Source organism: Crossiella sp. CA198 (assembly GCF_052078295.1).
Classification (GTDB): Bacteria; Actinomycetota; Actinomycetes; order Mycobacteriales; family Pseudonocardiaceae; genus Crossiella.
Genome location: NZ_JBQJIM010000021.1, coordinates 1 through 57671 on the forward strand (window position 1 = coordinate 1; position 57671 = coordinate 57671).

A 57671-nucleotide genomic window follows, 5' to 3' on the forward strand; every position below is an offset into this window, starting at 1 on the left:
CCTTCCGCCAGCCAACCACACCCCGATGAGCGGCCCCCGTCACCTTGGGTGGGTTCGGCGGCGGATTGTGTTGCAGGGGCCACTCATCGGGGTGTGGTCTGCATGCTCCAGGCCGTACGGAGAACACACGAGAACCCTCGTCGTGGGGGTTTCACCCCTCCGCCCCGACCCGCCGCCGTCCCACAACGGCCAACGTGGCGTACAACAACGGCCAACTCGGCGTCCGCAACGGCCAACTCGGCGTCCACAACGGCCAACACGCCGGTGGTGGGGGTTAGCAGGGCCAGCGGGGGGCGTCTAGTTTGAGGTTTTTGCGGATGGAGCTGAGGTTGAGGCGGCGGGTGGTGGGGCAGAACTTGGCGTTGTCCAGGTCGTACTCGGCGTGCAGGACGGCTTTGCCTGCCTTGATGAACGGTGACAGTTTGTCGCATTCGTCGTACTCGGCGCACTGCTCGTTGACCGCGAAGTCGAACTCCGCCACCAGTTGCGGGATCAGCCCGAGCGCGTTCTTCAGGCCGATGGACAAGCCCTTGCCGTGCGCCAGTTTGGCCAGTGCCCGGTTGTAGGTCAGCTGGTCCTCGACCGAGATCGAATGCCCGGTGTCGTGGGTGTAGGCGTCCACCAGATCAGCCTCGATGCCGTCGAAACCCTTGTCCCGGCACACCTGGAACCGGTCGGCCATCACCGGCAGCAGCACGTCCAGCTTCCGCACGTCCAGCCAGCGCTCGCCGGGCCAGCCGTTCTCCTTGCCGGTCGCACTGCGCAACCGGCCCGCATCCGCGCGATAGTCCTCGCTGGCGCCCGCGTTGACGTAGCAGATCACCTTGCTGCCCTTGGCCTGCAACGCCTGCACCACCTCGCGACTGTTCTCCATCGCGTCGATGTCATACACATCAGCCTTGACCGAGGTGTCCACCGGCACGGTGAGCTGCCACTGCCAGGTCACCCCGGGCGCCGGGCGCCAGCGGTCCTTGGCGGCCGGTTGCTTCGACGCCGGTGGTGGGGGCGGCGGGGTGGACCCCGGCTCCGACGGTGGAGGAGCCGGGGTCCCCGTGCTGCTGGGCGGGGGTTCGGTCGAGGTGGCCTCGACCGCCGAGGGGGAGGAGGTGGCCTCGTCCTCGGCGGCGTTGCCGTGCGTGCAGCCGCTGACCGCCAGCAAGGCAGCCAGCGACAGGGCTAGGAGACCCGTCGTGGGCCGCACCGGCCCACGGCAAGCGTTTGCCGGTTGAAATGCCCCGCCAGTCGTCGCCACGGGTTCGCTCCGTCCAGGTCGGTCACGTACACCGCGCCCGCGTTGAACCGTGAGGCGCGCTGCAACGTCCGTTCGGTGTCCGCGCGCGGGGTGCCGTAGACCAGGTGGCAGAACCGTTGCGCGGGCATGCCGTAGGCCCAGGCCGGTACCTTGAGGTTCTCGTGCTCGCGCAGCCTGCCCTCGAAGGTCACCAGCAGATCGGCCAGTTTGGCGTACCCGTAGGCCGGGTAGACGCCGTGGTTGAACACCACCGTGCGCGCGCCCATGCCGCGGGCGGCCGCGGCCAGGCTGCGGTACTGCGGCAGGTGCTCGGCGTCGGCCGAGACCTGGTCGAAGAACACCCCGTCCACCCGGTACCAGGCGTGGTAGCGGGCGATCTGGCGTTGCACCAGCTCCCGCGAGCAGCGCCCGTATCCGGTGTCCACGTAGCCCATCACCGGGATGCCAGCCAGCTTGAGCCGCTGCACCACGGCGCTGAACATGATCTCTTTCGCCAGCCCTGGTCCGCTGTCGATGTTGAGGATCACCATGCGCAGGTAGTCGGCGGCGTTCACCAGCGTCTGCCAGTCGGCCGGGGCGGCCGAGGGGTGGAAGTAGGCCGGAACCGCGAGTAGCCCGCGGTCCGGTTCCAAGGTCATGTGCGGCATTGCGCCTCCTGCCAGAGGTCCGATAGCGAGGTGGCCAAGTCGATGGCGGGCCGCCAGTCGAGGGCCTTCCCGATCGCACTGATCTCGGCCTGCTGCCAGGGCACCGCCGCCGATCGCGCGGAACCTGTGTCAGCCTGCCCGATCGGGCCGGTGTAGCCGGCTATCCCGGTGAGCGCCTTGGCCAGCTCGCCCACTGTGATGCCCTCTCCACTGCCGACATTGAGCACGGGCTCATCAATGACCGGCGCGAAAGCCGCGGCATGCACTGCCTCGGCGACGTCCCGGACGTCGATGAAGTCCCGCACCGCGGAGAGCGGGCCGAGCCGGACCTCGTCGCCCTCCGCTTGGGCCCGAAGCAGCTCCTTGGCCAGCGCGCCGGCGACGTTGCCGGGCGGTGAACCGGGGCCGATCGGGTTGAACACCCGCAGTACCACGGCATCCAGGCCTGCCACGCGGGCAAGGCAGACCAACCGTGACGCGGCCAGCTTGGTGATCCCGTAGACACCGACCGGTCTGGTCGGAGTCTGCTCGGTGACCGGCTCGCCCGTCACCACTCTGCCGTATTCCGCAGCCGAACCGAGATGCACCAGACGCACTCGTTCGGGTCCGCACAGGGCGGCCCGGACCAGCGCGGCAGGCAGATCAATGTTGGCCGCGGCCAGATCGGCGGGATCCCCGCCGACCAGGCCGGCACAGTTGACGACGACATCGGGGGCGGTCTGCGCGAGCAATCCGCCGATAGCACCAGATCCTTCGGCCGTCAGGTCGATCCTGACGTGCCATGGCGAGGAGGGCAGCGCCCCGCGTGCGGCCGTCACGACCTCCAGGTCACCGCGCTGGATGAGCCGGTGGAGGACGTGCCGGCCGATGAAGCCGGTCGCGCCGAGCAACAACACGCGGGGCACTGCGTTCTCCTCACGATCATGGTTTGTTGTCTGTCTATTGTGGATGGACATTGTGGACAGTGGTGGTGACGGCGGACGGCGGGTCTGTCGTCACTCGAAACCGTTACATCAGGCCGAGGCCTTCAGCGGCGGGTGCTGCAGCGGGGTGTCCTTGAGCAAACTGTGCCGCAGCACCGGGAATTCGGCGTTGGCCCGGTCGTAGTCGTCCGGGCGGCCGATGTCGAGCCAGTAGCCGTTGAACTCATAGGAGTTGGGCGGGGTGTCGGTCTTGAGCAGGTCCAGCACCAGCTCGTCGAAACCGAGCGGCAGACCCGGCGTGTAGCCGCGCAGCGCCTCCCGGCTGACCCCGTAGACGCCCATGCTGACCCGGTAGTCCAGGGTCGGCTTCTCGGTGAACTCGACGATCTTGCCGTCCGTCGAGGTCAGCACGCCGAAGTCGATCTTCACCTGGCGCTCGTAGGTGGCCACGGTCAGCGGCGCGTTCTCGCTGCTGTGCTTGGCCAGCAGCGCGCCGTAGTCCAGGTCGGTGAGCACATCCCCGTTCATCACCAGGAAGTGCTCGGGCAGCGAGTCGAGCAGCTGCACCACCGGGCCGATGGTGCCCAGCGGGTTCTCCTCCTCCGCGTAGTCCACCGCCATACCCCATTTGCTGCCGTCGCCGACATAGGAGCGGATCAGGTCGCCCAGGTATCCGATGGCCAGGGTGGCGCTGCGGAAACCGCTGTGTGCCAGCTGGGTCATCACGATGTCCAGGATGGAGAACTCGTCGCCGATCGGGACCAGCGGTTTGGGCAGGCAGGTCGTGTAAGGACGCAGTCGGACGCCCTTGCCGCCGGCCAGGATGATCGCGTGCATCGTTGCCCCTTGTTTGGCGTTGCCGTGGTTGGTCACTGGGTGTAGATGCCGGGCTTGTAGTGCGCGAGGTTGGCCGGTTCCCGGAACCAGTCGATGGTCTCGGCCAGGCCCTCGTCCCTGCTGTACGCCGGTGCCCAGCCGGTGCGCTCGCGCAGCTTCGCCGCATCGCACACCAGTCGCTGCACCTCGGAGTTCTTCGGCCGGATCCGCTGGGCGTCCTCGGTGATGTCGGCCTGCACGCCCATCACCCTGGCGATGTCCGCGGCGAGCTGCCCCACCGAGACCTCCTCGCCGGTGCCCGCGTTGAACAGTTCGCCGACCACGGCCGAGGCGGGCGCGGCGCCCAGGGTGTGGAAGGCCGCGGCGGTGTCCTTGACGTAGAGGAAGTCCCTGGTCGGGTCCAGCGCGCCCAGCTTCAGCTCGGTGGCCCCGGCGGCGAGCTGGCTCACCACGGTCGGGATCACCGCGCGGGCGGACTGGCGCGGCCCGAAGGTGTTGAACGGCCGGAGCGTCACCGCGGGCACGTCGAAGCTGAGGTGGTAGGACTCGACCAGCTTGTCCGCGCCGATTTTCGAGGCGGCGTAGGGGGACTGGCCCTGCAGCGGGTGCGCCTCGCTGATCGGCACGGTCAGCGCGGTGCCGTAGGTCTCGCTGGTGGAGGTGTGCACCAGGCGCGGGGTCTGCTCGGCACGGACCGCGTCCAGGATGTTCAGCGTGCCGATCACGTTGGTGTCCACATAGGACCGCGGCGCCCGGTAGGAGTAGGGGATCGCGATCAGCGCGGCCAGGTGGTAGACGGCCTCGGCGCCCTCCACCAGCTCGCGGGCGCTGGCCTGGTCGCGGACATCGCCCAGGACCACGTCGACCTGGGCCATGACCTCGGCGGGCAGCGAGTCCAGCCAGCCCCAGGAGCCGAAGGAGTTGTAGAGCACCATCGCGCGCACCCGGTGGCCGTGCGCGACCAGGCGCTCGACCAGGTGGGAGCCGATGAAGCCCTCGGCGCCGGTGACAGCGACGACGTTGGACACGGTGTTCCTCTTTCTGCTGGGGGACTTCAGGTTTTAGTGGTGGCGGACCGCGCTGCCGAGCGAGAGCGCCGCGTGGCAGTAGAGAACGAAGAGCAGGCAGAGCCCGACGGCGAGCTGCACCCACACCGTGCCCAGCGGCCAGCGCAGCGCCCCACCGGTGAGGGTGAAGGCGACCTCCACGGCCAGGGCCGCGCCGCAGGCGATCAGGGCGATGGTGTTGAGCCCCAGCGCCTGCACCAGCAGGGCCAGGAAGAGCGCGCCACCGAGGGCGAGGTAGGCGGTGTAGGTGGGGACCGCGGCGGGGATGGCCCCTGGCACGGTGAACAGCACCACGGCGCACAGCGCGGCCGCGGCGATGAGGTAGCGGGTCAGCACCCCGGTGAGCACGAACCGCGAGCGCAGCGCGAAGCTGGCCAGCGTGGTGCTCTCCCGCAGCAAGCGGCCCATCCGCCTGCGGTAGCCGAACAGGCACCATTCGGCGAAGCCCATGCTCAGCGACACCGGCAGCGCGGCCAGCGCGGCACCGGGAATGTCCGGCGCGGAGGGCAGCACCGCCCACACCACGGGCAGCGCGAGCAGTCCGGCCGCGCACAGCCCGAACAGCGCGTGCGGCAGCGCGTTGCGCAGTTCGTTCCAGTTCGGCCTCGCCTTGGCCCGCACCGGTTTCCCGGTCCGGGTGCGCCACACCGCGAAACCGACGGTGAGCAGCACCGAGCCGATCAGGCCGAGCAGTTCGGCCCAGTGCGGCAGGAACCGGTGCCCGCCCAGCAGATGCAGGCCACCGGCCAGCACCGCGGGCGCCAAGGCCAGCAGCAGCAACAGTTCCGCGCCACGCACCAGCAGCACGGTGGCGGCCAGTAGGTAGATGCCCTGGCCGATGCCCAGGGCCAGCACGGACCAGCCCGCGTCACTGAGCCAGGCGAGTCCGGCCGAGGCCAGTGCCACCAGGGCGCCGCAGACGAACAACCCGGCGCGCAGCACCGAGTAGGCGGCGTCCGCGCGGCCGAGGCCGAGCCGGACGTAACCGAGGTAGGACAGGCCCTGGCTCATCGTCCAGGACAGCACCAGCGAGCCGACCAGGACCGCCAGCGCGGCCGGTTGCACCAGCAGCGGGGTGGCCGCGGTGTAACCCAGGCCGGGCAGGGCGAAGAGCACCCCGCGCAGCAAATGCAGTTTCGGGTTGGCTGCCCACACCTCGGGCAGCGGGGCCGGTTCGGCAGGCGCCCTGGGCACCAGCCGGAACAGCTCCTCGGCCAGCGCGAAGACGTCCGGGCAGCCGTAGCGAGCCTTGACCGCCTGGTCGGAGAGCCCGTCGGCCTCCAGCCCGGCGGCGACCTCCAGGGGGTCGACGGCGTTGGCGCACAAGGACTCGAACCGGTGGGCCAGTTCACGCAGCCGCGGCGGGATGTCCAGGGTGCGCACATCCGGCAGCGTCTCCGGCCCGCCGAGCACCCCGAGCGGTTCTAGCTCGGGCACCGTGCCCGCGCTCATGACGCGACCGCCCGGAGTCGCCTGGCCTGCCCGGTGACCACGCCGAGCCCGGTGTACAGCTCGTCGAAGGTGCCGACCGCCTTGTCCACGGTGAACAACTCCAGGGCCCGGTGCCGGGCCGCGGCGGCCATCGCGTGCCGCAGATCCCGGTCGGCCAGCAGTTCGACACAGGCCTTGGCCATGGCGGCCGGATCCCGGGGCGGCACCACGATCCCGGTGTCGCCCACGGCTTCCGGCACCCCGCCGACATCGGTGGCCACACAGGCCCTGCCCACCGTCATCGCCTCGATCAGGGTGTAGGGGAAGCCCTCGGAGATGCTGGAGAGCACCACCACGTGCCCGGCCACATAGGCGTCCCGGATGTCCTCCACCCGGCCTTCGAACACCACGCTGTCGCCGACGCCGAGACTGTTCGCGAGTTCCTTGCAGCGGTTGGCATAGCCCTCGCCGCCCTTGGGGGTGCCGCCGAACAGCCGCAGCCGCACGTCCGGCACCTCCTTGCGCACCAGCGCGAACGCCTTGATCAACGTTTCCAGGTCCTTGATCGGGTCGACCCGGCCTGCCCAGCTCAGCGTGGGCGCCTCGGGTTCGGCCTCGACCGCGGGGAAGTCCGCCGGGTCGACGCCGTTGTAGACGGTGCGGATGAGGGCGGAGTCGGTGCCCAGCCGTTCCTCCCAGCGCTTGTTGTAGATGTTGCCGGGCGCGACCAGCGCCGCGGTGCGGTAGGCCAGTTCGCACACCTGCCGGAAGAAGGCCAGGTGCAGTGCCTTGACCGGGTGCCGGTAGGGCGAGTTGCGGTAGCCCAGGTAGCGCTCCCGCAGGTAGATCCCGTGCTCGGTGAGCAGCAACGGGGTCTGGTGGCACCAGTTCGCGGTGAGCGCGGGCAGCGCGGCCAGCCCGTTGGCCACGCAGTGCGAGACATCGGCGAGGATCGGTGGCGCGGCGAGCGGCCGGAGCGAGTGCTCCAGCAGCTCGACCGCGGTCACCGCGTCGGCCACGGTCGGCGGCTTGCCCAGGTTCTCCGGCCAGTCCCGCCAGGCCTCCATCATGGCTCGCACCGCGTCCTCATCGCGCAGGCTGGCCGAGAGGTCCGCGAGCTGGGCGTACTCGAACAGGCCGCGCAGCACCGTGGTGAAGCGCGCCTCCTTGTCCGGCAGCCCGGCCACCGTGAGGGTGGCCAGGAACTCGCGGAACAGTTCACCGAAGCCGCGCAGGGCCTTGCGGCCTGGCCGGCGGCCGTGGTGTTCCGCGCCCCACAACGGGATCAGCGTCAGCGAGGCCACGTTCTCCGGCAGTTCCCAGGCGGTGGGCTCCGCACCGGTGGAGACCAGCGCCAGGAGGTGGAAGTTGTGTTGCGGCAGCCCGCGCACGAGCTGGTCGCACCACACGCTCACCCCGCCGAAACTGTGCGGGTAGGTGCCCTCGGTCATCAGCGCGACGTCCATCGGAGTCAGGCCGGCAGCACGAGGGTGAAGGCGCTGCCGTTGCTGCGCCGCCAGTCCGAGCGCTCACCGGCGTAGACCTGGCCCCACAACGGACCCTGGATCAGGCCGCCGAGCATGCCGGGGGTGCGGGTGCCCTCCGGAACCGTGATCGGCACGTCGACCCCGCTGGGTGCGGAGGTGTGCACGCGGCCGTTGAGGATGTAGCCGGAGACCTTGCCCGCCGCGACCTGGGCGCGCCAGTTGTTCTGCCGCTGCATCACGGTGCCCGCCTCGGACAGCCGCGGGTTCACGATCGGCGCGTTGGCGGCGAAGGCGGTGCGGTAGCCGGCCAGCATGCCCTCGACCATCGGGTAGAGCAGCCGGTCCTCGGCGATGTTGGACTGGTGCGCGTACTGCGGGCGGGCGTCGTTGCCCAGGATGAAACGCATGCCGAGCCGGACCTGGGTGGGCACGATGTAGGAGTCGAACCCGTTGGCGCCCAACGGCTGGATGCAGGTGGTGGTGTGCGGGTTGTCCTCGCAGATGCCGGAGCCGCCGTTGGCCCGGGAGGTGTAGATCCAGTTGTACTCGTCGGTCATCTCCGCGCGGGAGCCCACGTTGTAGTACACCGAGATCGGGTAGCGCGGCACGCCCTGGGCGGTGCCCACCTGACGCAGCCCGGGTTCGCGGGAGGCGTCCAGGCCGATCCAGGTCACGCCGGTCTGGCGCAGCGCGGCGACGAAGTTCGGGTTGTCCTGGCCCTGCTGCGGCAGGATCTTGGTGCCCGAGTGCTCACCGGCGAGCATCTCGTTGCGCTGCAACGCCAGGCCCTTGTTCACGCCCCACTGGTGGTTCTTGTTGATCTCGGTGACGATCTCGGCCTGCGGCAGCCACTTCACCGTGCCGTCGGGGTTGGTCGCGCACTTCCACGGCACCACGCTGGTGTCCTGCACGCAGCCGAGGAACTTGTGCGAGTAGGTGTGGTTGGCCCAGCGGAACTGGCCCTTGTTCTGCAGCAGCGCGGTGGTCAGCGGGTCCGAGCCCTGGGCGGCGATGACCTCGTCGCTGCCGAAGGCGTTGAAGTACATGTCCAGCTTGAAGTTGTGCTGCTGCTGCCACTGCACGACCTTGGTGACATCGGCGGGCGTCATCCGGATCGCGGGCAGCTCAGGCACCTCGCCCTGGCAGTCGATGTCGCCGGGGGTGCAGTTGTGCACGGTGTCCCAGCGCGCGTCGCCGTCGAAGACGTCGTCGATGTGCACGCTCAAATACGAGCGGTGGTGCCCGAAGTGGATCCCCTTGGTGAGCCAGCTGATCAGCCCGTGCTGGAGGATCTTGAACTGGGTCTGCTCGGCGTTGTAGGCGAAGTTGAAGGTGAGCTGCTCGCGGGCGCCCTGCTTGAGCACCCCGGCCAGCACGCCCTGCTGGCTGCCGTCTGGGGAGACGCCGGTCAGGAAGGGCTGGAAGCTGGTGCCGGCGGCGGGATCGTCGGGCAGCGGGTTGGTGAGGTAGCCGTATGCCTCCCACACCGCGGGGTCGCCGTTCTCCACCGGCACCGGCCCACGCAGGTTGCGGAAGGCCCCGCCCAGCGCCGTCGCGGTGAGCTGGGTGGTGGTGCCGTCGAGCTGCCCGGCGTAGTGCGGGGTGTTCATGCCCACCCGCGCGCTGGGGTAGGTGAAGGCGTTGACCTGGCGGATCCCGAAACTGGTCTGGTAGGCGGCCAGCGCGTCCAGTTCGGCCTGGGCGAGCCCGGCGGGCGCCTCGTTGGGCAGCACCACGGCCTGGAACTTGGCCCGGCGGGTGGAGTTGACGGTGTCGGCGAGGAACGCGGCGGTGAGCACCGGTCGCTGGGCGTCGGCGAGCCGGATGACGGTGCTGGGCACACCCTCGTTGACCAGAGCGGAGCGGATGGCCTCGGCGGAGGAACCGCCATCGGTGACGACGAGGACGTTGAGGTCGATCCGGGTAGGTGTGTCCGCGGCCGAGGCCACCGGGGTCATGCTGATCGTCAGCACGAACGCGGTGGCGGCCGCGGCCCGTAGCAGGACAGGGCGAAGCACACGCAGAGATCTCACGAAAACCCCGTTCATGCACGTGTCCGTGACCACACGTGCTTGGTGAAAGGAAGTGCCGCCAATTGCGACTCCGCTAAAATTCATCGCTAGGCACAAGTTTCCGTTACGTGTCCAGCCCGGCCTCGCTGATAACAGATGTGTCATGCGTGAAAAACCGCATCCACGGCCGCCCTTTAGGCCCTTGACAAGGCAAGAACTGTGACATGAGCAGCGGTTTTGTTACCCAAAATAGGCCGAACGCTGACCTGCTTAGCCCATTTGGCAGCAGTGTGTCTTTCGTCGCCTATTTGTCCGTATGGTGCGACCAAAGTTGCGCTGAGCTGGATAAAAGGGGTCTATGGGGCTACTGATTGGTATACCGGCATACTTGATATGACGAGGACTACCTGAAGATTTCTTCAGGTGGAAAATCCTAAACCGGACATCATGCAACACGCACTCAGTACGCAATCGTTGACATGACAGAGACTGTCACAAGGTATATCCCCCGAATTCGGTACGACCACACTACGAACGGCTCGGGTCGGGTGGACCGGGCCGTCCGGGTGACGCGTCAATCCTCGTTGCCGGGTGCGTCCTTCGGCAGCGCGAACGGGTCCGCCGGCAGGAAACAGCCGTAGTCCTGCAACGGCATTGACTCCTCGACCACCACCGCCTGCATCCAGCCCGCGGGGGAGAGGCCGTCCGGGCGGTCCTTGATCCGGATGCCGGGAAGTGGTGCGCCACGGCCGATTTCCGGCGTGGACCCCGCGCCGTCCTCGACCGGGATGAGCTGGCTGTGCCGGTCGAGCAGCAGCTGCACGGCGTCGTAGACGTCGGTGGTCGCCGCGTCGAGCTGTGCCTCGGTGGCCTCCGGGTGCAGCTCCCGGCACGCCTGCCGGGCAGCCGCCAGGAACCGTTCCGGGTCCATGATGACCACGTCGCGGCGGCTGCGAATGCTGATCGTCATCCCCGCGACCGGGGCTGGGCGCTCCTGCACGGCGCGAGAGTAGCGCCGGAGAGCCTGGTCCGGGGGCCGGAACGCCGAACGGCCCGAGCCGGGTGACTCGGGCCGTTCGGGGACTTGACTGTCTTTACCGGCGTTTGGCCCTGGAGAGCAGCGTCTGCAGCACCACCACCACGACCAGGAACCCGCCGCTGACCACCAGCTGCATGCTGGAGTCGAAGCCGCCGACCTGGTTGATCACGTCCCGGATCACGAACAGCAGCGCCACCCCGGCCAGCGTGCCGCCGACCGAGCCCGCGCCGCCTACCAGGAGGGTGCCGCCGATGACCACCGCGGCGATCGCGTCCAGTTCCAGGCCGACGCCGATCACGGTGACGCCGGAGCCGAGCTGGGCGGCGGAGAGGATGCCTGCCAGGCCGGCCAGCACGGCGGAGATCACGTACACGCTGACCTTGGTGCGGGCCACCGGCAGGCCCATCAGCGAGGAGGCGTCCTCGCTGCCGCCGATGGCGAACAGGCGCATGCCGAACCGGGTTCGCTGCAGCACCAGGCCGCCCAGCAGGTAGAGCACCAGCACGATCAGCACCGGGATGCCGAGGCCGAGCAGTCTGCCCTGGCCGAGTTCCAGGAACGCGGTCTCGGTCTGCGGGACCAGGTAGGTCTGGCTGCCCTCGGCGGTGAGGAACTGGAGCAGGCCCCTGGCGAAGAGCAGGCCGCCCAGGGTGACGATGAAGGGGGCCATCCTGGCCTTGCCGACCAGCAGGCCGTGCGCCAGGCCGATGGTGGCGGCCACCGCCAGTGGCAGCGCGAACGCGCCCAGCAGGCCCCATTCGCGGGCGCCGTAGGCGGCCAGCACGCCGGAGAGGGCGTAGACCGAACCCACCGACAGGTCGATGCCGCCGGTGATGATCACCATGGTCATGCCCAGCGCGATCACCGCCAGGAAACTGGCCTGCACGGCCAGGTTGCCCAGGTTGTAGGCGGTCAGGAAGGTGTCGAAGGCCAGGCCGCCGACGGCGAGCAGGACTACGAGCACGATCAGCGCGCCGTGCCGCTGGACGAGCTGGGCGACCTGCTGGCCGCGGCGGTTCGCCTCGGCGGGCGCGGCGGTCGCGGGAGCCGTGGTCATCTCGAACCGTTCCCTTCACGCTGCACCAGCACCGCGGCCGCGATGATCAGTGCCTGGGCCATCTGCGCCAGCGAGGCCGACACATCGTTCTTGATCAGCGTGGCCGTGATGAGCTGCATCAGCGCCGCCCCGGCCACCGTGCCCAGGATGCGCACCCGGCCACCGGTCAACGGGGTGCCGCCGACCACCACCGCGGTGATCGCGGCCAGTTCGATCAGCTCGCCCAGCCGGGAAGGGTCGCTCGCGGCCAGCCGCGAGGTGGCCAGCACCCCGGCGATCGCGGCCAGCACGCCGCTGATCACGTACACCGTCAGCAGCACCCGCTTGACCGGCAGCCCGGCGAACGCGGCCGCCTTCGGGTTGCCGCCCACCGCGACCAGCTGCCGCCCGAAGGTGGTCCTGGCCACCAGCAGGCCGACCAGCACCGCCAGCAGCGCGGCGATCAGCACCGTGTACGGCACGCCCAGCACCGAACCCGAGCCCAGCTCGCGCAGTTCCGGGTTGCGGATGTCCTTGAGCTGCCCGCCCGCGATCACCAGCGCCAGCCCGCGGCCGCCGACCAGCAGCGCCAGCGTGGCCACAATGGGCTGTACGCCGACAAAAGCCACCAGGTAGCCGCTGACCAGCCCGGCCGCCGCACCGGCCAGCAGGCACACGCCCACCGACAGTCCGGCGCCGTAGCCCAGGTAGAGCGGCAGCAGCGCGCTGGTGATGGCCATCACCGAGCCGACCGACAGGTCGACGCCCTTGGTGCCGATCACCAGCGCCATGCCGAGCGCGATGATCAGCGTGGGCACCATCTGCACGGCCTGGGTGCGCAGGTTGTCCGCGGTGAGGAAGTTGTCCGTGAGCACCAGGTTCACCAGGAACAGCAGGCCCAGCGCGAAGTACACGCCGTAGTCCCGGATGATGCCGACCGCGCTGGCCCGCTGCGGGGCCGCGGTGGCGGTGGCCGTTGTCATGAGCTTTCCTCCCTGGCCTCGGCCAGCGCGTTGAGCACGCCGTCCGCGGTGACCTCGTCCCCGCGCAGTTCGGCCACCGAACCGCCCTCGCGCAGCACCACCACCCGGTCCGCGCCCGCGACCAGCTCGTCCAGCTCGCTGGAGACCATCACGATGCCCAGGCCCTGCTCGGCGAGTTCCTCGATCAGGGACTGCACCTCGGCCTTGGCGCCGACGTCGATGCCGCGGGTCGGCTCGTCCAGCAGCAGCACCTTGGGTTCCACCGCGAGCCAGCGGGCCAGCATCACCTTCTGCTGGTTGCCGCCGGAGAGTTCGCTGACCCGCTGTTCCGGGCTGGACGCCTTGATCCGCAGGCGTTTCATGAAGATGTCGACGACCTTGTCCTGCCGGGCCCGCGAGGTGATCCCGGCCTTGGACAGCCTGGGCAGCGCGGCCAGCACGATGTTCTCCCGCACGGACAGGTGCGGGATGATGCCCTCGGCCTTGCGGTCCTCCGGCACCAGCACCATGCCCGCGCGGATCGCCGCGGCGGTCGAACCGCCCTTCAACGGCTTGCCAGCCACCGAGATCTCACCGCCGTCCAGCGGCAGCAACCCGGCCAGCGCGGTCACCGTCTCGGTGCGGCCGGAGCCGAGCAGGCCGGCCAGGCCGACCACCTCGCCCGGCTGCACGGTCACATCCACCCCGGTGAGCACCGCGCGCTTGCGCAAACCCTTGGCCCGCAACACCGGCGGCTTCGCCTCGTCCGCGCCGGTGTGGCTCTCGGAGAAGGCGGTGGTGCCCTCGCGGCGCACCTCGGCCACCTCCCGGCCCAGCATCAGCGCGACCAGTTCCAGCCTGCTGAGTCCGGCCATCGGTCCACTGTGGACGGTGCGGCCGTCGCGCAGCACGGTGACCGAGTCGCAGATGGTGTACAGCTCTTCCATCCGGTGGCTGACGTAGACCACCGAGACCTCGCGCTCGTGCAGCTTGCGCACGACCTCGAAGAGCGTCTCCACCTCGCGTGGCTCCAGCGAGGAGGTCGGCTCGTCCATGATGACCACCCGCGCCTCGGTCTGCACCGCGCGCGCGATGGCCACCATCTGCTGCACGCCAAGGCCGAGCGAACTCAGCTCGCGGCGCGGGTCGACCGGGATGCCCAGTTCGGCCAGCAGGGTCGCGGACTCCCGGCGCATCCGGCCGAAGTCCACCGTGCCGAAGCGCCCGCGTGGTTCCCGGCCGAGGAAGAGGTTGTGCGCCACCGACATCGACGGGACCAGGTTGACCTCCTGGTACACCGTGGAGATACCCGCCTCCTGGGCGGCGGCCGGGCGGTCGAAGCTGACCGGCTCGCCGCGGAAGCGGATCTCCCCGCCGTCGGGGCGGTACACCCCGGTGAGCACCTTGATCAGGGTCGACTTGCCCGCGCCGTTCTCCCCGACCAGCGCGTGCACCTGGCCGGCCCGCAGGGTGAAGTCGACCTCGCGCAGCGCGTGCACACCGGCGAAGTGCTTGCCGACCCCGGCCGCCGCAAGGACGGCCGGGGCCGGAGCGGGGGTGTGCTCAGTAGGCACCGTTGACCTCTGCCTTGGCGTTGGCCTCGTCATAGGCCTTGTCCGAGATGATGATCTTCTCCGGGATCGCCTCGCCCGCCAAGTACTTCTGGATGGTGGCGAAGGCCAGCGGGCCGAACCGCGGGTTGGACTCGATCACGCCGTTGACGTTGCCGTCCACGATGGCCTGCACCGCGTTCCGGGTGCCGTCCACCGAGATGATCTTGATATCCTTGCCGGGGGTCTTGCCTGCCGCGCGGACCGCGGTGATCGCGCCGAGCGCCATCTCGTCGTTCTCCGCGTAGATCGCGTTGATCTCCGGCTTGGACTGCAGCAGCTGCTCGGTGACGGTCTGGCCCTTCTCCCTGGAGAAGTCGCCGGTCTGCTCGGCCACCACGGTGATGCCCGCGGTGCCCTTGACCGCGTCCTTGAAACCGTTGGTGCGGTCGGTGGTGACGTTGTTGCCGGAGGAGCCCAGCAGGATGGCCACCTTGGCACTGCCGCCGGTCACCTTGATCATCGACTCACCGGCGCGCTTGCCCTGGTCGACGAAGTCCGAGCCGATGAAGGCCAGGTAGTCCACGCACGGCTTGGCGGCGTTGAGCTTGCGGTCCACGGTGAGCACCGGGACCTTCTTCTCCCGCGCGGCACGCAGGGCGGGCTCCAGGCCGTCGGAGTTCAGCGGCGCCACGATCAGCAGCTGGGCGCCCTGGGCGAGCATGGACTGGATGTCCGAGATCTGCTTGCCGAGGTCGGAGTTGGAGTTGGTGGTCAGCAGCTGCTTGACCCCGACCTTCGCCGCCTCCGCCTTGATCGAGGCGGTTTCGGCGATGCGGAACGGGTTCGCCTCCTTCTCCGACTGGGAGAAGCCGACGATCGCGTTCTTCAGGTCGATCTTCGGCGTGCCATAGGCGTCGATCTTGCAGGTGGTTCCGCCGTCCGGCTGCGCCGACTTGGTCACCTGCTCACCACCGCCACTGGTGGCGCCGGGGTTGCCGGAGTTCTCCGGGTTCGCGCAGCCGGCCAGCACCAGTGCGGCCGCCGCGGCGAGCACCGCGCCGGACTTGAGGGATCGAACCTGCAAAGCAGTCATTGTCCACTCCTTCGTGGATCATGGACTGGGCGGAAATCGACCAGTTGCCCCTGGATCGGTGGTCACTATGAACGAATGTGATCGGTTTTCGTCAGCTTTTGCATAACTATGTGGTTTCTGTCCCGGTGACGTGCACCAGAACGCCGAGTGAGCGTAGGGCAGCCAGTTCGGCGGCGTCCGCGGCCCCGTCGGTGACGAGATGGGTGATCGACTCCGGTGGCACGGTCTGCACCATGGTGTCCACGCCGATCTTGGTGTGGTCGGCCAGCACGACGATCTCGTCGGCCGCCGAGGCCATGGCCCGGTCGGTGCCCGCGACCGAGACATTGGGGGTGGACAGCCCGCGCGCGGCGGTGAGCCCGTTGCCGGAGAGGAAGGCGCGCTGCACCCGCAGCCCGGCCAGTCCGCGTTCCGCGGCGGTGCCGACCAGGGCGAAGATCGACCCGCGCAGGGTGCCGCCCGGCATGATCACCTCGATGCCGCGGGAACGGGCCAGTGCCTGGGCGACCAGCAGCGAGTTGGTCAGCACGGTCAGCTCGGCCAGCCGGGACAGTCGTCGGGCCAGGGCCTGGGTGGTGGTGCCCGCGCCGAGCACGATGGCGTCGCCGGGGGAGACCAGTTCGGCGGCGAGGTCGGCGATGGCGGCCTTCTCATCGCTGGCCACGTGCGTTTTCTCGGTGTGTGTTGGCTCGTAGGCCGGCCGGTCGGTGGCCACCGCGCCGCCGTGGCGCCGGGTCAGCAGGCCCTCGCCCTCCAGCTGGCGCAGGTCCCGGCGGACGGTGACCTCGCTGGTCTTGACGATCCGGGCGAGTTCGCGCAGCGAGACAGCGCCATTGGAGCGAACCAGCTCCAGGATCACCTGTCGGCGCTCGTCAGCGAACACGGGGTGATCGTAAACGGACACATTCGGTCGCAGCACCCACCGACACCCGGGTCTTGGCCGTTTCGGTATCTCAGCGTGGCCGGTTCAGGACCGCCCGGACTCGTTCGTACCGCCTGGTCCAGTGCTGCACCCGGTCCGGCGCGGCCGCGTAGGTCTCCAGGAGGTCCGGATCCGGCCGCGGCGCCACCCTCGGCACCGGCAGGAATCCGTCCACCGGCCGCAGCGACTCCCGGGCCACATCACCGGTGAACAAGGACAGGGTGCCCAGCCCGCAGGCGAAATCCAGTTCCGGCAACGCCCCGGCCAGCGCGAGCTGCGCGGCCAGTCCGACACTGCTCTCCAGCGCCGAGGACACCACGCACGGCAGCCCGGTCGCCTCGGCCACCCGCAGCGCCTGCCGCACCCCGCCCAGCGGCGTGCACTTGATCACCGCGACATCGGCGGCTTCCCGCACGTCCACCCGCAGCGGGTCGGCCGCCCGCCGGATCGACTCGTCCGCCGCGATCCGCACGTCCACCCGCCGCCGCACCAGCGCGAGTTCTTCCACGGTCCGGCAGGGCTGCTCCACGTATTCCAGCCCACCCGCCGCCGTGGCCATCGCCCGGATCCAGCGCACCGCGGTGTCCACGTCCCACACCGCGTTGGCGTCCACCCGGATCTTGCCCGCGGGCCCCAGCGCGTCCCGCACCGCGGCCAGCCGCTCCAGGTCCTCGTTCAGGGAGTCCGGATGATCAGCCACCTTGACCTTGGCCGTGCCACACCCAGACGACGCCACCAGCTCACGCGCCCGCTCGGCCGGGATCACCGGCACCGTGCAGTTGATCGGGATCCGCTCCCGCACCGGCGCGGGCCAGCCCACCTCGGCCGCCTCCACCGCGGTGGCCAGCCAGCGGGCGGACACCTCGTCGTCGTAGTCCTCGAACGGGCAGAACTCACCCCAGCCGGCTGGCCCCGCCAGCAGCAGGCCCTCGCGGACGGTGATGCCGCGGAAGCGGGTGCGCAGCGGGATCGAGTAGACGTGCACGGCACCTCCGGGTCGCCAATGGACAGTCCTACCCGAATACTGTGCGGGATGCGCACCCGGGACCTGCCAACGTATTACCGGACCTGGACCGCCCAGGACGACGGCGGCACCAGCACCGGCCAGCTCGAACGCACCCCCGAGGGCGAGTTCCTGCTCCGTCTGGGCTGCACCCGGCAGTACGAGTTCGCGCTGACCCCCGAGGACACCAGCACCCTGGCCGCCGCCCTGCGCGCCGCCACCCCCGTGACCCTCGGCCCGCTGTCGGTGGCCCCCGCGCCGCAAGGCGTGACCCTCACCGCCACCCTCCCCACCGCAACCTGGCCCCTGCACCTGTCCCCGCGACAGTGCGCCGACCTGGCCGACCACCTCACCGCCATCACCAGCGCTGATACCCAACTCTGATAACCCACCCCCACCTGCGCGACTTAAATTGAATTCGATCGCGCAATCGACTGCATCCCTGCCCGACCTGCGCGACTTCTTGCGACCCCTGCTCAGCAAGGAGCCCCATGTCAGCCAAACGTCTGCTCGGCATCCTGGCAGCCACCCTGCTGTCCCTGATCACCCTGATCGGCCTGACCCCGTCGGCGATCGCCGCGCCCCAGGCCCGCACCGTGTACTACAACGCCACCGGCGCCGGCGAGTACCGCGGCACCGCGGACCAGGCAGCCCAGATCTGGAACCAGCGCGTTCCCAACGTCCGCCTGGTCGCGGGTGGCAGCGCGACCATGACCATCCGGGTCACCGTCGGCGGCGGCAGCCGCGCCTACCCGCAAGGGCTGGGCCGGGGCCTGGTCTACATCGACCGCAACGACGTCAACGCGGGCCACTACGCCCTGCGCATCATGACGCACGAGATCGGCCACATCCTGGGCCTGCCGGACAACTACAACGGCGTCTGTTCCCAGCTGATGTCCGGCGGCAGCGCGGGCACGTCCTGCCGCAACCCCAACCCCAACACGCAGGAAGCCGCGCGGGTGAACCAGCTGTTCGCGGGCGGCTTCAGCAACCCGAACATCAGGTCCACGGTGTATGACCGGGAGCTGGCCGCCGCGTAACCCCCAGCGCGCCAGCACCGACGGCCCGGATCGCCACGCGGTCCGGGCCGTCGGTATGCGGGACCCCGCACAAATCTTTTGCGCCCCGCTCAGCCAGCGCTTAGCGTTGCGCTCCCCGCGGGCGCGGGAAACGCGCCCCACCTGCGGCGATAAGCCAACAGATCGGAGGTGCGGAGCGGGATGACCAGTAACCTCCAGGCGCTCTGCTTCGACGCGAACAACCCCCTCCGCCTCGCCCGGTTCTGGGCAGGCGTCCTGAACTGGGAGTTGGCCGAGGACCCGCACACTGGCCCCACCCTGCTCCCCAACGACGACACCGGCTTCACTCTCCGCTTCCAGCCAACCGAAGAGCCCAAGAACGGCCCCAACCTCTACCACTTCGACCTGACCAGCCAGTCCCCGGAAGAGCAGGAACACACAGTCGCCAGAGCCCTCGAACTCGGCGCCAGCCACCTGGACATCGGTCAGCTCCCCGAGGAAACCCACGTGGTCCTGGCCGACCCCGAAGGCAACGAGTTCTGCGTCATCGCCGCGGGCAACAACTTCCTCGCCGACTGCGGTTTCCTGGGCGCCCTGGCAGGCGACGGCACCCAGCAGGTCGGCTACTTCTGGCACCAGGCCCTGAACTGGCCCCTGGTCTGGGACCAGGACGAGGAAACCGCCATCCGCGCCCCGCACGGCGGCCCCAAGATCACCTGGGGCGGCCCGCCCGTAGCCCCCAAACTCGGCAAGAACCGGGTCCACTTCGACCTGACCCCCGCCGACGGCGACCAGCAAGCAGAAGTCGACCGCCTGCTCGCCCTGGGCGCCAAGCGCATCGACATCGGCCAGGGCGACACGAACTGGGTAGTCCTCGCAGACCCAGACGGCAACGAATTCTGCGTCCACCCCCCCGCGCTAACCCCGCCAACCCGCCCGGCGCACAACAACGGCCAACTCGCCGTCCACAACGGCCAACTCGCCGGGCGGGGTTTCAAGCCCTCGGCGTGTTGGCCGTTGTCGTACGCCACGTTGGCCGTTGTGGACCGGCGGGCGAAGCCCGCAACGGGCAGCGGGGGTGGGAAACCGCACGAGCACTGCTCTTTGACCTAAGACCCCTCCCGACCCAGCCGAGTCCTCCGGTCGTAGGGTTTCCCTCTGTGTAACTTGCGCTCCGACACCAATCCGTGATCTCGTTCCCCGGGTCATCAACACGAGTTGAAAGAGCGTTCCGTGGTCACTCGGCGCGATGTCGCCAGGCTCGCCGGCACCTCGGAGTCGGTGGTCAGCTACGTGCTCAACGCCGGTCCGCGCAATGTCGCCCCGGCCACCCGGGACCGGGTGCTGGCCGCCATCGACGAGCTGGGCTACCGCCCCAACGCGGTCGCCCGGTCGTTGCGCACCAGCCGGACCCGCACCCTCGGCCTGCTCGTGCCCGACAACGCGAACCCCTTCTTCGCCGAACTCGCCGCCCAGATCGCCGAGGACACTTTCGCCGCGGGCCATTCCCTCCTGCTGGCCAACTCACGCGAAGACCCCGACCGCGAGGCCGAACAGGTCCGCATCCTGTTGGACCGCAAGGTGGACGGGCTCATGCTCATCCCGGCCTGCGCGCCAACCCAGTGCGTGGACGACCTGGTCAGCTCGGGTGTCCGCTGCGTGCTGGTGGACCGCGAACTGCCCCGGCTGGCCGCGGGCACCGTGGTCGCCGACCACATCGGCGGCGCCCGGGCCGCGGTCACCCACCTCCTGGAACACGGGCGGCGCAGGATCGCCTGCGTGGCCGGGCCGCACTGCGCCTCGCCCACCGATGACCGCGTGCTCGGCTGGCGGTCGGCGTTGCTCGCGGCGCAGGTGGATCCGGACGGACTTCCGTTGCTGCACACGCCCTTCGGCCGGATGTCGGCCTACACCGCGGCCACCGAACTGCTCTCCGGACTGTCCGCGGCGCAGCGCCCGGACGCCTTCTTCGTCACCAGCGACGAGCAGGCCGTCGGCGTGCTGCGGGCCGCGCTGGAACTCGGTCTGCGCGTGCCGCAAGACCTGGCGATCGCCTCCTTCGACGGGATCGCGGGATCGGCCTACCCGGTGCCCGCGCTGACCACGGTCAGCCAGCCGATCGCCGAACTCAGCCGGACCGCGGTGCGACTCCTGCTGGACAAGGAGAACCCGGTCGGCAAACGGATCGTGCTGCCCGTATCCCTGCTGCGCCGCGGTTCCTGCGGCTGCCCTGATCCCGCCGGCGGCGGCTGCTCGGCCCCCGCGTCGCCGGTCGCCGTACCCCTGCCCCACACGCCGAGCGCTGAGTAACGACAGCCATTATCTGCGAAGCCCCACAAGGAGTTCGTCCGTGCCGAGGAAAGCCTCTGTCATCGCCGTCGCGGCCGTCGTCGCGTTCACCGCGGCCGCCTGCGGGCAGGAGAGCAACGGCCTGACCGTGCCCCCGCCCAGTGGTGACCCCAAGGTCTGCCTGGTGATGAAGTCCCTGGCGAATGAGTTCTTCAAGACCATGCAGAAGGGCGCTCAGGAACACGTCGAGGCCCAGGGCGGGATCAAGCTGATCGCCAGCGGCATCCCGAACGAGACCGATGTGGACGGTCAGGTCGCCGAGGTCGAGAAGTGCGTGACGCAGAAGGTCGACGCCATCGTGCTCGCCCCCGCCGACTCCACCGCACTGGTCGCCTCGGTCCGCAAGGCCGTTGACGCCGGCATCAAGGTGGTCAACATCGACGTCGAGCTGGAGCCGGGCGCACTGCGTCAGGCCGGGCTGGACGTGCCCTTCGTCGGCCCCGACAACCGCGAGGGCGCCCGGCTGGCCGGCATGGAGCTGGGCAAGGCCATCGGCGCCCGCAGCAAGGTGATCATCCTGGAGGGCATCCCTGGCGCGGCCAACGGCGAGCTGCGGGTCAAGGGCTTCAAGGACGCCGTGCAGCAGACCAACATGGTGCTGACCGCCTCGCGCACCGCGAACTGGGAGACCGACCAGGCGCACTCGGTGCTCGGCGCGCTGCTGACCGCCAACCCCGACGTCAAGGGCGTGCTCGCGGCCAACGACAGCATGGCGCTGGGCGCGGTCAAGGCGATCGAGGAGCAGAACCTGGCAGGCAAGGTCAAGGTCGTCTCCTTCGACAACATCCCGGCGATCAAGCCGTTGCTGCTCAACGGTTCCGTGGTGGCCACCGTGGAGCAGTTCGCCTCCGCCCAGGCCGCCCGCGGCATCGACCAGGCCGTGCGCATGGTCAAGGGCGAGAAGGTCACCGGCTGGCAGAAGACCCCGGTCGAGGTCAAGACCAAGACGAACGTCGGCTGAGGCGGGGCAGGGGTGCTCGAGGGGGAACCGCTGCTGCGACTGAGCGGACTCGGCAAACGCTACCCCGGCGTGATCGCGCTGGCCGGTGTCGACCTGGACGTCGCGCCCGGCGAGATCCACGCGCTGGTGGGGGAGAACGGGGCCGGCAAGTCCACTGTGGTCCGTTGCCTGTCCGGGATGGAAACGCCGGACGGCGGCGAGATGACCTTCGACGGCGCGCCGCACCATCCGGCCAGCCCGGCCGCGGCACTGCGGGCCGGGATCCGGGTGGTGCACCAGGAACTGGCGCTGCTGCCCGAGCTGTCGGTGGCGGAGAACCTGTTCTTCGAGCACCTGCCCCGCCGATTCGGCCTGGTGGACAAGCGAAAGATCCGCCAGGACGCGGTCACGGCGCTGGCGCGGGTCGGCCTCCGGGTCGACCCGCGCACCCCGGTCGGCAGGCTCGGCCTGGCCGCCCGGCAACTCGTGGAGATCGCCCGCGCGCTGGCCGCGGACAGCAGGCTGCTGGTGCTGGACGAGCCCACCGCCGCGCTCACCGGCGCCGAATCGGCCCGATTACTGGGCATCCTGCGGGAACTGGCCGCCGCGGGCACCGCGATCGTGTTCATCTCCCACCACCTGGCCGAGGTGCTGGCCATCGCGGACCGGATCACCGTGCTGCGTAACGGGAAATCCGTGGCCACCCGCGCCGCCGCCGGAGTCGGCGCGACCGAACTGGTGCGGCTGATGGTCGGCCGCGACCTCGCCGAGGAGTACCCGCCGCGTCCGGCCACCGCGCGCGCCCCCGGCGCCGAACTGCTGCGCGCCGAAGCGTTGCGGGTGCACGGCGGCGCTGGCGAACTGGACTTCGCGGTGCACGCGGGCGAGGTGGTCGGCCTGGCCGGGCTGGTTGGCTCCGGCCGCACCGAGGCGGTGCGCGCGCTCTACGGCGCCGACCGCCGCGCCGGTGGACGGGTCCTGGTGTGCGGCAAGCCCATCCCCAACGGCCGCCCCACCCGATCAGTCCACAATGGACTCGGTATGCTGGCCGAGGACCGCAAGGACCAGGGCCTGCTGCTGGACATGACCGTGTCGGCCAACACCTCCCTGGCCGCGTTGCCATTGGTGGCGCACTGGGGACTGCGCAGCGGAAAACTCGAGGACCAGGTGGCCGGCACCCTGGTCGACCGGCTCGGCGTGCGCACCTCCGGCGTCCGGCAGGCCGTGCGCGCGCTCTCCGGCGGCAACCAGCAGAAGGTCCTGTTAGGACGGTGGCTGCTGGCCGACCCCGGCGTGCTCATCGTGGACGAACCCACCCGCGGCGTCGATGTGGGCGCCCGCTACGAGATCCACCGGCTGCTGCTGGAACTGGCCGAGGGCGGCAAGGGCCTGCTGGTGGTCTCCTCCGACCTGCCCGAGCTGATCGGCCTCTGCGACCGCATCCTGGTGCTCTCCCGCGGCAGGCTGGCCGGCGAGCTGACCCGCACCGAGTTCGACCAGGAGAAGATCCTGGCCATGGCCTACTCGGGCTACCTGACCAGCACCGACGAAGAGGACGGGCCGAGTTGAAGACCGACGTCGCGACCACCGAACCCACCGCGCCGGAGCGTTCGCGGAGCAAGGTGCTGGGCCAGGTGCTCGGCGAGGCCGGGATCGGCGTCGCGCTGCTGGTGCTGGTGCTGGTGTTCCTCGCCTTCGCCCCGCAGTTCGGCACCGGCCAGAACATCCGCAACATCATGACCCAGATCACCCTGAACACCATCCTGGCCGTGGGCATGACCTTCGTGGTGCTCGTCGGCGGCATCGACCTCTCCGTCGGCTCGGTGCTCGCCCTCTCCGCCGTGGTCGCGGGCAGCCTGATGACCTGGGACGCGCTTAGCCCCGGCACCGGCCTGCTGCTGGGCGTGCTGGCCGCGGTGCTGGTCGGCGCGCTGTGCGGACTGGTCAACGGCGCGGTCACCGAACGCTGGAAAGTGCCCTCGTTCATCATCACCCTGGGCATGCTCTACGTGGCCCGCGGCGCGGCCCAGGAATACACCGGCGCGCAGACCATCTACAACCTGCCGCGCGAGCTGACCCTGTTCGGCACCGCCACCTTCCTCGGCCTGCCCGCGGTGTTCGTGGTCGCGCTGGCCCTGGTCGCGCTGGGCTGGTTCGTGTTGAGCCGCACCGTGTTCGGGCGGCTGGTCTACGCGGTGGGCACCAACGAGGAAGCGGTCCGGCTGGCCGGGCACCGCACCGGCTGGATCAAGGTCAGCGTGTTCGTGATCGCCGGGGTGTGCGTGGGTTTCGCCGCGGTGGTCTACATGGCCCGGCTCAACATCGCCAGCCCGATCCTGGGCAACGGCTACGAGCTGAACGCGATCGCCGCGGTGGTCATCGGCGGCGCCAGCCTCACCGGCGGCCGCGGCTCGATGATCGGCACCCTGCTCGGCGCCTGCCTGCTCGGCGTGCTCAGCAACGGCCTGATCCTGCTCGGCGTCTCCGACTTCCAGCGCACCATGATCACCGGCGGCGTGATCATCGTCGCGGTGGTGCTGGACGCCTACCGCCGCCGGGTGGCCACCCGCCTCAACTCGGTCATCACCGTCTGACCGAGCCGTTCGCCGCGCGAGCGCGGTGAGCACAGGTGAGCACTCTTCGGGCCGTGAACGGTCTGGGGAGTGAGCCGCTTCCCGACGCAGTATTTCCCCAAGCCCAGCCACCCCGGCCGGGCCAGAATCGGGGAGTACTAATGGGAATCGTCAGCAAGCGGGTGACCGCGGCCCTGCTCGGCGCCGCCGCCGTGGGCGGTGTGCTGCTGCCCGGCGCCACCGCGGTCGCCGGCCCGGCGCAGGTCGCCGCAGGCCAGTCATCGGCCAGCATCGCCGCCGCGTCCGGCATCAAGATCGACGTGTTCACCAACACCGTCGACATCACCACCAAGATCTACGGGATCGTGGCCGACGCGATCAAGACGCACCAGAACCGCGGCGGCTACGTGAAAAGCCTGATGGAGGGCGGTTTCTACGACGCCCGCGAGCGCTACAACGTCCTGGTCATCAAGGCCGACCACCCCTACGACGTGAACCTGCAGGGCAAGGTCTACGACGCGCGGGTGCACAGCGACGCCTACCCGGACTTCCACATCTACGTCTTCGACTCCGGCACGGTGGTGAACCGGGGCGACGGCGGCTGGATCAACTGGGCCTTCCGCGGCTGGTTCGACCGCAACGGCGGCACCGTCAACTTCCACAAGCCGTGAGCGAGAAGGAGCCTCTCGCCATGAAGATCAACAAGCTGCTCGCCGCCCTGCCACTGGCCGCACTGGCCCTGCTGGGCGTGGCCGGCACACCCGCACTGGCCGACACCGCCGCGGTGACCTCGGTGCAGACCTCCCCGTCGGTCACCATCCACACCGACCACACCGGCAACGGATTCAAGCTCGCGCACGAGCTGAGCAAGGTCAACGAGAAGGACCGGGACAAGTTCGTCCGCCGCGCGGTGGACGTCGCCTTCGAGCAGACCGGCGGCCGGTACAACGTGCTGCTGTTCAACCTGTCCAACAACTATCAGGAACAGCTCGACGGGAAAGCCGTGTACGCCAACGTCGACTTCGACGGCGTCTTCTACGGGCTCTGGGTCTTCGACAGCGGCACGTTCGTCAACCAGGGTGACGGCGGCTATCAGAACTGGGGCTTCCGCGGCTGGTTCGACCGCAACGGCGGCACCGTCAAATTCCGCAGGCCCTGAGCCAGGAGGAGCGAGAAACATGAAGATCACTCACCGTTTCGCCGCCCTGGCCGCCGTGGTGGCCGCCGGGACCGCCACCCTCACCATGACGCTGCCCAGCGCGGCCGAGGCCGCCGCCGCGGGCTTCCCGACCTGCGACCTCAGCGAGAAGGTCAAGGAACTCCAGCGCTGGGACACCAACAACCAGTACAACATCATCGTCTGGAAGGAATCCGCCCGCGCCAGCAGCGATCTGCACGGCGTGGCCGCGCAGGACTTCGCCAACTTCCACGAGTGCAAGAACACGGTGCAGCACTCCAACTACTTCTGGGCCGCGTTCCGGGAAGGCACCTTCGTGCACCAGGGCGACGGCGGCTATCGCAACTGGGCCTTCGTCGGCAACTTCCAGCGCGACGGCGAAACCGTCCGCTTCTTCCCCCGCTGACCCCTGATCGGAGTGAGAACCATGAGCGTCAAGAGCATCGGCGTCAAGGTGCTGACCGCACTCGCCCTGGTGGGCACGGTGGCCGTGGCCGCGCCCGCGACCGGGTTCGCCGACGAGTACCTGCACACCTGCGACCTCAGCAAGAAGATCGACGAACTGCAGGGCTGGGGCGCGGACCGGAGCAACAACATCATCGTCTACAAGGACTCCGCGCGGGCCAACTCCTGGTTCGAGGGGGTTGTCTCGCAGGGGCAGAAGCAGGCGATGGCGTGCAACGAGCACTGGGCCCCGTCCACCTTCCACTGGGTGGTGTTCAAGGGGCGCGGCTACTTCGAGCACAAGGGTGACGGCGGTTACCGCAACTGGGCCTTCTACGGGGTCTTCGACCGGGACGGCGAGAAGGTCAACTTCCACGCCCGCTGACCGCCCGCGCGGGGTGTGGCCCAATCGGGTCGCACCCCGCAAGCGCTTTCCAGGACTGTCCACAATGCACGAATGGGGGGTCCGGGAGTGCGCTTCGAGTTCACCTGGAGTACCGGATCAGCCCGGCCTCTCGCCGCCGGGGCCTTCGCGGTGCTTACCTCAGCCCATGAACCGCCCCACGGTGCTGGCCGACCGCCTGCGTGACAAGCGCAAGCGTGAGTTCTTCGGCCGCGCAGCCGAACTCGCCGAGTTCACCGCCATGCTCGACGGCCAGACCGGCACCCCGGTCGTGCTGTTCCTGCACGGGCCCGGCGGGATCGGCAAGTCCACGTTGTTGCGCAACTACGCCGAACTGGCCGCGGACCGGGGCCGTCCGGTGTTCGAGGTGCTCGGCGGCGACGCCGGCGGCTCGCCAGAGGGCTTCCTCCGCCTGGCCGCGACCGCGCGGACCGAACCGGCCGCGGTGCTGCTGGTGGACGCCTTCGAGGACTGCCAGCACCTCGCGCCCTGGCTGCAGGAGTCCTTCCTGCCGGAGTTGCCGGTGACCGCGCTGGTGGTCATCGCCGGGCGGTGCGCGCCCGATCCGCGCTGGACCGCCGCACCCGGCTGGAACCAGGTGCTGGGCGTGCGTGAACTCGGTGAACCGCCCGCGCCCGCGGTCGAGGAACTGCTGGCCGCCAGGGGCGTGCCGAACACCCGGTGGGCCGCGGTGACCCGCTTCGCCGGCGGGCATCCACTGGCGCTGAGCCTGGCAGGCGGGATCGCGATGCGGGAACCCGAGCACAGCGGCCTCGCCGAACAGGCCGTGGCCTCGGCCCTGCTGCCGCACCTGCTCGCCGGGGACGTGCCCAGTCCGGCACACCGCAGGGCCCTGGAGGTCTGCGCCAGGGCGTACGGCACCACCGAGGGCCTGCTGCGCGCGGTGCTGCCCGAGCACGACGCGGCCCCGCTGTTCGAGTGGTTGCGGCGGTTGCCCTTTGTCTCGGCCGGCCGGTACGGGCTGGCGCCGCACGACGTGGTGCGCGCGGTGCTGTCGGCCGACCTGCGCTGGCGCGACCCGGCCGGATTCGCCGACCTGCACCGGCGGCTGCGCGGACAGGCCCTGGTCCGGGTGCGCGCCGCCTCGCCCGCCACCGTGCTGCGGGAGGCCGCCGCACTGCGTTACCTCTACCGCGACAGCGGGGTCCCGTCCTACCAGCACCAGTGGCGCCGCGACGGCGAGGTGATCGAGACGCCCTGCCAGGAACGCGACCAGCACGACGTGCTGGAACTGGCCCAGTCGACCGGCGAGGCGGAGCGGGTCCAGTGGTGGCTGGGCAGGCAGCCCGGCGCGTTCCGGGTGCTCCGCTGCGCGGACACCGGCGACCTAGTTGGGCTCACCGCGTGGCTGCGGCTGCTGCGGCCGGAACCCGCTGAGCTGGCCGACCCGGTGGTGGCCGCGGCCTGGCGGCACGCCGAGTCCACCAGCCCGCTCCGCGAGGGCGAGCACCTCGGCCTGGCCCGGTTCTCGATGCTCCGCACCGGACATCGCGGCGCGGGCCCGGCGCGGGACCTGATCCGGTGGCGGCTGCTGGCCGAGATGCTCCGCGGCGAGCGGCTGGCCTGGACCTACCTGGTGGCCGAGGCCGGTGAGCCGTGGCGGGGCTGGATGACCGAGAGCGAACAGCCCCCGGCAGGCGAACCGCTGGAGATCGGCGGGCGGCGCTTCGCGCTCTACGCCCACGACTGGCGCGACCGCCCGGCCGAGCAGTGGCTGACAGCGGCCGACCAGCGCCTGCTGGAGGGCACCGCACCCGCCGAGGCCGGAGTGCTGTGCCGGGCCGAGTTCGACGAGGCGGTGCGCGAGGCGGTCCGCGCCCTGCACCGGCCCGAGGCGCTGGCATCGAGCGCGCTGGTGCGCACCCGGCTGCTGGCCGCACACTGCGGCAGACGCGCCGAGGAGGCGTTGCGCGAGGTGCTCACCACGGCCATCGAGGGCCTGGCCGCCGACCCGCACTGCGGCAAGGCGCACCGCGCGCTGGTGGTCACCTTCGTCACCGGCACCGCCACCAGGGAGGCCGCCGCCGCCCGGCTCGGCCTGCCGTTCAGCACCTACCGCAGGCACCTGGCCACCGGGCTGGACCGGCTCTGCGACTCGCTGTGGCACTGGGCCAACCAAGCAGCGTGAGCACGCCGCGACCGCGCGCACCAGTAAGGTTTGTCGATCAGGGCAACCTAGAGCACATGCTGGAGCGTCTTTCACGGTGGTGGACGAAAACCAACGGTCGAGGACCGCGCTGCTGACCGACCGCCCTCACGCGGGGGCGGTTTTCGGTGTCCGGCTGAAACACTGGCTGACCAGGGAACCCGTGCTGGCCGCCGGGTTCTCGCTGCTGGCCGCGATCGTGCTGACCTGGCCCACGCTGGCCGGGCTGACCGACACCATCCCGCAGGACACCGCCGACCCGCTGCTGCAGGCCTGGCAGGTCGCCTGGAACGGTCACGCGCTGCTGTCGGACCCGGGCAATCTGTGGCAGACCAACGCCTTCTTCCCGGCCAAGGACGCGCTCGCCTTCAGTGACAGCCTGCTCGGCTACGCCCCGGCAGGCCTGATCGGCAACGGCCCGGTGGCCGCGCTGGTCCGGTACAACCTGCTGTTCATCCTCGCCTACGCGCTGGCCTGCGCTGGCGGGTACGCGCTGGCCAGGCAGCTGGGCGCGAGCTGGCAGGGCGCCGCGGTGACCGGCTTCGCCTTCGCCTTCGCGCCGTGGCGACTGGCCCACGGCGGCCACCTGAACATCCTGTCCACCGGCGGTATCGCGCTGGCCCTGGCCATGCTGGCCCGCGGCCACGGCTTCAGTCTGCGCGAGGGCTACCGGCCCGACCGGGTCCGCCCTGGCTGGGCACTGGCCGGCTGGCTGGTCGCGGCCTGGCAGATGACCCTGGGCTTCGGCATCGGCCTGCCCTTCGCCTACGTGCTCGCCGGCGTGGTGCTGGTCTCGGTGATCCGCTGGTTCACCACCGGCCGCCCGCCGCTGCGCAACCGCCTGTTCAGCTTCGACGTCGCGGGCGGCGCGGCCTTCGCGCTGACCTCGATCCTGATGGGCCTGCCCTACCTGCGGGTGCTCACGGCCAACCCGGACGCCCGCCGCAGCCTGTGGGACGTCGACGTGCACAGCCCGCCCTGGTACGGCTTCTTCCTGGCCCCCAACGAATCCGCGATCTGGGGCGATGTCAGCGAACGCGGCCGCGAAGGCCTGGCCGCGCCCGCCGAGATGACCCTGCTGGTCGGCCTGATCCTGATCACCCTGGCCGTCTTCGGCCTGACCGTGTCCGCGTGGTCCCGCAAGACCCGGGTGTGGCTGACCGTCGGCACCGCCGTCTCGGTGATCCTCGCCATGGGCACCAAGGTCTTCGGCGACGGCGAGTACACCTACCTGCTGCTCTACCACTACCTGCCGGCCTGGGACGCCATCCGCACCCCCAGCCGCCTGGTCGTCTGGACCACCCTGCTACTCGGCCTGCTCGCCGCCGGCGGCGTCACCTACCTGTGCGAACGCGCCCCGCGGCGCAACCGACCCCTGGTCAGCGTCGCCCTGCTGCTGCCCGCGCTGCTGGTGCTGACCGAGGGCGCCAACCGCACCGCGCACCCCGAGGTCCCCACCTCGCCGGTGGCCATGCGCATCCTGCGTTCCCCGGCGCTGATCCTGCCCTCGGACCAGATCGAGGACCAGCAGACCATGTTCTTCTCCACCGACGGCTTCCCGGTGCTGGCCAACGGCGGCAGCGGTTTCCTGCCCAAGATCACCGACGAGCTGCGGCAGCGGACGAAGAACTTCCCGGACGCGGCGAGCGCGGCGTACCTGCGGCAGCTGGGCGTGCGCACCGTGGTGGTGCACAACCGGCCACGGAACAACCCGGCGTTCCAGCGGGCCAGGTCGGCGCCGCTGGGGGAGCTGAACATCGTCGGCAAGCGAGTGGACGACGACGTGTACATCTTCTCCCTGGAGTGACCCCGCCGATCCGATTCCGAATCACACCCGGTTGCCTGAACAACCTGCCGCGGGTTAAGGTCTTTCCCGTGACTGCCGGGTCGGCCTTGAGCCACTACCGAGTTGGGTTCCCGGCCTCCGCGTGAGGCCAGGGTGGGCCAGGAGCCCGCCACCCATTTCCGCTACATCCCACGACGGTGTGCTATCCCGTCGTCTTCGCGCACCCCCAGCTCTGAGCTGCGCTGACGTGCGCCTTCCGCCGTAACACCCGCAACACCCGATGCGCTGACGCGCGTCAAAAAACTCAAGCACCCGTCGCGCTGACGGCTGCCCACATTCGCTTTCCGCTCGTTCCGACGAGCGGCTATCAGTCATGCCTGAAGAATGGAGAATAATGGATTTCAACAAGCAGGTCATCGAGGAGTTCCGCGCCAACAACGGCCGTGTCGGCGGCTATTTCGAGGGTTCGCGGCTGCTGCTCACCACCACCGGCGCCCGCTCCGGCAAGCCGCACACCAACCCCGTCGGCTACTACCCGGACGGCGACGGCCGCGCCCTGATCATCGGCAGCGCGGGCGGCTCACCCAAGCACCCCGACTGGTTCCACAACCTGGTGGCCACCCCGGAGTTGACGGTGGAGGACGGCGTCTTCACCTACGAGGCCAAGGCCACCGTGCTGACCGGCGCGGACCGCGACCAAGCCTTCGCCCGAGCGGTGGAGGCCGACGAGGGCTGGGCCGAGTACCAGTCCAAGACCACCCGGGTGATCCCGGTGGTCATCCTGGAAGCGACCTCCGGCGGACCGCCGAACGCCGGCTCCGCGTCCGAGGCGCTCAAGCAGGTGCACAACGCCTTCCGCCGCGAACTCGCCCTGATCCGCACCGAGTTCGCCAAGTCCGGCCGCACCCTGGGCGTGCAACTGCGCATCAACTGCCTGACCCTGTGCCAGGGCCTGCGCAACCACCACACCGGCGAGGACATGGCGATCTTCCCCTTCCTCGCCGACAAGTACCCCGAGTTCGAGCCCACCATCGACCGACTCCGCTCAGACCACGTCCGCATCGCCGAACTCACCGCCGAACTCCAGCAAACCCTGGACAACGTGGACGCCGACCCCCAGCTAGTCCTGGCCGAAGTAGAACGCCTCACCACCGAACTCGAAAACCACCTCGACTACGAAGAAGCCCAGCTAATCCCAGTCCTACAAGTAGCCATGTCCTAACCCCCACCGGCGTGTTGGCCGTTGTCGTACACCGAGTTGGCCGTTACGGACGCCGAGTTGGCCGTTGTCGTACGGCACGTTGGCCGTTGTTGTACGCCATAGGCCGCTGCGAGCGGGCGAAGCCCGGGACGGGCAGCGGGGGTGGCTTTTCGAAAACTTTCCCCGAGCGGTTCCCCATCCCCGTCAGCCTGGAGAGGACACACCGCATCTCACCGAGTGGCCCCTGCAACCTGCCGCCGCCCTGCAACCCAACGCGACGGGGGCCGCTCGGTGAGATGTGGTTTGGTATCGGAGGGCTGACGGGGATGGGGAACCGCACACGAACACTGCTCTTTGCCCTTGATCTTCTCCCCCCATCCTTTGATTCCTGCCCGTCCGGCGAGGACGATCTTGATCTTCGCTCTTGACTGTCCACCCGAAGATCAAAAAAGGATGGCCTCGCCGGCCGGGCAGACCACCGGAGGGGTGGGGCAGATCAAACCCCGGCATGAGCAGGTTGCGGGGCGGGGTTTGGGCTGCCGGGGCCGGTTCCAGCGTGGCTCCGAGGGCTCGCGTGCTCTCCGCACGGCCTTCCGCCAGCCAACCACACCTCACCGAGCGGCCCCCGTTGCGGCTCCGAGGGCCGGGCGGCGGCAGGTTGCAGGGGCCACTCGGCGAGGCGCGGTCTGCATGCTCCAGGCCGTACGGAGAACACGCGAGAGCCCTCGTCGTGGGGTTTTCACCCCCAACCACACCCCCCGCTCCGTCCCACAACGGCCAACGTGGCGTACGACAACCGCCAACTCGCCGTCCATAACGGCCAACTCGCCGTACGAGTTCGGCCAACACTCGGTGGGGGTTACAGGCTTTGGGGGCCGCCGGGGGTGGTGGTGCGGGCGGTGACGACTGTGTGGCCGATGGTGGCGGATTCTTCGTCGGCGTAGCGGCGGTAGCCGTCGGCGGTGACCACCGCGACCACGGGGAAGATGTTGCGGGTCAGGTCGGGGCCGCCGGTGGCGGTGTCCTCGTCGGCGGCGTCGTAGAGGGCTTCGACGCAGGCGCGTACGGCCTGGGCCTCGGTGAAGCCGGGGCGGAACAGCTTTTTCAGGGAGCTGGTGGCGAAGATCGAGCCGGAGCCGACCGCCGCGTAGTTCTTCTCCTCGGTGCGGCCGCCGATGATCTCGTAGCCGAAGATCCGGCCCTCGCCGCGGGTCTGGTCGAAACCGGCGTAGAGCGGGACCACCGCCAGCCCCTGCTGGGCCAGGCCGAAGTTGCCGCGGACCATGGAGTTGAGCTGGTTGGCCTTGCCCTCCAGGGTCAGCGAGACGCCTTCGATCTTCTCGTAGTGTTCCAGTTCGACCTGGAACAACCGGACCAGTTCGACCGCGATGCCCACGGTGCCCGCGAAGGCGACCACCGAGTACTCGTCGGCCTGGCGGACCTTCTCCAGGTCGCGCTGGGCGATGAGGTTTCCTGCCGTTGCCCGGCGGTCACCGGCCATCACCACACCACCGTCGAAGACCACCGCGAGCACCGTGGTGCCGTGCGGGGCGTTGACCTTGCGCCGCGGGACCTGGTGCCAGGGCAGCAGGTGCGGGGCCTCGGTCGACAGGTGGCGGAGGAACGAGGAGTCGGCCATGTCGATCAGCTAAGCGCACGGTGGCCTACCTGGACAAGCGACAGGGCCCGCTCCTACGCGGTGGGCCGGAAGAACCCGAGGAAGGGCATGCCGACGTTGCTGGTGCGCAGCGCGGTCAGCCGCACCGGGTCACCGGCCTCGATCATCCGGCCCTTGTCCACGTACATCGCCACATGCCCCTGCCACACGATCAGGTCACCCGGCCGCAGGTCCTCCCGCGCGACAGGCGAACCGACCGCCTGGTCGGTGGAGTGCCGGGGCAGCGTGACACCCGCCTGGCGGTAGGCCCAGCTGGTCAGGCCGGAGCAGTCGAAGCTCTCACCCGGCTTGACCGCACCCCACTCATACGGCAGCCCGAGCTGGCTCAGCGCCGCGCGCACCGCGGCCGCCGCCCGCTCGGTCGGCGCGGCCTTGCCGCTGAAGACCGCCGGGGTCAGCGGGCCACCGTTGGCCACCAGCAGTTCCCGCCAGGTGAGCTTGTCCGCCCGGCCGGTCACCGGCAGTGACCGCTTGGCCTGGAACTCACGGACCGCGGCAGTGGTGCTCGGACCGTAGGACGGGTTCTTCGGGGACAGCTTCGCGCCGGTGGCCTTGGTGAGCAGCGTCTTGAGCTGCCCCACCGACTCGGCGTCCCGGCTACCCGCCTTCAGCGCGGGCAGCGCCGCGGCCACCCGCTCCATCCGCTGCCGCAGCTGCGCCTCGGCCAGCCGGCCCGCGAGCTGGGGCAGGCTCGCGCACAACTCCTCCCGGCGACGCAGGTGCTCCCGCTGCAACCGGTCCGCGGAGGCGGCCACCACCCCCGCCCAGTCCTGCGGTACCGCCTGCGCGGGCAGCGCGGGCAACGGGTCGGCGCAGAGCTTCTCCACACCGCCGATCGCGAGCCGCGCGGCCTTGAGGTCACCGGCGCGCAGCGTCTGATCGAAGCGGGTCAGTTCGGTCTCGACCGCGGTCAGCCTGCGCTGTGTCTCGGCGACCCTGGCCAGTGCCTCGGCGGCCAGGGCGTCCGGCTGGTCGGCCGGGGTGAGCACGGGGGCCAGCGCGGGCGGCGCGACTGGTGGCGCCACCGGCGGTGTGGCCGCCGGGCCCTGGTCGGCCGGTGCGGCCAGGGCCGCGGTCGGCGCCGACACGAGCGTGGCCACTCCGATGGTCATGAGGGCGAAACGCGCCCCGACTCGGCCAGACGGCATTCGGTGGTCTCCCCGCGGTGCTCGTCGTTACTGCGGTCGCTGTGCGTGGCCAGGGTTAGCACAGCCCGCCGTCGACTGCTGGGCGGACCCTGCTCGCGCCGGGCGTGTTTCATCCGTTCGCGCCAGTCCGGGTCCACTGTGGACCCGGCCCGGTTGTTGCTCGGGAAACTTGGTTACCCAGTGAATTCGTTCATCAATCCGGGGTGGGCGGTCCCCGCTTCACGGTAATCAGACAAGGCGAATGCGTTCCCCATTCGGGGTTCTCCAGGCGAGGACTGGTTTAGCAGCCCCGATGATCGTCCCGGCGCGCCGTCCGTGGCGTGGTGAGCGTACGGGAGGATCTCGGTGTCCAGTGGTGAAGGCCGGCGGCACAGACGCTGGCGGAGCAGGGTGGCCGCGGGGATCACTCCGGCATTGTTGGTCGGCGGACTGACCGTCGCGGGCGGCGGTATCGCCCCACCGGTGGCGCAGGCACAGCCGCCGGTCTGTCCCACCGGCACCACCGCGGTGCCGATCACCTGGGGCGCCAACGGCGCGGTGCGCTGGCCACGCAACTCGATGAGCACCTCGGCGACCAACATCGCCGGTTCCGGCCTGGACCTCAACATCAGCCTCAGCGACCCGGCCAACCGCAACGGCGACGACTCGAACCCGTTGCAGGACACCGGTGAAGCCAATTCCAACGGCACCCTGTTCGGCTGGGATCCGCGTACCTACACCGAAACCGACGGCGCGTTCGGCGCGGGCTTCCTCACCATCGAGATGAACAGCCTCAACGCCGGCGACACCATGACGTTCCGGTTCAAGTTCTCCCATCCGGTGCTGCTGCCCAACTTCTCCGTCGGCGACATCGACTACGCCGGCCTGGGCGCCTCCCCGAACGAGGAACCCTGGAACTCCTTCCAGGACCAGATCCGGTTCACCGCGAACCGCCAGGGCCTGCCGGTGGGCGTCACGCTGACCCCGGCAGGCGGCGCCCGCCCGGTGATCACCGGCGGCACCGCGGTCGGCGGCCCCTACCAGCTCAACACCAACGGCGATGTCACCCCGGACGCGGCCGCGGGCACCCTGCGCGGCAAGACCGACGAGCCGGTCACCGAGTTCGTGCTGGCCTACTCCAACGGCCCCGACGATGTGGCGGCCGAGGCCGGACCCAGTTACCCGCCGCCGATCCCGCCGCTGACCGCCCCGGCCAGCTCGGTCTCGGACAGCCACGCGGTGCGGCTCAACTTCTTCACCACCTGCATGGGCATCGGCAGCATCGGCGACACCCTCTACACCGATGTCGACGGCGACGGCGTGCAGGACCCCGGTGAGCCCGGCATCGGCGGCGCCAAGGTGCAACTCCTTGACCCACAAGGCAATGTGGTGCAGACCGCGACCACCGACGCCAACGGCAAGTACCTGTTCGACCAGCTGCCCGCGTTCAACTGGACCGTGCGGGTGGACCCGACCACCCTGCCCGCCGGATACACCCAGACCGGGGATCCGGACGCCACCAAGGACAACAAGACCACGGTGGACCTGAAAGCCGGGCAGAACGTGCTCACCGCGGATTTCGGCTATCGCCCACCACTGGGCACCATCTCCGGCACGGTGTTCAGCGACCGCAACGACAACGGGATGCTCAACGCCCCCGATGACGCCGGAATCGCCGGTACCACAGTCACGTTGACCGGTCAGGACCTGGCCGGGAACCCGGTGAACCTGACCACGACCACCGGCGCGGACGGGAAGTACTCCTTCCCGAACCTGCCCGCTGGCACTTACCAGGTCAAGGAAACCCAGCCACCCGGTTACCACGACGGCAAGGACACACCGGGCACGAACGCCTCCCCGAGCGGCAACGACACCTTCCTGATCACGTTGCCACCAGGCGGTTCCAGTCCCGGCAACAACTTCGCCGAACTGCCCACCGGCAGCCTGGCCGGCCAGGTTTACGTGGACGCCAACAACAACGGCGTCCGTGATGGTGCTGAACTCCCGATCCCGGGCGCGACCGTCAAGCTCACCGGCACCGACGACGCGGGCAACCCGGTCAGCCTGACCGCGACCACCGACGCCAACGGCGCCTACACCTTCGACCGGTTGCGGCCCGGCACCTACGCGGTCACCGAGACCCAGCCGACGGGGTACCTGGACGGCAAGGACAAGGCGGGTTCGGCGGGTGGCACGGTCGGCAGCGACACGGTCACCGCGGTCAACCTGGCCCTCGGCCAGGCGGCCACCGGCTATGATTTCGGCGAACTCCCACCGGCCGGGATCTCCGGCAAGGTGGTCGAGGACGACGGCACCCCGATCCCGGGTGTGACGATCACGTTGACCGGCACCGATTCCGACGGTAACCCGGTCAGCAAGACCACAACGTCCACTTCGGACGGTTCCTGGTCCTTCCCCGGCCTACTGCCGGGCACCTACACGGTGACCGAGACCCAGCCACCGGGATTCGGCGACGGGCCCGACACCGCAGGGCCGGGCGGTGGCACGCCCACCGAACCCGACAAGATCGTCGGCATCGCCCTGGACCCCGGTGAGAACGCGCCCGGCAACATCTTCACCGAGAAGCGTTCCTCGCTCGCCGGGCAGGTGTACGCCGACGCCAACAACAACGGTATGCGGGATGCCGGTGAGGCGCCGATTGCCGGTGCCACAGTCACTTTGACCGGCACGGACGCGAGCGGGCAGCCGGTCAGCAAGACGGCGACCACGGATGCGGACGGCAAGTACAGCTTCGATCGGCTGCTCTCCGGCACCTATGCGGTGACTGAGTCTCAGCCCGCGGATTACCTGGATGGCAAGGACAAGGCGGGTTCGGCGGGTGGCGTGGTCGGCAACGACACCGTGTCCGCGATCAGCCTGCCCGGCGGGACGGCGGCTACCGGGTACGACTTCGGTGAGCTGGTTCCGGCCGGGATCTCCGGCAAGGTGATCGAGGATGACAACACGCCGATCCCGGGTGTGACGATCACGTTGACGGATCAGGACGGCAAGACGGCCACCACTACTACGAAGCCGGATGGGACCTGGTCGTTCCCGAACTTGCCGCCGGGCACCTACACGGTGACCGAGACCCAGCCGCCCGGCTTTGGCGACGGCCCGGAAACCCCGGGATCTGCTGGTGGCACGGCACAACCGCCGGACACCATCAGCGGGATCACGTTGACGCCTGGGCAGAGCGGCACCGACTACGTGTTCAAGGAAACCCGGTCCACGCTGGGCGGGCACGTCTACGTGGACGCCAACAACAACGGTGTCATGGACAGTGGCGAGACCGGAATCGGTGGCGCGACAGTCACTTTGACCGGCACGGACGCGAACGGGCAGCCGGTCACCAAGACCGCGACCACCGATGCTTCCGGCTACTACGAGTTCACGAAGCTGTTGTCCGGCAACTACACCGTGACCGAGACCCAGCCCGCCGGGTACCTGGACGGCAAGGACAAGGCCGGTAACGCCGGTGGCACGGTCAGCAACGACAAGGTGGCCGACGTCAAGCTGCCCGCGGGCAGTGCGGGCATGGGCTACGACTTCGGCGAGCTTGCCCCGGCCGGGATCTCCGGCAAGGTGGTCGAGGACGACGGCACCCCGATCCCGGGTGTGACGATCACGTTGACCGATCAGGACGGCAAGACGGCCACCACTACTACGAAGCCGGATGGCACCTGGTCGTTCCCGAACCTGCCGCCGGGCACCTACGCGGTGACCGAGACCCAGCCGCCTGGGTTCGGCGATGGCCCGGACACCCCGGGTTCCGCCGGTGGCACGCCGCAGCAGCCGGACACGATCAGCGGGATCACGTTGACGTCTGGGCAAAGTGGCACCAACTACGTGTTCACCGAGAAGCGGTCCTCGCTCGCCGGGCAGGTGTACGCCGATGCCAACAACAACGGCGTGCGGGATGCCGGTGAGGCCCCGATTGCCGGTGCCACGGTCACTTTGACCGGCACGGATGCGAACGGGCAGCCGGTCAGCAAGACGGCGACCACCGATGTGGATGGCAAGTACCTCTTCGACCGGTTGTTGTCCGGAATCTATGCGGTGAAGGAGAACCAGCCGACGGACTACCTGGATGGCAAGGACAAGGCGGGTTCGGCGGGTGGCACGGTCGGCAACGACACGGTCACCGCGATCAGCCTGTCCGGTGGGACCGCGGCTACCGGTTACGACTTCGGTGAGCTGCCCCCGGCCGGGATCTCCGGCAAGGTCGTGGAGGACGACGGCACGCCGATCCCGAACGTGACGATCACGTTGACGGACAAGGACGGCAAGACCACCACCACGGTCACGAAGTCGGACGGCACCTGGTCCTTCCCGAACCTGCCGCCCGGCACCTACACGGTGACCGAGACCCAGCCACCCGGTTTCGGTGACGGCCCGGACACCCCGGGTTCCGCCGGTGGCACGCCGCAGCAGCCGGACACCTTCACCGGGATCACGCTGACGCCCGGCCAGAGCGGTAGCGGGTATGTGTTCACCGAGAAGCGGTCCTCGATCGCGGGCACGGTGTACGTGGACACCAACGACAACGGCGTCCAGGACCCGTCCGAACCCGGCATCCCCGGCGCGAAGGTGACGCTCACCGGACCGGACGGGGCGATCAAGACCGCCACCACCGACGCCAAGGGCGACTACCTGTTCGAGCGGTTGCTCGGCGGCGACTACACCATCACCGAAACCCAGCCCGCGGACTACACCGACGGCAAGGACGCCCTCGGTTCGGCCGGTGGCACGCTGGTGCCGCCGGACTCGATCAAGCTGACGCTGCCCAACGGCAATGCCGCCACCGGGTACGACTTCGGCGAGGTCGGGGCCGCGATCACCGGCACCGTGTGGGTGGACACCGACGGCGACGGGGTCATCGACCCGGCTGAGTCGAAGCGGTTGTCCGGCACCGAGATCGTGTTGCTGGACAAGGACGGCAAGGAGGTCGGCCGGACCAAGACCGACGCCGCAGGCAACTACGCCTTCCCTGGCCTGCCGCCCGGTGACTACACCGTGCGGGAGACCCAGCCCGGCGGCTACGGCACCACCACGCCGAACGAGGTGAAGGTGACCGTGCCCGCGGGTGGCACCGGCAAGGCCGACTTCGGTGAGCAGCTCGGTGCGATCGGCGACTTCGTCTGGTCGGACACCAACGCCGACGGCGTGCAGGACCCGGGTGAGCCGGGCGTCACCGGGGTGACAGTGATTCTGTTGGACGACAAGGGAATCGAGGTCGCCAAGACCACCACCGGGGCCGACGGCAAATACGGGTTCACCGATGTTCCGGCCGGTAGCTACCAGGCTGCCTTCCAGTTGCCGTCGGGACAGGCGTTCACGGTGGCGGGCAAGGGAACCGATGGCACCGGGTCGGATCCGGACCTCACGACCGGCCGCACCCCGGCCATCGTGATCGCGGTGACCGACGGGAAGATCAGCCAACGGTCCGATGTGGACGCCGGGCTGGTCAAGGCCAAGCCGGACCTCGCGGTGGACCTCACCGTGGACAAGCCGACCGCCAACCCCGGTGACAAGGTCACCTACACCGGCGTGGTCAGCAACACCGGCAACACCCCGGTCAAGGGCCAGGAATACCGGCAGACCGTGCCGCCGGGCCTGACCATCACCTCGGTGACCGGGGACGGCTGGACCTGCCAGGTCAACGGCCAGGAGGTCGTGTGCACCCGGCCGGACGTGCTGCTGCCGGGCGGTAAGACGCCGCCGGTGACGGTGGTGACCACCGCGAAGACCCCAGGGACCTCGCTGGTGAGCACCGCGACCACCAAACCCCTTGACGGACAGGTGGAAACCAACCTGGCCAACAACACCGACACGGTCGATCTCACCGTGAACGCGGCCAAGCCGGGCACCGGCAAGCTCGCCGACACCGGTGACGAAACCGCGCCGCTACTCGCCTGGGGCCTGCTGCTCCTGCTGGGCGGCACCGGCCTGGTGGCGGGCTCCTTCCGGAAACGGAGGCGCCGCAGCTGATCCGCTGACCGAGTGACGAACCGGGACGGTGTCCACAGTGGACACCGGCCCGGTTCGTGTCAGTGCTTGATCGCGGTGAGCACGATCCCGTCCTCGGCCAGCCAGCGGCCGGTGAAGCCGGTCAGCTGCTGCCCGGCCACGATCGGACCGGGTACCAGCAGGGTCGCGGTGAAGGTGCCGTCGGCGGCGATGGCCAGGCGGGCCTCGTCGAAGCCAAGCATCTTGCGGGCGTGCGGGTACCACGCCTTGTACACCGATTCCTTGGCACTGAACAACAACCGGTCCCAACTCACTGAACGATCCACGCCGAGCCGCCGCAGCATTGTGCGTTCCTCGGGCAGGGACACCGCTTCCAAGACGCCCTCGGGCAGCGGCTCGTTGGGTTCGGCGTCGATGCCCAGGCTGTGCGCGTCCGTGCTCCTGGCCACCGCGGCGGCCCGGTATCCGGCGCAGTGCGTGATGCTGCCGACGAATCCGGTCGGCCACTGCGGCGCGCCGCGTTCATCCGGCAGGATCGGCGCGGGCGGTTCACCGAGGGCAGCCAGGGCCTGGCGGGCGCACCAGCGGGCGGCGGTGAACTCCGCGCGCCGCTTGGGCACCGACTTGGCCAGCAACGCTTCCTCGGCCGGGAACAGGTCCACAGTGGACTGGTCAACCCTGGTCTGCACGGCGACGACCGGGGCCGGCAACAGGCGGTTGATCACGGATTCTCCTCCGCCGGCAGGATCTGGCGGAGCGGGCCGCGCGGCAGGCCGCCGTACATCTTCCGCTCCCTGGGGTAGCCGATGGAGACCTCCTCGAACCGCACCCCGTCATAGGTGGTGGTGCGCGGGATGTGCAGATGCCCGTACACCGCGGCGCTCACCCGGTAACGACGGTGCCAGTCCGCGGTGCCCTCGGTGCCGCACCACAGCGCGAACTCCGGATAGCGCAACACAAACGTGGGATCGCGCACCAGCGGCCAGTGGTTGACCAGCACCAGCGGCAGGCTCGCATCATGCGCGTCCAGCCGCCGCTGGGTGATGGTCAGCCGGGACCGGCACCAGGCGTCGCGGCTGGGATACGGGTTGGGGTGCAACAGGAACTCGTCCGTGCACACCACGCCCGCGGCATGCGCCTTGGCCAGTGCGGCGGCCTTGTCGTCGGCCGGATCGGTGCGGAAGGTGTAGTCGTAGAGCACAAAAAGCGGGGCGATGGCCACCGGGCCGCCCGCGCCGCGCCACACCGGGAACGGGTCCTCCGGGGTGTAGACACCCAGCTCGCGGCACAGCTCGACCAGCCGCCGGTAGCGCTGGTCCCCGCGCAGCTGCACCGGGTCCTCCTTCGGCGTCCACAGCTCGTGGTTGCCGGGCACCCAGATCACCGTGTCGAACCGCTGCGCCAGCAGGGTCAGCGCCCACTCGATGTCGGCGTACAGCTCGCCCACGTCCCCGGCCACGATCAGCCAGTCGCCGGGATGGCCGGGGTGCAGCTGCTCCTCGACGATCGTCCGGTTCTCCGGATAGGCGACGTGCAGGTCGCTGACGGCGAGCAGCCTGGGTTCGGGGTGAGCCACACGAACACTATAAAGGCGAGCGGAACCAGAGAAATCCTATTTAGAAAAGTTCTCTGTGAGTTGTGTCTCCGGGCTTGGTAAGGCATTGTCGGCATGGTTGTCTTGGTGCGGTGAGTCAGCTGGAAACATCGCTGAAACACTGGCGAACTGGGGTGTCTCCACCCGCCCCTATGTGGCTCTGAACTGCACGGATGCCCATAGGTGCGGCGGGGTGACGACAAATGAGGCAAGTAGGTGAACCATACCCCGACCCCAGCTGCGCACATTAGGGGTTGAGGGTAGGGGTGACCGCCGGGATAACGTCGCCGAAACTCGCGGGTTTCTTGTGTTGGTAATGGCGATGACGGGCGGGCTGGGGCACCTATGTCGGACAAGACCACTGTTGCGGGGCGGGAGATCGCGGTCATCGGACTGTCCTGCCGCCTGCCCGGGGCCACCGGTCCCGCCGGGTTCTGGCGGATGCTCACCGAGGGTCGCGACGCAATCACCGAGGTGCCCGCGAACCGGTGGGACGCCACTGAATTCTTCGACGCGGATCCCACCGTCACCGGTCGGATGAACACCCGTTGGGGCGGATTCCTGGACCAGGTCGACGCATTCGACCCCGCGTTCTTCGGTATTTCCCCGCGCGAGGCCGCGGTGATGGACCCGCAGCAGCGGCTGATGCTGGAACTGGGCTGGGAGGCCTTCGAGCACGCCGGTCTGCTGCCCGAACGGCTCGCCGGCAGCCGCACCGGGGTCTTCGTCGGCGCCATCTGGGACGACTACGCGAACCTGGTCTACCGCGGCGGCCCGGACGCGATCACCCAGCACACCGTGACCGGCCTGCACCGCAGCATCATCGCCAACCGGCTCTCCTACACCCTCGGCCTGCACGGCCCGAGCCTCGCGGTCGACTCCGCCCAGTCCTCCGCCCTGGTCGCGGTGCACCTGGCCTGCGAAAGCCTGCGCCGCGGCGAGTCCAGCCTGGCCCTGGCCGGCGGGGTGAACCTGAACCTGGTGCCGGAGACCACCATGGCCACCGCGAAGTTCGGCGGCCAGTCCCCGGACGGCCGCTGCCACACCTTCGACGCCCGCGCCAACGGCTACGTCCGCGGTGAGGGCGGCGGCTTCGTACTGCTCAAGCCCCTGGCCGACGCCCTGGCCGACGGGGACGACGTGCTCGCGGTGATCAAGGGCGGCGCGGTCAACAACGACGGCGAGTCCGCCGCGCTCACCACCCCGAACGGCCTGGCCCAGCAGGAGGTGCTGCGGCTGGCCTACCTGGACGCCCAGATCGACCCGGCCCAGGTGCAGTACGTCGAACTGCACGGCACCGGCACCAAGGTCGGCGACCCGATCGAGGCCGGCGCGCTGGGCGCGGTGCTCGGCGCCGACCGGTCCGAGCCGCTGCTGGTCGGCTCGGCCAAGACCAACGTCGGCCACCTCGAAGGCGCGGCGGGCATTGTCGGCCTGATCAAGACCGTGCTGGCGATCCGGCACCGGCAGCTGCCGCCCAGCCTGAACTTCGAGACGCCCAACCCGGACATCGACTTCGCCGGACTGAACCTGCGGGTACGCACCGAACTGGGGCCGTGGCGGGACGCGCCCCTGCTGGCCGGGGTGTCCTCCTTCGGCATCGGCGGGACCAACTGCCACCTGGTGCTCGCCGAACCGCCCACCCGCCCGGCCGTTGCGGCGCAGGGCCTGGACACCGCGGTGCTGCCCTGGGTGCTGTCCGGCCGGACCGCCGAAGCAGTGCGGGGCCAGGCCGAGCGGCTTCTGTCCTTTGTGGACGCCGACGCGGAAATCGATGTCCGCGCGGTGGCCGGGGCACTGGCCGGGACGCGGACCGCGTTCGAGCACCGGGCCGTGCTGGTGGCCGGGGACCGGGCCGGGTTCTGGGACGCGCTGGCCGGGTTCGCCCGGGACGGTGTGGCCGCCGGAGTGGTCCGGGGCTCGGTTGCCGAGGGTGGGCTGGCGTTCCTGTTCTCCGGGCAGGGATCGCAGCGGATCGGAATGGGTCGCGAACTGGCGGCGGCATTCCCGGTGTTCGCGGACGCCTTTGCCGAGGTGTGCGGTGAGCTGGACAAGCACCTGGACCGGCCGCTGGCCGAGGTCCTGGATGGCGAGGAGCTGCACCAGACCGGGTTCACCCAGCCTGCGCTGTTCGCCATCGAGGTGGCGTTGTTCCGGCTGGTCGAGTCCTGGGGTGTGCGGCCGGACTTCCTGGCTGGGCACTCGATTGGTGAGCTGGCCGCGGCGCATGTGGCCGGGGTGCTGACCCTGGCCGACGCCGCGAAGCTGGTTGCGGCGCGGGGCCGACTGATGCAGGCGCTCCCGACCGGTGGCGCGATGCTGGCGGTGCAGGCGACCGAGGAGGAGGTCCGGCCGCTGCTGGCCGGGCTGGACGCGGATATCGCGGCGGTCAACGGGTCGGAAGCCGTTGTGGTGTCGGGGACTGAGGCCGCGATCACCGAGATCAAGGCGAAGCTGACGGAGCGCAAGAGCAAGCGGCTGACCGTGAGTCACGCGTTCCACTCGCTGCTGATGGACCCGATGCTGGCCGGGTTCCGGGCGGTGGCGGAGAGCATTACCTTTGGTGTGGCGCGGATTCCGGTGGTGTCGAACCTGACCGGTGAGCTGGCCGGGGATGAGCTGGGGACCGCGGAGTACTGGGTCCGGCATGTGCGGCAGGCGGTGCGGTTCGCCGACGGGATGCGCACGCTGGCCGAGGCCGGGGTTTCCACCTTCCTGGAACTGGGACCGGACGGGGTGCTCAGTGCGCTGGGTGCCGGGATTCCGTTGCTGCGCAAGGACCGGGGCGAGGTGGAGGCGCTGATCTCCGGGCTCGCCCAGGCTTGGACGCGCGGGGTTTCCGTTGACTTCACCGGGTTTGGCGACGGCACGCGGGTTGAGCTGCCCACCTACGCCTTCCAGCGCGAGCGGTACTGGCTGGACAGCGTGCCGGTGGCCACCCCGGCACCGGTGCGGACCCGCTCCTCGCTGGAACTGGTGCGGGCGCACGCGGCCGCGGTGCTGGGCTATCCCTCGGCCGACGCCGTCGCGCCGGAGCGCAGCTTCAAGGAACTGGGTTTCGCCTCGCTGACCGCGGTGGAACTGCGCGACCAACTCAACCAGGCCACCGGGCGCACCCTGCCCGCCACCCTGCTCTTCGACTACCCGACCCCGCTCGCCCTCGCCACCCATCTTGATGGCGGGCAACGGGAAACCGTTGCCGCGCCGGTGCGGGTCACCGAGGACGAGCCGATCGCGATCGTGGCCATGGGCTGCCGCTACCCGGGCGGCGTCGCCTCCCCGGCGGACCTGTGGCGCCTGGTCAGCGACGGGGTGGACGCGATCTCGCCGTTCCCGGACGACCGCGGCTGGGACCTGGACCGGCTCTACCACCCGGATCCCGCGCAGGCCGGTTCCTCCTACGCCCGCGAAGGCGGATTCCTGAGCGGTGCCACCGAGTTCGACGCCAAGTTCTTCGGCATCTCCCCGCGTGAGGCCCTGGCCATGGACCCGCAGCAGCGGCTGCTGCTGGAGACCACCTGGGAGGTGTTCGAGCGGGCCGGGATCGACCCGGCCACTCTGGCCGGCAGCCAGTCCGGGGTGTTCGTCGGCGCGATGACCCAGGACTACGGGCCCCGGCTGCACGAGGCGGCCGAGGAGTTCGCCGGACACCTGCTCACCGGCGGCACCGCGAGCGTGCTGTCCGGCCGGATCGCCTACACCTTCGGGCTGGAAGGCCCCGCGGTCACCGTGGACACCGCCTGCTCGGCCTCGCTGGTCTCCCTGCACCTGGCCGTGCAGTCGTTGCGGCGCGGGGAATGCGGGCTGGCCCTGGCCGGTGGCGTCGCGGTGCTGCCCACGCCAGGCATGTTCGTCGAGTTCTCCCGGCAGCGCGGATTGGCCCCGGACGGACGCTGCAAGGCATTCGGCGCCGAGGCCGACGGCACCGCCTGGGCCGAGGGCGTTGGCGTGCTGCTGCTGGAACGACTTTCCGACGCGAGGCGCAACGGGCACCCGGTCCTGGCCATCGTCAAGGGCAGCGCGGTCAACCAGGACGGCGCGTCCAACGGACTGACGGCGCCCAACGGTCCGGCGCAGCAGCGGGTGATCCGCGGCGCACTGGCCGACGCCGGACTGTCCACTTCGGACATTGATGTGGTGGAGGCGCACGGCACCGGCACCGCACTCGGCGATCCCATTGAGGCGCAGGCATTGCTGGCCACCTACGGCCAGGACCGGGACCGGCCGCTGCTGTTGGGCTCGCTGAAGTCCAACATCGGGCACGCGCAGGCCGCGGCCGGGGTCGGCGGCGTGATCAAGATGGTCGAGGCGATGCGGCACGGGGTGCTGCCCCGGACGCTGCACGCGGACACGCCGTCGCCGCGGGTGGACTGGTCGGCGGGCGCGGTGTCGCTGCTGACTGAGGCGCGGGACTGGCCGGAGACCGGGGCGCCGCGGCGGGCCGGGGTGTCCTCGTTCGGCATCAGCGGGACCAACGCGCACGTGCTCCTCGAGCAGGCGCCCGAGATCGCTGAACCGGTTGCCGAGGCGGCAGCCGGGCCGGTGGTGTTGTCCGGGCGGACGCCGGAAGCGTTGCGGGCACAGGCGGAAGCGCTGCTCGCGGCCGAGGTCGAGCCCGTGGACCTGGCGCACACCCTGGCTCGCCGGGCCCTGCACGAGCACCGGGCCGTGGTGGTTGGTGACCTCCGGGCCGGGCTGACCGCCGTGGCGGCGGGGGAGTCCGGTGCGGTTCGGGACAGTGTTGCGGATGGGCAGATCGCGTTCCTGTTCTCCGGGCAGGGGTCGCAGCGGCTGGGCATGGGCCGCGAGCTGGCCGGGGCGTTCCCGGTGTTCGCGGACGCCTTCGCTGCCGCTTGTGCTGAGCTGGACAAGCACCTGGACCGGCCGCTGGCCGAGGTGCTGGACACCGAGGAGCTGCATCAGACCGGGTTCACCCAGCCCGCGTTGTTCGCCGTTGAGGTGGCGTTGTTCCGGCTGGTGGAGTCGTGGGGTGTGCGGCCGGATTACCTGGTCGGGCACTCGATCGGTGAGCTGGCCGCGGCGCACGTGGCCGGGGTCTTGTCGCTGGCGGATGCGGCGAAGCTGGTTGCGGCTCGTGGTCGACTGATGCAGGCGCTGCCGGGTGGTGGGGCGATGCTGGCAGTGCAGGCGACCGAGAATGAGGTGCGGCCGCTGCTCACCGGGATGGACGCGGATGTCGCGGCGATCAACGGGCCGACCTCGGTTGTGGTGTCAGGGACCGAGGCCGCGGTGACCGAGGTCGCGGCGCGGCTGGCGGAGCGCAAGAGCAAGCGGCTGACCGTGAGTCACGCGTTCCACTCGCTGCTGATGGACCCGATGCTGGCGGAGTTCCGGGCGGTGGCGGAGAGCGTTACCTTTGGTACGGCGCGGATTCCGGTGGTGTCCAACGTGACCGGCGAGCTGGCCGGGGATGAGTTGGGGACCGCGGAGTACTGGGTCCGGCACGTGCGGCAGGCCGTGCGATTCGCCGACGGCATCCGGACCCTGGAGGACGCGGGGGTCTCGACGTTCCTGGAGCTGGGGCCGGATGGCGTGCTGTCCGGGATGGGTCAGGACTGCCTGACCGGGGATGCCGCGCTGATCCCGGTGCTGCGCAAGGGACGCGGCGAGGCCGAGGCGGCCTGGCAGGCACTGGCCCGGCTGATCTGCCGCGGTGTGCAGGCTGATCTGGCCGGGCTGACCGCCGGTGGACGGCTGGTGGACCTGCCGACCTACCCGTTCCAGCGGCAGCGGTTCTGGCTGGCGCCAAGTTCGTCCACTGTGGACTCCGGCGTGCACCCGCTGCTGACCTCGGCGGTGCCGATCGCCGGGGCCGGGGGTGTGCTGCTGACCGGGAAGCTGTCCCGGCGGACGCACCCCTGGCTGGTCGACCACCAGATCCTGGGGTCCGTGCTGGTGCCGGGGACCGCGCTGGTCGAGCTGGCACTGCGGGCGGCCGACGAGGTCGAGTGCGCGGCGGTGGAGGAACTGACCCTGGCCGCGCCGCTGGTCCTGCCCGAGCAGGGTGCGGTGCAGGTGCAGGTGGTGGTCGCGGCCGAGCAGGACGGGCGGCGCGACCTGGAGCTGTACTCCCGACTCGACGACGAGGACTGGACGCTGCACGCGAATGGCGTGCTCGCGGTGGACGCCGACGCGCCCCTGACCCTGGGGGAGTGGCCGCCCACGCAGGCCGTCGCGGTGGACCTGGACGGGTTCTACCGGCGGCTCGCGGACAAGGGCTACGGCTACGGACCCGCGTTCCAGGGTGTGCGCGGGGTGTGGCGGCGCGGCGAGGAGATCTTCACCGAGGTCAGCCTTCCGTCCACTGTGGAAGGTGCCGGATTCGGGGTGCACCCCGCGCTGCTGGACGCCGCCCTGCACGGCCTGGTCGCCGCGGCTGAGGGGGACAACCCGCCGCTGCCGTTCGCCTGGACCGGGATTCGCCTGCACGCCACCGGCGCGAGCACACTGCGGGTGAAGCTGGCCCCGGCCGGACCGGACGCGGTGTCCCTGGCCGTCACCGACCCGGCGGGCATCCCGGTGCTCTCCATCGACTCGCTGGTGCTGCGGCCGGTGTCCCCGGACGCGCTGCGGATCCGGCCCGAACTGGACTCGCTGTTCCGGGTCGACTGGCCGGTGCTCGCACTGCCCGAGCAGTCCGCGTTGCCCGCCAAGGTGGTGCTGCTGGGCGGGGACGAGTTCAAGGCCGGGGTCGCGCTGCGGGCCGCCGGAGTCGAGGTGGCGGAACGGGCCGAACCCGGTGATGCCGACCTGGTGCTGCTGACCTGCCCGGAAGGACCCGCTCGCGAGGTGACCGCCCAGGTGCTGGAGTTGTTGCAGCGCACTGAGTCCCGGGTGGTTGTGCTCACCAGGGACGCGGTGCTCGCCGACTCCCCGGATGTGGCAGGCGCAGCGGTCTGGGGTCTGGTGCGGGCCGCGCAGACCGAGCAGCCGGACCGGTTCCAGCTCATCGACCTGGACGCCCAGTCCGCCACCGCCCTGCCCGCCGCGCTCACCACCGACGAGCCGCAACTCGCGCTGCGCAACGGGATCGCGCACACGCCCCGGCTGGCCAAGATCACCGAGGTGGCCGAGGCGGCGTGGGACCCGGACGGTCTGGTGCTCATCACCGGCGCCACCGGCGCACTCGGCGGACTGCTCGCCAAGCACCTGGTCACCCAGCACGGCGTGCGTCGCCTGCTGCTCACCAGCCGCCGCGGCCCGGACGCCCCTGGCGCGGACGAACTCCGCGCCGAACTGGCCGGGCTGGGAGCCGAGGCGATCATCGAAGCCTGTGACGCCGCGGATCGGTCCGCGCTGGTCGCGCTGCTGGCCCGGCACCCGGTGACCGCGGTGATCCACACCGCCGGGGTGCTCGACGACGGCGTGCTCTCCGCGCTCACCCCCGAACGCCTGGACACCGTGCTGCGGCCCAAACTCGACGCCGCCGTCAACCTGCACGAGCTGACCCAGGATCGCGACCTCACCGCGTTCGTGCTGTTCTCCTCGGTGATCGGGGTGCTCGGCGGCGCCGGCCAGGCCAACTACGCCGCCGCCAACGCCGCCCTGGACGCGCTCGCCCAGCGCCGCCGGGCCGCCGGACTGCCCGCGCTGTCCCTGGCCTGGGGGCCGTGGGCCGAGGGCGGGATGGCCGCGCGACTCGCCGAGGGCGACCGCAACCGGATGTCCCGCGCGGGCATGGCACCGTTGCCGCCGGAACTCGGCCTGGCCCTGTTCGACCTGGCACTGGGCCAGTCCGAGGCCGCGCCGGTGCCGCTCAAGCTGGACACCAGTGTGGTGCGCCAAGGAACAGTCCCGGCGTTGCTGCGTGGACTGATAACGCCCAAACGCACCCGGCGGACCGCGGCGGCCAAGGCCACCGAAGAGTCCTTTGTGGACCGACTCACCGCGACCCCCGAGGAGCGGCGCGCACAGCTCGTGCTGGACGTGGTGCGGGTCAACGCGGCCGGGGTGCTCGGGCACAGCGGCGACGGCTCGGTCGAGGCCGAATCCTCCTTCAAGGAACTGGGTTTCGACTCGCTGACCTCGGTGGAGCTGCGCAACCGGCTCAACACCGCCACCGGGCTGCGGCTGCCGCCCACCCTGCTCTTCAACTACGCCACCCCGGCGAAGCTGGCCGAGCACCTGCTCGACCGGCTCGCCCCCGCCCCGGCCGCTCCGGTCGAGGAACCCGAACTCGACCTGCCGGAAACCGAGTTCGCCCAGGAACTTGACGCGGTCGCCACCGCCGACGAGATCTTCGCCTTCATCGACAAGGAGTTCGGCAGTGTCTGATCCTCGCGGGCCTGAGTCCACCGAGCAGAAGCTCGTCGACTACCTCAAGCGCGTCACCGCCGACCTGCACCGCACCAAGGCCCGGCTGCAGGAGATCGAGGCGCAAGAGCACGAGCCGATCGCGATCGTGGCGATGAGCTGCCGCTTCCCCGGCGGCGTCGCCACCCCGGAACAGCTGTGGGACATGGTGGCCGGTGGCCGGGACGGCATCTCGCCGTTCCCGGACGACCGCGGCTGGGACCTGGACGCGCTCTACGATCCCACCGGCGAACGTCCGGACAGCGTGTACGTGCGCGAAAGCGGGTTCCTGCACAGCGCACCCGAGTTCGACCCCGGCTTCTTCGGCATCTCCCCGCGTGAGGCCCTGGCGATGGACCCGCAGCAGCGCCTGCTGCTGGAGACCTCCTGGGAGGCCATCGAACGCGCGGGCATCGACCCGGATTCGTTGCGCGGCAGCAAGACCGGCGTGTACGCGGGCCTGATGTACCACGACTACGCCAACCGCCCCGAGGACGCGCCGGCCGAGGTCGCGGGCTACCTGCTGACCGGCAACCTGGGCAGCGTGGTCTCTGGCCGGGTCGCCTACACCTTCGGCCTCGAAGGTCCCGCGGTCACCGTGGACACCGCGTGTTCCTCTTCGCTGGTCGCGCTGCACCTGGCCGTGCAGTCACTGCGCAAGGGCGAGTGCACCCTGGCACTGGCCGGTGGCGCGGCGGTCATGTCCACGCCCAACTCCTTCGTCGAGTTCTCCCGCCAGCGCGGCCTGGCCCCCGACGGCCGCTGCAAGTCCTTCGCGGCCGGGGCCGACGGCACCTCGTGGTCCGAGGGCGCGGGCATGCTGTTGCTGGAACGCCTTTCCGACGCGCAGCGCAACGGGCACCCGATCCTGGCCGTGGTGCGCGGCACCGCGGTCAACCAGGACGGCGCCTCCAACGGCCTCACCGCCCCCAACGGCCTGGCCCAGGAAGCCGTGATCCGGGACGCCCTCGCGGACGCCCAGCTGGCACCGTCCGAAGTGGACGCCGTCGAGGCGCACGGCACCGGCACCAAGCTCGGCGACCCGATCGAGGCCCAGGCCCTGCTGGCCACCTACGGGCAGGACCGGCCGAACCCGTTGCTGCTGGGCTCGTTCAAGTCCAACGTCGGCCACACCCAGGCCGCGGCGGGTGTCGGCGGCGTGATCAAGATGGTCATGGCCATGCGGCACGGCCTGCTGCCCAAGACCCTGCACGTCGACGAGCCCTCCCCGCACGTGGACTGGTCCGCGGGCTCGGTCGCCCTGCTCACCGAGGCCCAGCCCTGGCCGCAGACCGATGGCCCGCACCGCGCGGGCGTGTCCTCCTTCGGCATCAGCGGCACCAACGCGCACACCATCATCGAGGCGGCCCCGCCGGTCGAGACCGAGGCCGCCACCCCGGCGCACACCCTGGACACCGTGCCGCTGGCGCTGTCCGCCAAGACCCCCGAGGCCCTGCGTGCCCAGGCCGCCCAGCTGGTGTCCTTTGTGGACGGAAACCCGGCCACCCTGCTCGACCTCGGGTTCTCCCTAGCCAACCGGGCCGGGTTCGAGCACCGCGCGGTGCTCGCCGCCAGTGGCCTGACCGAGGCCCGCGACGCGCTCGCCGCCTTTGCCGAGGGCCTGGACGCACCCGGCGTGCACACCGGCGCGGTCACCCCCGGCAAACTCGCCATCCTGTTCACCGGCCAGGGTTCCCAGCGCCTGGCCATGGGCCGCGAACTGGCCGAGACCTTCCCGGCCTTCGCCGCCGCCTTCGACGCGGTGGCCGCCGAACTGGATCAGCACCTGGCCCGGCCGCTGCGTGCGGTCCTGGATGCCGAGGAACTGCACCAGACCGAGTTCACCCAGCCCGCGCTGTTCGCCATCGAGGTGGCGTTGTTCCGGCTCTACGAGTCCTGGGGTGTGCGACCGGACTTCGTGGCCGGGCACTCCATTGGCGAGCTGGCCGCCGCGCACGTCGCCAGGGTGCTGACCCTGGCCGACGCCGCCAAGCTGGTGGTCGCCCGGGGCCGGTTGATGCAGGCGCTGCCCGGCGGTGGCGCGATGATCGCGGTGCAGGCCACCGAGGACGAGGTGCGGCAGCAGCTCGTCGGGCGGGAGGCCGAGCTGAGCATTGCCGCGCTGAACGGGCCGAACGCCACCGTGATCGCGGGCGACGAGACCGCCGCGACCGAGGTTGCCAACCTACTGGCCGCGCAGGGCCGCAAGACCCGCAGGCTCGCCGTCAGTCACGCCTTCCACTCCCCGCACATGGACGGCATGCTCGCCGAGTTCCGGACCGTCGCGGAGAGCGTGCGTTACGCGCCCGCGCGGATCCCGGTGGTGTCCAACGTGACCGGCGCGGTCGCGGGCGAGGAGCTGGGCAGCGCCGAGTACTGGGTCAAGCACGTCCGCGGCGCGGTGCGTTTCGCCGACGGCGTCCGGGCGCTGGCCGAGGCCGGGGTGAACACCTTCCTGGAACTGGGCCCGGACGGCGTGCTGTCCGGGATGGGCCAGGACTCCGCGCCCGCCGCGACCTTCCTGTCCGCGCTGCGCAAGGACCGCCCGGAGGCGGCGGCCGCGATCACCGCGCTGGGCCGGTTGTTCACCCGTGGCGTCAAGGTCGACTGGACCGCGCTGTTCGGGGGCGGGCAGCGCCTCGACCTGCCCACCTACGCCTTCCAGCGCGAGCGGTTCTGGCTGGAACTGACCCCGCGCAACCAGGTCCGCTCGCACGCCGACGGCTGGCGGTACCGGATCAACTGGAAGCCCGCGTCCACTGTGGACACCAAGCTGACCGGCACCTGGCTGCTGGTCGGCGCGGCCCAGCCGGAGCTGGTCGAAGCGCTGACCAAGGCGGGCGCGGAGGTGCGGGAGATCGCCGACGCGGCCGGTGCGATCAACGTCGCCGGCGTGCTCGACCTGGCCGGGGTGCTCGCCCTCGGTGACGTGCACGAAGCCCGCACCCTGGTGCGCGGCCTCGGTGACGCGCGCTGCCCGGCCCCGCTGTGGTGCCTGACCCAGGGCGCGGTCGCGGTCAACGGCGAGGACCTGCCCAACCCGGACCAGGCCCAGGTCTGGGGCCTCGGACTGGTTGCCGCACTGGAACACCCCGAACGCTGGGGCGGCCTGATCGACCTGCCCGCCGAGCTGGACGAGCGCTCGCTGTCCCGCCTGGCCGATGCCCTCACCGGCGCCGAGGATCAACTCGCGCTACGCCCTTCCGGCACCTACCTGCGGCGACTCGCGCACGACGGTTCCGTTGCCCCGCAGCGGTCCTGGCGCCCGCGCGGCACCGTGCTGGTCACCGGCGGCACCGGCGCGCTCGGCGCCAGGGTGGCCAGGTGGCTGGCGCACCACGGCGCCGAGCACCTGCTGCTCACCAGCCGCCGCGGCCTCGACGCCCCCGGCGCGACCGAACTGGCCGCCGACCTGGAGGCGCTCGGCGTCACCGTCACCATCGCCGCCTGCGACGCCGCCGACCGGGACGCGGTGGCCGAACTGCTGGCCGCGCACCCGGTCAACGCGGTGATCCACACCGCCGGAGTGCTCGACGACGGCCTGCTGTCCAGCCTCACCCCGGAACGCCTGGACACCGTACTGCGCCCCAAGGTCGCGGCCGCGCGCAACCTGCACGAGCTGACCGGCGAGCTGGACGCGTTCGTGCTGTTCTCCTCGATCACCGGCCAGATCGGCACCGCGGGTCAGGCCAACTACGCCGCCGCCAACGCCTACCTGGACGCCCTCGCCCAGCACCGCCGCGCCCAGGGCCTGCCCGCCACCTCCATTGGCTGGGGCCCGTGGGCCGACGGCGGCATGGCCGATGCCGCGGTGGGCGACCGCCTGCGCCGCGCCGGACTGCCGCCGATGGCCGCGGACACCGCGATGCAGGCCCTGCAAGGGGCCCTGGACCGCGACGACACCGTGATCGCCGTCGCCGACCTGGACTGGGAGCTGTTCGCCCCCGCCTTCACCGCGGTCCGGCCCAGTCGTCTGATCAGCGACATCCCCGAACTGCACCGGCGCAAGGCAGTCTCTGCCCCGGCCGCGGCCCAGCCCGAATCCGCGCTGGCCGCCAAGCTCGGCAAGACCCCGGCCGCGCAACGGCATTCCGTCCTGCTGGACCAGATCCGCACCAGCGTGGCTGCCGTGCTCGGGCATGCCGGGGCTGAGGCGGTCGACCCGGAACGGGCCTTCCGCGAGGCCGGCTTCGACTCGCTGACCGCGGTCGAACTGCGCAACCGCCTGGCCACCGCCACCGGGCTGAGCCTGCCCACCACCCTGGTCTTCGACTACCCGACCCCGCTGGCCCTCACCGACTTCCTCCTCGAAGAACTGCTCGGCGCGGTCACCGAAGCCGCCGAGGTTGTCAAGTCCACTGTGGACGATGAACCGATCGCGATCGTCGGCATGTCCTGCCGGTTCCCCGGCGGGGTGATGAGCCCCGAGGACTACTGGCGGCTGCTCACCGAAGGCGCCGACGTGCTCACCGGCCTGCCCGGCGACCGCGGCTGGGACCCGGACCTGTACGACCCCGACCCCGACCGCCCCGGCAAGAGCTACGCCCGCGAAGGCGGATTCCTCGACACCGCAACAGATTTCGACGCCGCCTTCTTCGGCATCTCCCCGCGCGAGGCCCTGGCCATGGACCCGCAGCAGCGGCTGCTGCTGGAAACCTCCTGGGAAGCCTTCGAGCGGGCGGGCATCGACCCGGCCACCGTGCGCGGCAGCAAGGCGGGCGTGTTCGTCGGCACCAACGGCCAGGACTACGCCGGACTGCTCAGCACCGCGCCCGAAGGTGTCGAGGGCTACCTCGGCACCGGCAACGCGGCCAGCGTGATCTCCGGCCGCATCTCCTACACCTTCGGCCTGGAAGGCCCGGCGGTCACCGTCGACACCGCCTGCTCGGCCTCCCTGGTCGCCCTGCACTGGGCCGTGCAGGCGCTGCGCCGCGGTGACGTCGGCATGGCCCTGGCCGGTGGCGTCACGGTGATGTCCACCCCTGGCGTCTTCGTCGAGTTCTCCCGCCAGCGCGGACTCGCCCCCGACGGCCGGTGCAAGGCGTTCGCGGCCGCCGCGGACGGCACCGGCTGGGGCGAGGGCGTCGGCATGCTCCTGGTCGAGCGGCTCTCCGACGCGCAACGCAACGGACACCCGGTGCTCGCGGTCATCCGCGGCAGCGCGGTCAACCAGGACGGCGCCTCCAACGGGCTCACCGCGCCCAATGGACCGGCCCAGCAGCGGGTCATCCGGGCCGCGCTGGCCGACGCCGGACTGTCCACTTCGGACGTTGACGTGGTGGAGGCGCACGGCACCGGCACCAAACTCGGCGACCCCATCGAAGCCCAGGCCCTGCTGGCCACCTACGGCCAGGAGCGGACCCACCCGCTGCTGCTCGGCTCGGTGAAGTCCAACATCGGCCACACCCAGGCGGCAGCAGGCGTGGCCGGACTGATCAAGATGGTGCTGGCCCTGCAGCACGGGATCGCACCCAAGACCCTGCACGTGGACGAGCCCTCGCCGCACGTGGACTGGTCCGCCGGTGCCGTGTCGGTGCTGAGCGAGCAGGTCGACTGGCCGGAGACCGGGCGGGCCCGGCGGGCCGCGGTGTCGGCCTTCGGCATCAGCGGCACCAACGCGCACACCATCCTGGAACAGGCCCCGGACACCACTCCTGCACCGAGCAAGCCGGTCGCCCCGGCCCTGCTCCCGCTGGCCCTGTCCGCACGCGGCGAAGCCGCGCTGCGCGCCCAGGCCGCCGCTCTCCAGCCCCTCGCCAACGCGAACCAGCTGGACCTGGCCTACTCGCTGCTCACCAGCCGTGCCACGCACAACCGCCGCGCCGTGCTTGTCGCCGAGGACCCGGCCGCCGCACTGGCCGCCCTCGCCGAAGGCCGCTCCGCCGCGGGCGTCGTGCTCGGCTCGCCGGTCGCGGGCAAGACCGCCTTCCTGTTCTCCGGACAGGGTTCCCAGCGACTGGACATGGGCCGGGAACTGGCCGACGCGTTCCCGGTGTTCGCGGCTGCCTTCGCCACGGCCTGCGCCGAACTGGACAAGCACCTGGCCCGGCCGATCGGCGAGATCCTGGATTCCGCCGAACTACACCAGACCGAGTTCACCCAGCCCGCGCTGTTCGCGATCGAAGTCGCGTTGTTCCGGCTGTTCGAGAGCTGGGGCGTGCGACCGGACTTCGTGGCCGGGCACTCGATCGGCGAACTCGCGGCCGCACACGTCGCCGGGGTGCTGTCGCTGACCGACGCCGCCAAGCTGGTGGCTGCCCGGGGCCGGTTGATGCAGGCACTGCCCACCGGTGGCGCGATGCTGGCGGTGCAGGCCACCGAGGACGAGGTCCGGCCGCTGCTGGACGGCCTTGCCGTGGACATCGCTGCGATCAACGGGCCGACCTCCGTGGTGGTCTCCGGCGCCGAGGCTGCGGTAACCGCGGTGATCGCGCGGCTCGGCGAGCGCAAGAGCAAGCGGCTGACCGTGAGCCACGCCTTCCACTCGGTGCTGATGGAGCCGATGCTGGCCGAGTTCCGGACCGTCGCCGAGGGCATGTCCTTTGGTGCGGCGGAGATCCCGGTGGTGTCCAACGTGACCGGCGCGATCGCCGGCGCGGAACTGGGCACCGCGGACTACTGGGTGCGGCACGTCCGCGAAGCGGTCCGCTTCGCCGACGGCGTGCGGGCACTCGGCGAGCAGGGGGTGCGCACCTTCGTCGAGCTGGGACCGGGCGGGGTGCTGTCCGGGATGGGCCAGGACTGCCTGGCGGAGGCGGCTTTTGTGCCCGCGCTCCGCGGTGACCGGCCGGAGTCGCTGGCCGCGGTCGGCGCACTGGCCGAGCTGCACGTGCGCGGTGTCGCGGTGGACTGGACCGGGTACTTCGCCGGGTCCGGGGCGCGGCGGATCGAGCTGCCCACCTACGCATTCCAGCGCGAGCGGTTCTGGCTGGAAGCGGGCCGGACCGAGATCGCCGAGGCCGACCAGGTGGAGGCCGAGTTCTGGGCCGCCGTGGACAAGGCCGAGCTGACCGAACTGGCCTCGGTCCTGGATGTGGACGCCGCCCCGCTGCGCGAAGTGCTGCCCGCACTGGCCGCCTGGCGCAAACGCCGTCAGACCGAGTCCGCTGTGGACAGCTGGCGGTACCGGGTGAACTGGCGCTCGCGCACCGGGTTCACCGGCACACTGTCCGGGAACTGGCTGGTGGTCAGCGCGTCCCCGGAAACCGAACTCGCCGAGGGAATGACCCGGCAGGGCGCGGAGATCCGGCAGCTGGTGCTGGAACCCGGTGTCGACCGGGCCGGACTGGCCGCTCAAATGTCCGAAGTAGACGGTGTGCTGGCCGTGCTGGACCTGGCGGGCACGCTCACCCTGGTGCAGGCACTCGGCGACGCCGGGATCGGCGCACCACTCTGGCTGCTGACCCGCGGCGCGGTGTCGGTGGCCAAGGCCGACCCGGTGCGCGCACCCGAGCAGGCCCTCGTCTGGGGCCTGGGCCGGGTGGCCGGACTGGAACTGTCCCAGCGCTGGGGCGGGCTGCTGGACCTGCCGGAACGACTCGACGACCGGGCCTTCGCCCGGATCGCCGGGGTGCTGGCCGCGGGCGCCGAGGACCAGGTGGCGGTGCGCTCCTCCGGGGTGCACGTGCGCCGCCTGGACCGCGCCCCCGCCGTCAGCGCCCGCACC

General features: G+C 70.4%; 36 protein-coding genes (1 of these 36 running past the window's edge). 17 read left to right on the plus strand and 19 right to left on the minus strand.

Annotation, left to right across the window (positions count from 1 at the left end; translation table 11 throughout):
* Positions 1–274: 274 nt before the first annotated feature.
* From ACTOWY_RS31395 to ACTOWY_RS31465, 15 genes are all read right to left on the minus strand, one after another.
* Positions 275–1201, minus strand: a complete 927-nt coding sequence (locus ACTOWY_RS31395) for an endo alpha-1,4 polygalactosaminidase (protein ID WP_441313226.1) — start codon at positions 1199–1201, stop codon at positions 275–277.
* Complete coding sequence (locus ACTOWY_RS31400; protein ID WP_441313227.1) at positions 1177–1890, minus strand: spherulation-specific family 4 protein; 714 nt, start codon at positions 1888–1890, stop codon at positions 1177–1179. Before ACTOWY_RS31400 ends, ACTOWY_RS31395 begins: the two co-directional genes overlap by 25 nt.
* The gene (locus ACTOWY_RS31405; RefSeq protein ID WP_441313228.1) at positions 1887–2804 is read right to left on the minus strand and encodes an NAD-dependent epimerase/dehydratase family protein; all 918 of its coding nucleotides are present in this window, start codon (positions 2802–2804) and stop codon (positions 1887–1889) included. The genes ACTOWY_RS31400 and ACTOWY_RS31405 overlap by 4 nt, the downstream gene beginning before the upstream one ends.
* A gap of 108 nt (positions 2805–2912) precedes the next feature.
* Entirely contained in the window at positions 2913–3659 is a 747-nt protein-coding gene (locus ACTOWY_RS31410) for a sugar phosphate nucleotidyltransferase (RefSeq protein WP_441313229.1), read from the minus strand.
* A gap of 32 nt (positions 3660–3691) precedes the next feature.
* Positions 3692–4687, minus strand: a complete 996-nt coding sequence (locus tag ACTOWY_RS31415) for an SDR family NAD(P)-dependent oxidoreductase (RefSeq protein ID WP_441313230.1) — start codon at positions 4685–4687, stop codon at positions 3692–3694.
* Between the two features lie 33 nt (positions 4688–4720).
* On the minus strand, positions 4721–6178 hold the full coding sequence (locus tag ACTOWY_RS31420; protein WP_441313231.1) for a hypothetical protein: 1458 nt from the start codon (positions 6176–6178) through the stop codon (positions 4721–4723).
* Positions 6175–7623, minus strand: coding sequence for a GT4 family glycosyltransferase PelF (gene pelF, locus ACTOWY_RS31425; protein WP_441313232.1), 1449 nt, complete (start codon positions 7621–7623; stop codon positions 6175–6177). The genes ACTOWY_RS31420 and pelF overlap by 4 nt, the downstream gene beginning before the upstream one ends.
* A gap of 5 nt (positions 7624–7628) precedes the next feature.
* Positions 7629–9662, minus strand: coding sequence for an Agd3-related carbohydrate-binding protein (locus ACTOWY_RS31430; RefSeq protein ID WP_441313233.1), 2034 nt, complete (start codon positions 9660–9662; stop codon positions 7629–7631).
* Between the two features lie 568 nt (positions 9663–10230).
* A complete protein-coding gene (locus ACTOWY_RS31435; protein WP_441313234.1) occupies positions 10231–10656 on the minus strand; it encodes a hypothetical protein in 426 nt (141 codons plus the stop codon).
* A gap of 94 nt (positions 10657–10750) precedes the next feature.
* A complete protein-coding gene (locus tag ACTOWY_RS31440) occupies positions 10751–11752 on the minus strand; it encodes an ABC transporter permease (RefSeq protein WP_247758498.1) in 1002 nt (333 codons plus the stop codon).
* Entirely contained in the window at positions 11749–12714 is a 966-nt protein-coding gene (locus tag ACTOWY_RS31445; protein ID WP_247758497.1) for an ABC transporter permease, read from the minus strand. Before ACTOWY_RS31445 ends, ACTOWY_RS31440 begins: the two co-directional genes overlap by 4 nt.
* Positions 12711–14300, minus strand: a complete 1590-nt coding sequence (locus ACTOWY_RS31450) for a sugar ABC transporter ATP-binding protein (protein WP_441313235.1) — start codon at positions 14298–14300, stop codon at positions 12711–12713. Before ACTOWY_RS31450 ends, ACTOWY_RS31445 begins: the two co-directional genes overlap by 4 nt.
* Entirely contained in the window at positions 14257–15339 is a 1083-nt protein-coding gene (locus ACTOWY_RS31455; protein ID WP_185002958.1) for an ABC transporter substrate-binding protein, read from the minus strand. Before ACTOWY_RS31455 ends, ACTOWY_RS31450 begins: the two co-directional genes overlap by 44 nt.
* Positions 15340–15445: 106 nt before the next feature.
* A complete protein-coding gene (locus ACTOWY_RS31460; protein WP_247758495.1) occupies positions 15446–16222 on the minus strand; it encodes a DeoR/GlpR family DNA-binding transcription regulator in 777 nt (258 codons plus the stop codon).
* 70 nt (positions 16223–16292) lie between these two features.
* Positions 16293–17246 (minus strand): o-succinylbenzoate synthase, encoded by a 954-nt coding sequence (locus tag ACTOWY_RS31465; RefSeq protein ID WP_441313236.1) that lies wholly within the window; start codon positions 17244–17246, stop codon positions 16293–16295.
* A gap of 48 nt (positions 17247–17294) precedes the next feature.
* Between ACTOWY_RS31465 and ACTOWY_RS31470 the strand changes: the two genes are divergently transcribed.
* From ACTOWY_RS31470 to ACTOWY_RS31535, 14 genes are all read left to right on the plus strand, one after another.
* Positions 17295–17648, plus strand: coding sequence for a hypothetical protein (locus ACTOWY_RS31470; RefSeq protein WP_441313237.1), 354 nt, complete (start codon positions 17295–17297; stop codon positions 17646–17648).
* A 107-nt stretch (positions 17649–17755) separates the two neighbouring features.
* The gene (locus ACTOWY_RS31475; protein WP_441313238.1) at positions 17756–18304 is read left to right on the plus strand and encodes a snapalysin family zinc-dependent metalloprotease; all 549 of its coding nucleotides are present in this window, start codon (positions 17756–17758) and stop codon (positions 18302–18304) included.
* A 180-nt stretch (positions 18305–18484) separates the two neighbouring features.
* Entirely contained in the window at positions 18485–19396 is a 912-nt protein-coding gene (locus ACTOWY_RS31480) for a VOC family protein (protein ID WP_441313239.1), read from the plus strand.
* Positions 19397–19516: 120 nt separating this feature from the next.
* On the plus strand, positions 19517–20593 hold the full coding sequence (locus tag ACTOWY_RS31485; RefSeq protein WP_441313240.1) for a LacI family DNA-binding transcriptional regulator: 1077 nt from the start codon (positions 19517–19519) through the stop codon (positions 20591–20593).
* A gap of 40 nt (positions 20594–20633) precedes the next feature.
* Positions 20634–21593: a sugar ABC transporter substrate-binding protein gene (locus ACTOWY_RS31490; protein ID WP_441313241.1), complete on the plus strand. Its 960-nt coding sequence runs from the start codon at positions 20634–20636 to the stop codon at positions 21591–21593.
* 12 nt (positions 21594–21605) lie between these two features.
* Complete coding sequence (locus ACTOWY_RS31495) at positions 21606–23141, plus strand: sugar ABC transporter ATP-binding protein (RefSeq protein WP_441313242.1); 1536 nt, start codon at positions 21606–21608, stop codon at positions 23139–23141.
* On the plus strand, positions 23138–24166 hold the full coding sequence (locus ACTOWY_RS31500) for an ABC transporter permease (RefSeq protein ID WP_441313243.1): 1029 nt from the start codon (positions 23138–23140) through the stop codon (positions 24164–24166). Before ACTOWY_RS31495 ends, ACTOWY_RS31500 begins: the two co-directional genes overlap by 4 nt.
* Positions 24167–24306: 140 nt before the next feature.
* Positions 24307–24816, plus strand: coding sequence for a hypothetical protein (locus tag ACTOWY_RS31505; RefSeq protein ID WP_441313244.1), 510 nt, complete (start codon positions 24307–24309; stop codon positions 24814–24816).
* A 20-nt stretch (positions 24817–24836) separates the two neighbouring features.
* Positions 24837–25304 carry a hypothetical protein gene (locus tag ACTOWY_RS31510; RefSeq protein WP_441313245.1) on the plus strand — a complete coding sequence of 156 codons (468 nt, stop codon included), beginning with the start codon at positions 24837–24839 and terminating at the stop codon, positions 25302–25304.
* Between the two features lie 19 nt (positions 25305–25323).
* On the plus strand, positions 25324–25728 hold the full coding sequence (locus ACTOWY_RS31515) for a hypothetical protein (protein WP_441313246.1): 405 nt from the start codon (positions 25324–25326) through the stop codon (positions 25726–25728).
* 21 nt (positions 25729–25749) lie between these two features.
* Positions 25750–26151, plus strand: a complete 402-nt coding sequence (locus ACTOWY_RS31520; RefSeq protein ID WP_441313247.1) for a hypothetical protein — start codon at positions 25750–25752, stop codon at positions 26149–26151.
* Positions 26152–26317: 166 nt separating this feature from the next.
* Positions 26318–28318 carry an AAA family ATPase gene (locus ACTOWY_RS31525; protein WP_441313248.1) on the plus strand — a complete coding sequence of 667 codons (2001 nt, stop codon included), beginning with the start codon at positions 26318–26320 and terminating at the stop codon, positions 28316–28318.
* A 76-nt stretch (positions 28319–28394) separates the two neighbouring features.
* Entirely contained in the window at positions 28395–30143 is a 1749-nt protein-coding gene (locus ACTOWY_RS31530; protein WP_441313249.1) for a hypothetical protein, read from the plus strand.
* 373 nt (positions 30144–30516) lie between these two features.
* Positions 30517–31344 carry a nitroreductase/quinone reductase family protein gene (locus tag ACTOWY_RS31535; RefSeq protein WP_441313250.1) on the plus strand — a complete coding sequence of 276 codons (828 nt, stop codon included), beginning with the start codon at positions 30517–30519 and terminating at the stop codon, positions 31342–31344.
* A gap of 838 nt (positions 31345–32182) precedes the next feature.
* Here the strand turns inward: ACTOWY_RS31535 and prcB are convergent.
* Complete coding sequence (gene prcB / locus ACTOWY_RS31540) at positions 32183–32962, minus strand: proteasome subunit beta (protein ID WP_441313251.1); 780 nt, start codon at positions 32960–32962, stop codon at positions 32183–32185.
* A 53-nt stretch (positions 32963–33015) separates the two neighbouring features.
* Complete coding sequence (locus ACTOWY_RS31545; RefSeq protein WP_441313252.1) at positions 33016–34113, minus strand: NlpC/P60 family protein; 1098 nt, start codon at positions 34111–34113, stop codon at positions 33016–33018.
* A gap of 426 nt (positions 34114–34539) precedes the next feature.
* Here ACTOWY_RS31545 and ACTOWY_RS31550 point away from each other — a divergent pair, with 426 nt between their 5' ends.
* Positions 34540–40119, plus strand: a complete 5580-nt coding sequence (locus ACTOWY_RS31550; RefSeq protein ID WP_441313253.1) for an SdrD B-like domain-containing protein — start codon at positions 34540–34542, stop codon at positions 40117–40119.
* Between the two features lie 59 nt (positions 40120–40178).
* On the opposite strand, the gene ACTOWY_RS31555 is transcribed toward ACTOWY_RS31550, so the two are convergent.
* Both ACTOWY_RS31555 and ACTOWY_RS31560 read right to left on the minus strand, forming a co-directional pair.
* A complete protein-coding gene (locus ACTOWY_RS31555; protein ID WP_441313254.1) occupies positions 40179–40823 on the minus strand; it encodes a 4'-phosphopantetheinyl transferase family protein in 645 nt (214 codons plus the stop codon).
* On the minus strand, positions 40820–41674 hold the full coding sequence (locus ACTOWY_RS31560) for a metallophosphoesterase family protein (RefSeq protein ID WP_441313255.1): 855 nt from the start codon (positions 41672–41674) through the stop codon (positions 40820–40822). Before ACTOWY_RS31560 ends, ACTOWY_RS31555 begins: the two co-directional genes overlap by 4 nt.
* Positions 41675–42037: 363 nt before the next feature.
* On the opposite strand from ACTOWY_RS31560, the gene ACTOWY_RS31565 reads away from it, so the two are divergent.
* Both ACTOWY_RS31565 and ACTOWY_RS31570 read left to right on the plus strand, forming a co-directional pair.
* Positions 42038–49987, plus strand: coding sequence for an SDR family NAD(P)-dependent oxidoreductase (locus tag ACTOWY_RS31565; RefSeq protein ID WP_441313256.1), 7950 nt, complete (start codon positions 42038–42040; stop codon positions 49985–49987).
* Positions 49980–57671: the 5' portion of a type I polyketide synthase gene (locus tag ACTOWY_RS31570; protein ID WP_441313257.1), read on the plus strand. 6234 nt of this gene lie beyond the right edge of the window; the window shows 7692 of its 13926 coding nt (coding positions 1–7692); the start codon lies at positions 49980–49982; its stop codon lies beyond the right edge, outside the window. The genes ACTOWY_RS31565 and ACTOWY_RS31570 overlap by 8 nt, the downstream gene beginning before the upstream one ends.

Coding starts and splice junctions, on each gene's coding strand:
- ACTOWY_RS31400 (WP_441313227.1), bottom strand. CDS start 1,890: ATGACCTTGGAACCGGACCGCGGGCTACTCGCGGTTCCGGCCTACTTC.
- ACTOWY_RS31410 (WP_441313229.1), bottom strand. CDS start 3,659: ATGCACGCGATCATCCTGGCCGGCGGCAAGGGCGTCCGACTGCGTCCT.
- ACTOWY_RS31420 (WP_441313231.1), bottom strand. CDS start 6,178: ATGAGCGCGGGCACGGTGCCCGAGCTAGAACCGCTCGGGGTGCTCGGC.
- pelF (WP_441313232.1), bottom strand. CDS start 7,623: ATGGACGTCGCGCTGATGACCGAGGGCACCTACCCGCACAGTTTCGGC.
- ACTOWY_RS31440 (WP_247758498.1), bottom strand. CDS start 11,752: ATGACCACGGCTCCCGCGACCGCCGCGCCCGCCGAGGCGAACCGCCGC.
- ACTOWY_RS31445 (WP_247758497.1), bottom strand. CDS start 12,714: ATGACAACGGCCACCGCCACCGCGGCCCCGCAGCGGGCCAGCGCGGTC.
- ACTOWY_RS31450 (WP_441313235.1), bottom strand. CDS start 14,300: ATGACGAGGCCAACGCCAAGGCAGAGGTCAACGGTGCCTACTGAGCAC.
- ACTOWY_RS31455 (WP_185002958.1), bottom strand. CDS start 15,339: ATGACTGCTTTGCAGGTTCGATCCCTCAAGTCCGGCGCGGTGCTCGCC.
- ACTOWY_RS31470 (WP_441313237.1), top strand. CDS start 17,295: ATGCGCACCCGGGACCTGCCAACGTATTACCGGACCTGGACCGCCCAG.
- ACTOWY_RS31475 (WP_441313238.1), top strand. CDS start 17,756: ATGTCAGCCAAACGTCTGCTCGGCATCCTGGCAGCCACCCTGCTGTCC.
- ACTOWY_RS31480 (WP_441313239.1), top strand. CDS start 18,485: ATGACCAGTAACCTCCAGGCGCTCTGCTTCGACGCGAACAACCCCCTC.
- ACTOWY_RS31505 (WP_441313244.1), top strand. CDS start 24,307: ATGGGAATCGTCAGCAAGCGGGTGACCGCGGCCCTGCTCGGCGCCGCC.
- ACTOWY_RS31510 (WP_441313245.1), top strand. CDS start 24,837: ATGAAGATCAACAAGCTGCTCGCCGCCCTGCCACTGGCCGCACTGGCC.
- ACTOWY_RS31515 (WP_441313246.1), top strand. CDS start 25,324: ATGAAGATCACTCACCGTTTCGCCGCCCTGGCCGCCGTGGTGGCCGCC.
- ACTOWY_RS31520 (WP_441313247.1), top strand. CDS start 25,750: ATGAGCGTCAAGAGCATCGGCGTCAAGGTGCTGACCGCACTCGCCCTG.
- ACTOWY_RS31525 (WP_441313248.1), top strand. CDS start 26,318: ATGAACCGCCCCACGGTGCTGGCCGACCGCCTGCGTGACAAGCGCAAG.
- ACTOWY_RS31535 (WP_441313250.1), top strand. CDS start 30,517: ATGGATTTCAACAAGCAGGTCATCGAGGAGTTCCGCGCCAACAACGGC.
- prcB (WP_441313251.1), bottom strand. CDS start 32,962: ATGGCCGACTCCTCGTTCCTCCGCCACCTGTCGACCGAGGCCCCGCAC.
- ACTOWY_RS31545 (WP_441313252.1), bottom strand. CDS start 34,113: ATGACCATCGGAGTGGCCACGCTCGTGTCGGCGCCGACCGCGGCCCTG.
- ACTOWY_RS31565 (WP_441313256.1), top strand. CDS start 42,038: ATGTCGGACAAGACCACTGTTGCGGGGCGGGAGATCGCGGTCATCGGA.